The sequence below is a fragment of the Novosphingobium sp. CCH12-A3 genome (genome assembly GCF_001556015.1).
GTDB lineage: Bacteria > Pseudomonadota > Alphaproteobacteria > Sphingomonadales > Sphingomonadaceae > Novosphingobium > Novosphingobium subterraneum.
Genome location: NZ_LSIA01000235.1, coordinates 56,002 through 105,532 on the forward strand (window position 1 = coordinate 56,002; position 49,531 = coordinate 105,532).

General features: G+C 61.6%; 49 protein-coding genes (1 of these 49 cut by a window edge). 36 read left to right on the top strand and 13 right to left on the bottom strand.

Annotation, left to right across the window (positions count from 1 at the left end; all coding sequences use genetic code 11):
* The 5 genes from hcaB to AX703_RS19245 all read left to right on the top strand — a co-directional run.
* Positions 1-547, top strand: partial view of a 3-(cis-5,6-dihydroxycyclohexa-1,3-dien-1-yl)propanoate dehydrogenase gene (gene hcaB, locus AX703_RS19225; RefSeq protein ID WP_062346358.1) — the 3' portion only. The gene continues 299 nt to the left of window position 1, outside the view; only the last 547 of its 846 coding nucleotides appear in the window; its start codon lies off the left edge, out of view; the stop codon is at positions 545-547.
* Between the two features lie 83 nt (positions 548-630).
* Positions 631-1,425, top strand: a complete 795-nt coding sequence (locus tag AX703_RS19230; RefSeq protein ID WP_197423772.1) for a VOC family protein — start codon at positions 631-633, stop codon at positions 1,423-1,425.
* A gap of 37 nt (positions 1,426-1,462) precedes the next feature.
* Positions 1,463-2,335: an alpha/beta fold hydrolase gene (locus AX703_RS19235; RefSeq protein WP_231735629.1), complete on the top strand. Its 873-nt coding sequence runs from the start codon at positions 1,463-1,465 to the stop codon at positions 2,333-2,335.
* Positions 2,336-2,373: 38 nt separating this feature from the next.
* The gene (locus AX703_RS19240; protein ID WP_062346363.1) at positions 2,374-3,432 is read left to right on the top strand and encodes an alpha/beta hydrolase; all 1,059 of its coding nucleotides are present in this window, start codon (positions 2,374-2,376) and stop codon (positions 3,430-3,432) included.
* A gap of 46 nt (positions 3,433-3,478) precedes the next feature.
* A complete protein-coding gene (locus tag AX703_RS19245; protein ID WP_062346365.1) occupies positions 3,479-4,210 on the top strand; it encodes an enoyl-CoA hydratase/isomerase family protein in 732 nt (243 codons plus the stop codon).
* Between the two features lie 3 nt (positions 4,211-4,213).
* Here the strand turns inward: AX703_RS19245 and AX703_RS19250 are convergent, their stop codons facing one another.
* Positions 4,214-4,654 carry an alpha/beta fold hydrolase gene (locus tag AX703_RS19250; RefSeq protein WP_197423773.1) on the bottom strand — a complete coding sequence of 147 codons (441 nt, stop codon included), beginning with the start codon at positions 4,652-4,654 and terminating at the stop codon, positions 4,214-4,216.
* A gap of 127 nt (positions 4,655-4,781) precedes the next feature.
* On the opposite strand from AX703_RS19250, the gene AX703_RS28985 reads away from it, so the two are divergent.
* From AX703_RS28985 to AX703_RS19265, 3 genes are read left to right on the top strand one after another with little or no spacing between them, the layout of a single operon-like run.
* The gene (locus AX703_RS28985) at positions 4,782-5,207 is read left to right on the top strand and encodes a transposase (RefSeq protein ID WP_369821041.1); all 426 of its coding nucleotides are present in this window, start codon (positions 4,782-4,784) and stop codon (positions 5,205-5,207) included.
* Positions 5,204-5,560, top strand: a complete 357-nt coding sequence (gene tnpB / locus AX703_RS19260) for an IS66 family insertion sequence element accessory protein TnpB (protein WP_062346370.1) — start codon at positions 5,204-5,206, stop codon at positions 5,558-5,560. Before AX703_RS28985 ends, tnpB (AX703_RS19260) begins: the two co-directional genes overlap by 4 nt.
* A gap of 31 nt (positions 5,561-5,591) precedes the next feature.
* On the top strand, positions 5,592-7,151 hold the full coding sequence (locus tag AX703_RS19265; RefSeq protein ID WP_062346372.1) for an IS66 family transposase: 1,560 nt from the start codon (positions 5,592-5,594) through the stop codon (positions 7,149-7,151).
* A 9-nt stretch (positions 7,152-7,160) separates the two neighbouring features.
* On the opposite strand, the gene AX703_RS19270 is transcribed toward AX703_RS19265, so the two are convergent.
* Complete coding sequence (locus tag AX703_RS19270; protein ID WP_197423774.1) at positions 7,161-7,592, bottom strand: alpha/beta fold hydrolase; 432 nt, start codon at positions 7,590-7,592, stop codon at positions 7,161-7,163.
* A gap of 325 nt (positions 7,593-7,917) precedes the next feature.
* Between AX703_RS19270 and AX703_RS19275 the strand changes: the two genes are divergently transcribed.
* The 4 genes from AX703_RS19275 to AX703_RS19285 all read left to right on the top strand — a co-directional run bounded on the left by AX703_RS19275 (position 7,918) and on the right by AX703_RS19285 (position 11,254).
* On the top strand, positions 7,918-9,267 hold the full coding sequence (locus tag AX703_RS19275; protein WP_062346377.1) for an aromatic ring-hydroxylating dioxygenase subunit alpha: 1,350 nt from the start codon (positions 7,918-7,920) through the stop codon (positions 9,265-9,267).
* Between the two features lie 73 nt (positions 9,268-9,340).
* Positions 9,341-9,898, top strand: coding sequence for an aromatic-ring-hydroxylating dioxygenase subunit beta (locus AX703_RS19280; RefSeq protein WP_062346379.1), 558 nt, complete (start codon positions 9,341-9,343; stop codon positions 9,896-9,898).
* Positions 9,899-9,961: 63 nt separating this feature from the next.
* The gene (locus tag AX703_RS28990) at positions 9,962-10,303 is read left to right on the top strand and encodes a 2Fe-2S iron-sulfur cluster binding domain-containing protein (protein ID WP_369821042.1); all 342 of its coding nucleotides are present in this window, start codon (positions 9,962-9,964) and stop codon (positions 10,301-10,303) included.
* A 9-nt stretch (positions 10,304-10,312) separates the two neighbouring features.
* Positions 10,313-11,254: a catechol 2,3-dioxygenase gene (locus tag AX703_RS19285; protein ID WP_062346380.1), complete on the top strand. Its 942-nt coding sequence runs from the start codon at positions 10,313-10,315 to the stop codon at positions 11,252-11,254.
* Between the two features lie 47 nt (positions 11,255-11,301).
* Here the strand turns inward: AX703_RS19285 and AX703_RS19290 are convergent, their stop codons facing one another.
* The 7 genes from AX703_RS19290 to AX703_RS19320 form a co-directional block, all read right to left on the bottom strand.
* Positions 11,302-12,996, bottom strand: a complete 1,695-nt coding sequence (locus tag AX703_RS19290) for a sigma-54-dependent Fis family transcriptional regulator (protein ID WP_062346382.1) — start codon at positions 12,994-12,996, stop codon at positions 11,302-11,304.
* Between the two features lie 245 nt (positions 12,997-13,241).
* Entirely contained in the window at positions 13,242-16,718 is a 3,477-nt protein-coding gene (gene pyc, locus AX703_RS19295) for a pyruvate carboxylase (RefSeq protein ID WP_062346384.1), read from the bottom strand.
* A gap of 59 nt (positions 16,719-16,777) precedes the next feature.
* Entirely contained in the window at positions 16,778-18,454 is a 1,677-nt protein-coding gene (locus AX703_RS19300) for an acyl-CoA dehydrogenase (RefSeq protein WP_062346386.1), read from the bottom strand.
* A 608-nt stretch (positions 18,455-19,062) separates the two neighbouring features.
* The gene (locus AX703_RS19305) at positions 19,063-19,836 is read right to left on the bottom strand and encodes an enoyl-CoA hydratase-related protein (protein WP_062346388.1); all 774 of its coding nucleotides are present in this window, start codon (positions 19,834-19,836) and stop codon (positions 19,063-19,065) included.
* A gap of 121 nt (positions 19,837-19,957) precedes the next feature.
* Complete coding sequence (dmpG, locus tag AX703_RS19310) at positions 19,958-20,980, bottom strand: 4-hydroxy-2-oxovalerate aldolase (RefSeq protein ID WP_062346390.1); 1,023 nt, start codon at positions 20,978-20,980, stop codon at positions 19,958-19,960.
* Positions 20,977-21,918: an acetaldehyde dehydrogenase (acetylating) gene (locus AX703_RS19315; RefSeq protein ID WP_062346392.1), complete on the bottom strand. Its 942-nt coding sequence runs from the start codon at positions 21,916-21,918 to the stop codon at positions 20,977-20,979. Before AX703_RS19315 ends, dmpG (AX703_RS19310) begins: the two co-directional genes overlap by 4 nt.
* 4 nt (positions 21,919-21,922) lie before the next feature.
* Complete coding sequence (locus AX703_RS19320) at positions 21,923-22,708, bottom strand: 2-keto-4-pentenoate hydratase (RefSeq protein WP_062346394.1); 786 nt, start codon at positions 22,706-22,708, stop codon at positions 21,923-21,925.
* Between the two features lie 99 nt (positions 22,709-22,807).
* Here AX703_RS19320 and AX703_RS19325 point away from each other — a divergent pair, with 99 nt between their 5' ends.
* On the top strand, positions 22,808-23,596 hold the full coding sequence (locus AX703_RS19325) for an IclR family transcriptional regulator (RefSeq protein WP_062346396.1): 789 nt from the start codon (positions 22,808-22,810) through the stop codon (positions 23,594-23,596).
* Between the two features lie 164 nt (positions 23,597-23,760).
* Here AX703_RS19325 and AX703_RS19330 read toward each other — a convergent pair whose 3' ends face one another.
* The gene (locus tag AX703_RS19330) at positions 23,761-24,696 is read right to left on the bottom strand and encodes a LysR substrate-binding domain-containing protein (RefSeq protein ID WP_062346398.1); all 936 of its coding nucleotides are present in this window, start codon (positions 24,694-24,696) and stop codon (positions 23,761-23,763) included.
* 231 nt (positions 24,697-24,927) lie between these two features.
* Between AX703_RS19330 and AX703_RS19335 the strand changes: the two genes are divergently transcribed.
* The 22 genes from AX703_RS19335 (at position 24,928) to AX703_RS19440 (ending at position 45,512) form a co-directional block, all read left to right on the top strand.
* The gene (locus AX703_RS19335; protein ID WP_156452132.1) at positions 24,928-26,388 is read left to right on the top strand and encodes a 2-hydroxymuconic semialdehyde dehydrogenase; all 1,461 of its coding nucleotides are present in this window, start codon (positions 24,928-24,930) and stop codon (positions 26,386-26,388) included.
* Between the two features lies 1 nt (position 26,389).
* Entirely contained in the window at positions 26,390-27,196 is an 807-nt protein-coding gene (locus tag AX703_RS19340) for a fumarylacetoacetate hydrolase family protein (RefSeq protein WP_062346402.1), read from the top strand.
* A complete protein-coding gene (gene dmpH / locus AX703_RS19345) occupies positions 27,189-27,989 on the top strand; it encodes a 2-oxo-3-hexenedioate decarboxylase (RefSeq protein ID WP_062346404.1) in 801 nt (266 codons plus the stop codon). Before AX703_RS19340 ends, dmpH begins: the two co-directional genes overlap by 8 nt.
* Positions 27,989-28,198 carry a tautomerase family protein gene (locus tag AX703_RS19350; protein ID WP_062346406.1) on the top strand — a complete coding sequence of 70 codons (210 nt, stop codon included), beginning with the start codon at positions 27,989-27,991 and terminating at the stop codon, positions 28,196-28,198. The genes dmpH and AX703_RS19350 overlap by 1 nt, the downstream gene beginning before the upstream one ends.
* Entirely contained in the window at positions 28,195-29,115 is a 921-nt protein-coding gene (locus AX703_RS19355; RefSeq protein WP_062346407.1) for an acetaldehyde dehydrogenase (acetylating), read from the top strand. Before AX703_RS19350 ends, AX703_RS19355 begins: the two co-directional genes overlap by 4 nt.
* Positions 29,115-30,161 carry a 4-hydroxy-2-oxovalerate aldolase gene (gene dmpG / locus AX703_RS19360; protein WP_062346409.1) on the top strand — a complete coding sequence of 349 codons (1,047 nt, stop codon included), beginning with the start codon at positions 29,115-29,117 and terminating at the stop codon, positions 30,159-30,161. The genes AX703_RS19355 and dmpG (AX703_RS19360) overlap by 1 nt, the downstream gene beginning before the upstream one ends.
* Positions 30,162-30,273: 112 nt before the next feature.
* On the top strand, positions 30,274-32,019 hold the full coding sequence (locus tag AX703_RS19365; protein ID WP_062346410.1) for an acyl-CoA dehydrogenase: 1,746 nt from the start codon (positions 30,274-30,276) through the stop codon (positions 32,017-32,019).
* Between the two features lie 172 nt (positions 32,020-32,191).
* Positions 32,192-34,738, top strand: a complete 2,547-nt coding sequence (locus AX703_RS19370; protein WP_062346412.1) for a TonB-dependent receptor — start codon at positions 32,192-32,194, stop codon at positions 34,736-34,738.
* 143 nt (positions 34,739-34,881) lie between these two features.
* Positions 34,882-36,579 carry a sigma-54-dependent Fis family transcriptional regulator gene (locus AX703_RS19375; RefSeq protein ID WP_062346413.1) on the top strand — a complete coding sequence of 566 codons (1,698 nt, stop codon included), beginning with the start codon at positions 34,882-34,884 and terminating at the stop codon, positions 36,577-36,579.
* Positions 36,580-36,776: 197 nt separating this feature from the next.
* Positions 36,777-37,115 carry a phenol hydroxylase subunit gene (locus AX703_RS19380; protein ID WP_197423775.1) on the top strand — a complete coding sequence of 113 codons (339 nt, stop codon included), beginning with the start codon at positions 36,777-36,779 and terminating at the stop codon, positions 37,113-37,115.
* Positions 37,115-38,107, top strand: coding sequence for a phenol hydroxylase (locus AX703_RS19385; RefSeq protein WP_062346467.1), 993 nt, complete (start codon positions 37,115-37,117; stop codon positions 38,105-38,107). Before AX703_RS19380 ends, AX703_RS19385 begins: the two co-directional genes overlap by 1 nt.
* An 11-nt stretch (positions 38,108-38,118) precedes the next feature.
* Entirely contained in the window at positions 38,119-38,388 is a 270-nt protein-coding gene (locus AX703_RS19390) for an MmoB/DmpM family protein (RefSeq protein WP_062346417.1), read from the top strand.
* Between the two features lie 13 nt (positions 38,389-38,401).
* Complete coding sequence (locus tag AX703_RS19395; protein ID WP_062346419.1) at positions 38,402-39,916, top strand: YHS domain-containing protein; 1,515 nt, start codon at positions 38,402-38,404, stop codon at positions 39,914-39,916.
* Positions 39,917-39,980: 64 nt separating this feature from the next.
* Positions 39,981-40,337 (top strand): phenol hydroxylase subunit P4, encoded by a 357-nt coding sequence (locus AX703_RS19400; protein ID WP_062346421.1) that lies wholly within the window; start codon positions 39,981-39,983, stop codon positions 40,335-40,337.
* Positions 40,338-40,342: 5 nt separating this feature from the next.
* Entirely contained in the window at positions 40,343-41,398 is a 1,056-nt protein-coding gene (locus tag AX703_RS19405; RefSeq protein ID WP_062346423.1) for an NADH:ubiquinone reductase (Na(+)-transporting) subunit F, read from the top strand.
* Between the two features lie 2 nt (positions 41,399-41,400).
* The gene (locus AX703_RS19410) at positions 41,401-41,895 is read left to right on the top strand and encodes a heme-binding protein (protein WP_062346425.1); all 495 of its coding nucleotides are present in this window, start codon (positions 41,401-41,403) and stop codon (positions 41,893-41,895) included.
* A gap of 59 nt (positions 41,896-41,954) precedes the next feature.
* A complete protein-coding gene (locus AX703_RS19415; RefSeq protein WP_062346427.1) occupies positions 41,955-42,368 on the top strand; it encodes a 2Fe-2S iron-sulfur cluster-binding protein in 414 nt (137 codons plus the stop codon).
* Entirely contained in the window at positions 42,368-43,300 is a 933-nt protein-coding gene (locus tag AX703_RS19420) for a catechol 2,3-dioxygenase (RefSeq protein ID WP_062346429.1), read from the top strand. The genes AX703_RS19415 and AX703_RS19420 overlap by 1 nt, the downstream gene beginning before the upstream one ends.
* Before the next feature lie 3 nt (positions 43,301-43,303).
* The gene (locus tag AX703_RS19425; protein WP_062346431.1) at positions 43,304-44,053 is read left to right on the top strand and encodes an SDR family NAD(P)-dependent oxidoreductase; all 750 of its coding nucleotides are present in this window, start codon (positions 43,304-43,306) and stop codon (positions 44,051-44,053) included.
* A gap of 9 nt (positions 44,054-44,062) precedes the next feature.
* Positions 44,063-44,494 (top strand): hypothetical protein, encoded by a 432-nt coding sequence (locus AX703_RS19430; protein WP_062346433.1) that lies wholly within the window; start codon positions 44,063-44,065, stop codon positions 44,492-44,494.
* A gap of 61 nt (positions 44,495-44,555) precedes the next feature.
* Positions 44,556-44,753: a hypothetical protein gene (locus AX703_RS19435; protein ID WP_156452130.1), complete on the top strand. Its 198-nt coding sequence runs from the start codon at positions 44,556-44,558 to the stop codon at positions 44,751-44,753.
* Positions 44,754-44,795: 42 nt separating this feature from the next.
* Positions 44,796-45,512, top strand: a complete 717-nt coding sequence (locus AX703_RS19440) for an NAD(P)H-dependent oxidoreductase (RefSeq protein ID WP_062346438.1) — start codon at positions 44,796-44,798, stop codon at positions 45,510-45,512.
* 481 nt (positions 45,513-45,993) lie between these two features.
* Here the strand turns inward: AX703_RS19440 and AX703_RS19445 are convergent, their stop codons facing one another.
* The 3 genes from AX703_RS19445 to AX703_RS19455 form a co-directional block, all read right to left on the bottom strand.
* Positions 45,994-47,487, bottom strand: a complete 1,494-nt coding sequence (locus AX703_RS19445) for an IS66 family transposase (RefSeq protein ID WP_062346469.1) — start codon at positions 47,485-47,487, stop codon at positions 45,994-45,996.
* Positions 47,488-47,781: 294 nt separating this feature from the next.
* Entirely contained in the window at positions 47,782-48,153 is a 372-nt protein-coding gene (gene tnpB / locus AX703_RS19450) for an IS66 family insertion sequence element accessory protein TnpB (RefSeq protein ID WP_062346440.1), read from the bottom strand.
* Positions 48,150-48,563, bottom strand: a complete 414-nt coding sequence (locus AX703_RS19455; protein WP_062346444.1) for a transposase — start codon at positions 48,561-48,563, stop codon at positions 48,150-48,152. Before AX703_RS19455 ends, tnpB (AX703_RS19450) begins: the two co-directional genes overlap by 4 nt.
* 149 nt (positions 48,564-48,712) lie before the next feature.
* On the opposite strand from AX703_RS19455, the gene AX703_RS19460 reads away from it, so the two are divergent.
* Complete coding sequence (locus AX703_RS19460; protein WP_156452131.1) at positions 48,713-49,411, top strand: alpha/beta fold hydrolase; 699 nt, start codon at positions 48,713-48,715, stop codon at positions 49,409-49,411.
* The last annotated feature ends 120 nt before the right edge of the window (positions 49,412-49,531 follow it).

Sequence of the window (49,531 nt, forward strand, 5' to 3'; positions counted from 1 at the left end):
TGAAGATCGCATCGACGAAGCCTTCGACGAGATGTTTCATATCAATGTCAAAGGCTACATGCTGGCGGCCAAGGCCTGTCTGCCGGAACTGGTCAAGAGCCGGGGCGCGATCGTCTTCACCGCATCGAACGCAGCATTCTATCCCGATGGCGGCGGACCGCTCTATACCGCGACCAAGCACGCGGTATTGGGGCTGGTCAGGCAACTGTCTTTCGAGCTTGCGCCTTATGTAAGGGTCAACGCGGTCGCGCCGGGCGGCGTCGGGAGCAGCGATCTGCGCGGCCCCAAGGCGCTGGATATGGACCAGACCAGCATCACCAGCATCCCGCTGGGGGATATCCTGAAGGACGTTCTCCCGCTCGGCGAGATGGCCGACGCCAAGGATTATGCGGGGGCCTACGTGTTCTTCGCGACGCGCTCGGACTGCTCTCCCGCTACCGGGGCGGCGCTCAATTTCGATGGCGGGCTTGGTGCTCGCGGCATTTTCCAATCGTCCGGCGGCAAGGAGCTGCCGGCGAAGCTAGGGCTCCAGGGAGAAGCAGCATGACGGTTGAACGACTGGGCTATCTTGGCTTCAACACAACCAGGCCGGAAGCCTGGCAATCCTACGCAACCGAAACGCTTGGCCTGATGGCAACCGCGGGCGGCGGCGATTGCGACCGATATCGCCTGGATTCCCGTGCGTGGCGGTTCGCCGTTCACCGCAGCGAGCAGGACGACATTGGCTATGCCGGTTTTGAGGTAGCCAATGCCGCAGCCTTGACCGAAACGACCGAGCGGTTGCGCAGCCTCGGTTATCAAGTGACCGAAGAATCCGACGATCTCAAATCGGATCGTGGCGTGCTTGGCCTCATCTCGGCGACGGATCCGTCCGGTGTTCGGATCGAAATCTACTATGGCGCGACCGAGCTGTTCGAAGTTCCGTTCGTCTCGCCGGCCGGGGTCTCATCGTTTCTCACCGGCGACCAGGGCTGCGGCCACTATGTTCTCGCGACGCCTGATCTCGAGAAGTCGATGGCGTTCTACGTCGATGGGCTCGGCATGGAACTTTCGGATATCATCGATTGGGATTTGGGACCGGGCGGCAAATTCAAGTTGCATTTCTTCCATTGCAACCGCCGCCATCACACTCTCGCACTGATCCCGGTTCCGGCCCTGCCTCCCAAGATCTTGCACCATTTCATGCTTGAAACCGGCTCGCTGGACGATGTGGGGCGGGCGATGGACCGTATGGAACGGGATTCAAGAATTGCGATTACTTTCGGGCGCCACACCAACGATCATATGTATTCATTTTACGGGGACACCCCTTCGGGTTTTGCTGTCGAATTCGGATGCAGCCCGCGCGACGTAGACCGGTCATGGTCGGTGGTGCGTTACGATCGCATCAGCATGTGGGGGCACAAATTCGTATCCGCTGAATGACCTCGGCAAACATCAGTATTTTCAAGGAGTAACGCGCATGGCGAGTGTCATGGACGCTGAGACGAACAACCCCGAGATATCGAAGTCGGTCCTGGCCGGGGGCCTGTTGACGAATTACCACGATGACGGCGAGGGACACCCTGTCGTGTTCATCCACGGTTCCGGTCCGGGGGTTTCAGCCTGGGCCAATTGGCGGCTGGTCCTGCCGAAGATTTCGCGGCAGGCCCGGGCCATCGCTTTGGATATGGTCGGCTTCGGCTTTACTGAGCGCCCTGCGAATTTTTCCTACAACGTGGAAGCCTGGGTCAAGCACCTGGTTGATTTTCTCGACGCCCTGGAATTGGACAAGGTGGACCTCGTCGGCAACTCCTTTGGCGGAGCTATCTCGCTCGCGGCAGCGGTTCGCCATCCCGATCGGGTCCGCCGCCTCGTGCTGATGGGAAGCGGCGGCGTTCGTGGCCCCATGACGGAAGGCCTCGATGAGGTCTGGGGCTACACGCCGTCTCTCGCGAACATGCGACGGATGCTCGACATCTTCGCTTACAACCGTGAGCTCGTGACGGATGAGCTGGCGCAGATTCGCTATGAAGCCAGCATCCGCCCCGGATTCCAGGAATCCTACAGCCAGATGTTTCCGGCGCCGCGGCAGCGCTGGTTCGACTCGCTGGCCTGCAGTGAGGCGGACCTGTGCAGATTGCCGCACCAAACCCTGATCATCCACGGACGGGAAGACCGAGTGGTCCGTGTCGAGGATGCCTATCGGCTCGAAACATTGATCAGGCGGGCGCAACTCCACGTCTTTGGCGAATGCGGGCACTGGACGCAGATCGAGCATGCGGATCGCTTCGCGCAACTGGTGTGCAACTTTGTGGCTGAAGGCGCGGCGAATGAACCGCTGCCATTGAGCTGAAGCAGGGCAGGCAGGCTCAAGCAAAGAGGAACGGATCCATGCTGAACGACTTCACGCCTTTTCATAAGTTCGTCGATGTACGCGGCGTAAGATTGCATTGTGTGGAGATGGGAGAGGGGCCGCTCGTGATCCTCGTCCATGGCTTTCCCGAAAGCTGGTATTCATGGCGGCATCAACTCGCGGCCATCGCCCGCCAGGGCTACCGGGTCGTCGCCCTTGACCAGCGCGGCTATGGCTCGTCGTCCAAATTCGCCTGGACGGACAGCTATCGGATCGGCTGCATGGTCGACGACCTGGTGGGGCTGATTGCCGCGCTGGGTGAAAAGACCGCCGTCCTGGTCGGTCACGATTGGGGCTCGGTGGTCGCCTGGACCACGGCCTGGCTACATCCCGAGGTGGTGGCGGGCGTAGTCGGGATCGCGGTTCCATTTTCCGGGCGCGGCCAGGTCGCCTTGCCCGGCAATCCCTTCGGAGAACGCCCGCCAAGCGAGATAGACCGGATCATTTCAGGGCCGGATAAGGATTTTTACCAGGTTCGTTTCGCCGAAATGACCGACATTATCGATGAGATCGAGGCTGACGTAAGGGGCTGGGTCGGAGGCATTACCTGGTCGGTTTCCGGTGATGCCCTGTCCGCGGCGGGATATTCGCCGGATGGCCATGACCCGGTAGAGTTCATTCGTGCAAGTCCGATGTGCCTGACGCCCGGCACCACCATGCGGGCCCAGTTTGCGATGCCCGAGATCTGGCCCGATTGGTTCACCGAAGCCGATCTGGATGTCTTCGTCGACACGCTGCAAATGAGCGGCTTTTCGGGGCCGCTCAGCTACTATCACAACATGGAAAACAACTGGCGCGATCTCGCGGAATTCGCCGGACGCTCCGTCACAAGCCCATCCCTGTTCATCGGCGGCGAGTTCGATGTTTGTACACATTGGGGCGCAGATGCCATCGCCCAAGCCGACCAGCATATGTCCAACTGGATGGGAAGCCGGATTGTGAGCGGAGCTGGCCACTGGATTCAGCAGGAAAAGCCCGGTGAAGTAAATTCAATTCTTCTCGAATTCCTGCACAGCGTGCGCGGCTTGCCCCAATAGACGTTGACCTTTTTCTGTTTGAACTTGCCATGGATGACGGGTTTCTATGATCTCTATACGTTGGCATGAGCGGGTCGCATGCATTGTGCTGGAACGCCCGGAAACGCGCAATGCGCTGACAACCGCCGATTGGCGATCGCTGGCGGAAAGCGTGGAGCAGATCTCGCAAGCCGATTGTACGGCAGCGATAGTCTGTTCGGCTTCCCCCCAGGCCTTCTGTTCGGGATCGGATATCAAGCATCTGGCACTTCTGGCCGATGACAAGAAGGCGAGACCGGAGTTTCGACAGGCCATGACGGCGGCAATCGAGGGGCTCGCGGGATTGCCCATGCCTGTCGTCGCCGCGATCGACGGGCCGTGCTTTGGCGCCGGTGTCGCGCTCGCCCTTGCTTGCGACGTCAGGATCTCTTCACCCAGGTCGACCTTCTGCGTGCCGCCGGCGAAGTTGGGCATTTCGTATCCCGCTACCGACATCGCAAGGTTGGTGGAAGCAATTGGGCGAGGGCAGTCCTCTCGTCTTCTGCTGTTTGCCGAGCCGATCTCCGCCACCGAGGCCAGGGATGTCGGATTGGTGGAAATATTGAATGATTCTCCGCTCGACGAAGCCCTTCGGCTCTGCGGGAATATCGCCAACTTTTCTCACCAAAGCATAGGCGCGCTGAAGGTAGGAATAAAAAGCCATAAACTTGGTGAGGACAAGGATTTGGCTCACCTCTTTGATGAGTTGTTCGAGTCGGAATTCTTCAGGCTTAAAACCCAGAAATTCCGCGAAGGATGAATCTCACACAGTTGGATGGCCCCATCCTATGCGATCAAAGAACGCTGCAATCTCCCTTGAAGCTCGTTCGGGATCTTCGCGGTGTGGAAAATGGCCGGCGGCCGGAAACATCGCCAGGTCGAGATCGGCAAAGGTCTCTGCCAGGCGATCGGTCCATGCGAAAGGGAAGAGGGGATCGGCTTCAGTCCAGCGCACGCAGGTCGGAATCCCAATCGGATCGAGTGCGGGAGCCTCGCCTTTCATCATCGCAATCCGCCCCTGATGCGAAGCGCGATAATGGGCGAAGCCGCCATCCAGATTGCCCGGTTTCATGAAATTATCGACGAAGGCCTCCAGCACATCGTCAAAGGCGTCCTTTTTATGCGCCCAATGACGTAGAAAATAGCCGATGTACGCGCCGCATCCTTCGCGGCTGGCGCCTATAATCCGGGCCGCAAAATCCATCTGGTTGAAGGATTGGTAGTAAGCGGAGCCCTGACCCCACCTTGCGGTTGTAGGAAGCAGCGCCGAGTCTTTGTGTTCTGATGGACTGGGGCGCGCTGCTACTATGATAATCTCGGGTGATGATCCTGTGAGCAAGAGCGCGCAGCGATTTGAGGTTTTCACGGGCGCTGGCAAGCGGCGGGACTGGCCGCCCGAGGTGAAGGCCTCGATCGTTGCCGAGTGCTACGCTGGTGAAGGTGTCAGCGCCGTCGCGCGTCGGCACGGACTGGACCCGTCGCAAGTTTATGCCTGGCGGCGGGATCTGCGGAAGCAGTTCGAGGCTGAGGGCCTCATTCCAGCGACGCGACGGTCGGAAGCGCCTGTCTTTGTGCCTGCCGTGATTGATGCGGTTGATGCAGCCGATCCGGCTCCCACACGTCGTCCGCGGCGCCGACGGCGAACGAGCACGGCAGCCGTCGAGTTGAAGATCGATGGAGTGGCGGTGAAGATCGGCCGTGACGCCGAAGCGAGCCTGATTGCTGCGGTGATCGAAGCGCTCCGGGCGACGCGATGATCGGACCTGGTGCCGGTGCGCGAGTGATGGTCGCCACGCGCCCGGTGGATTTCCGCAAAGGCCCCGACGCGCTCGCCGCGCTGGTCGGCAAGGAGTACGGCGGCGATCCCTACTCAGGCGTGATCTACGTGTTCCGGGCGAAGCGGGCGGACCGGGTTAAGCTGGTGTGGTGGGACGGCACTGGCCTCTGCCTGATGGCCAAGAAGCTCGAGCAAGGAGGCTTTCGCTGGCCGGGGGTCCAGGACGGTGTGATGCGGCTGACCGCCGCTCAACTCGCCGCCTTGCTGGAGGGTCTGGACTGGCGCCGGGTACACGGCGGGCGCCGTCCGATCGCGCCACAGATTGCCGGTTGACGGGGAATTCTTAGGCTGATTCACTGCTTCCATGCTCATCGATGCGGACCTTCCCGAGGACGTCGAAGCGCTCCGTGCGTTCGCGCTGGAACAGGTCCGCTTGGTGGCAGCCGAACGTGCCGCTGCCGCAGATTTGGCACTCGCGAAGAGCGAGGCCGATGCGGAGATCGAGCGGCTCCAGTCGATCATCGATGCGTTCATGCGTCACCGGTTCGGCGCGCGGTCCGAGCAACTGGATCCCGACCAGCTCCAGCTCGGCCTGGAAGATGTAGAGACGGCACTTGGTAAGGCCCGCGCAGCCCGTGAAGCAGCGGTCACCAAGGCCGGTGGCGAGCGAACGCGCAAGGCCAACCGCGGCTCGCTGCCCGCACACCTGGAGCGGATCGAGCAGGTTGTCGATCTTGAGCACCAAGCTTGCCCATGCTGCGGCAGCGCCCTCCACCAGATCGGCGAAGACATAGCTGAACGTCTCGATGTCGTGCCGACCACCTTCCGCGTACTGGTCACGCGCCGTCCGCGGTATGGCTGCCGCTCCTGTGAGGGTGCGGTCGTGCAGGCTCCGGCGCCAGCGCGGATCGTCGAGGGCGGCGTCCCCACCGAGGCGCTCATCGCGCAGGTCCTCGTCGCCAAGTATGCCGACCACCTCCCATTGTACCGCCAAGCTCAGATCTACGCCCGGGAGGGCATCCAACTCGATCGATCCACCTTGGCGGACTGGGTTGGGCGGGCAGCATGGTATCTGCGACCCTTACGGGACCATATTCTCGAGCGATTGCGACGATCGGAGCGACTGTTTGCCGACGAGACCACCGCACCGGTGCTCGATCCAGGGCGCGGACGGACCAAGACCGGTCAGCTATGGGCTTACGCCCGTGACGACCGACCATGGGGTGGCGGCGATCCACCGATGGTGGCCTATGTCTATGCCGCCGATCGCAAGGGCGAGCGGGCTGAAGCCCATCTTGGAGACTTCGCCGGCATCCTGCAGGTTGATGGCTATGGCGGCTACACCGCGCTCGCCAAGCGGCGGCAGCAGATTCAACTCGCCTTCTGTTGGTCACACGTGCGCAGGAAGTTCTACGAGCTGGCAGACAAGTCGCCGGTGGCGACCGAGGTGCTGCGCCGGATCGCCATGCTCTACGCGATCGAGGACGAGGTTCGCGGCAGCTCCGCGGAGCAGCGCCGCGCCGTGCGCGCCAAACGGGCCCGCGTCATCGTCGATGACCTGCACGTCTACCTCGAAGCACGCCTCCGGCAGGTCAGCGCCAAGAGCAAGCTTGCAGATGCCATCCGCTACGCGCTCACTCGCTGGCCCGGGCTGTCGCTGTTCCTCGACGACGGCCGTGTCGAGCTGGATTCCAACACCGTCGAGCGATCGATCCGACCCCTGGCCCTCAATCGCAAGAACGCGCTGTTCGCCGGCTCCGACGAAGGCGGCGATAACTGGGCGGTGATCGCCACGCTGATCGAGAACTGCAAGATCTCGGATATCAACCCGCATGCATGGCTGACTGAGACCCTCACCAAACTAGCCTGCGGTCATCCAGCCAACTCCGTCGGCGAACTCATGCCGTGGACCGCCGTGGCCTGAGAACACCGCTTACGATTGGTACCAGATCTCGATCAGACGATCTGGCTCAGCCATTCGCTTTCCAATCCCGGGATAGACAAAGTTAAACAGGAAAAGACCGGAAATGCGTTCCGGGGCCTTTCGCGCCAGTTCTTGCGCAACCGCTCCTCCCACATCATGGGCGACCACTCCTGCTTTTTCTATGCTCAGCGCGTTGAGTAACCCGATCATGTCGCCGGCATGCTCGGCTGCGCCGAACCGGCCGAGCGGCTTGTCGCTGTCGCCAAAGCCGCGCAGATCGGGCGCCACCACCGTAAAGCGGTCCGCCAGCCGTCGCATGAGAGGTTCCCAGGTCAGCCAAAACTCGGGCCATCCATGCAGCAGCAACAGCACAGGTCCCTGCCCGCAGCGCGCGACGTGAATTGTAGCGCCATCTATTGAGACATTAATATGCTCGATCATATACTGGTCCCCGGTTCCATGCCGTACTTGCATGACAAGCCCTGGTTAAACCGCTTTTGCCATTTTTTCTATTGGGCCAATAGCCTGCCATAGAAGTTCTTCTGTTGTGATCTGAATTGCGGCACCTCGAAAGCCGCCGAGTGGACAAATTTGTCGATTGCCGCCTCCGGCGTTCAAAAATGTCCATCATCGCAGAGCCTGAGATCACCTAACATACTGGGAATGCGTCAAGATCATTTTGGCACGCGGCTTGCTCTATTCAAAATACAGCCATTGGGGCCGGACAACCTCGAGGACTGATTCAATTAGGATGGAGTGGATAGCTATGGGCAAGTGTGGATCCGTCAAAAGCCGACCTACGTCGTGGAAGACCGACGATATCCTGGCGTTGGTGAATGAGACCGAAGGATATATCGATCCGCGTATCTATACCGACGATGAACTGTATCAGCTTGAGCTCGAGCAGATCTTCGCTCGCTCATGGTTGCTGCTCTGCCACGAAACCCACATTCCCAAAGCCGGCGATTACCTTGCCGCCTATATGGGCGAAGATCCGGTCGTCGTCGTTCGCCAGAAGGACATGTCGATCAAGGTCTTTCTGAATCAGTGCCGCCATCGCGGCATGCGGATTTGTCGCGATGACGGCGGCAATGCCAAGTCGTTTACCTGCAGCTATCACGGCTGGGCGTTCGATATCGGGGGCACGTTGGTGAATGTTCCCTATGAAAAGGACGCCTATTACAACGAACTGGACAAGGCCCGGTGGAGCCCGATCCAGGCGCGCGTGGAGACCTACAAGGGGCTCGTGTTCGCAAATTGGGATCGCGAAGCGCCGACGCTGGTCGAATATCTGAGCGATGCCATGCCCTACATGGACCATATGCTCGACCGGACCGAAGCCGGCACCGAAGCTGTGATCGGCATTCAGAAGTGGGTGCTGCCCTGCAACTGGAAATTCGCGGCCGAGCAGTTCTGCAGCGACATGTATCACGCCGGAACGGTCTCGCACCTTTCGGGCGTTCTCGCCGGACTTCCGCCTGAAATGGACCTGGGTGATGCCCAGATCCCCAACTATGGTGTGCAGTTCCGTTCGAAATGGGGCGGTCACGGCACGGGCTTCTATGTCGACCAGCCCGGCATTCTCGAAGCCATCATGGGGCCGAAGATCACCAAATACTGGACCGAGGGGGCGGCTGCGGAAAAGGCATCGGAGCGGCTTGGCGGCGTCCACCGCGGCCGCAGTCCGATGGGCCAGCATATGACGATCTTCCCGACATGCTCGTTCCTGCCGGGCATCAATACGGTCAGGACCTGGCAGCCGCGCGGACCGAATGAAACGGAAGCCTGGATTTTCGTGATCGTGCCTGCCGACGCACCGGAAGAAATCAAGGATGAGTTCCGCAAACAGACGGTCCGCACCTTCTCGGCCGGCGGTGTTTTTGAGCAGGACGATGGCGACAACTGGGTCGAAATCCAGCGCGTATTGCGCGGTGCGGTCGCGCGTTCCCAGGTGCTGAACGCGCAGATGGGACTCGGCCACTCGAGGACCGATCACCCCGATTATCCCGGCATCATCTCCAACGTCTATGCCGAGGAATCGGCTCGGGGCTTCTATGCGCAATGGCGGCGCATGATGACCGAGCCTTCCTGGTCGACGCTGGCACCGTCCGCTTGACGCTTCTCACCCGTGATGGCCTTGCGGGTGCTGCGATGTCTGCACCGCGGGCCACAGCTCTGAAAGACAGCTTATGACGACCTTACTTGCAGAAACGTTCCGCCGCCTCGGCCATATCGTCGATGCCGAAACGCAGCATCATGTCGAGCACTTCTACTATGCGGAGGCGGCGATGCTCGACAGCCGCCTCTATGATGAATGGCTCGATCTGTTCGACGAGGATATGCATTATTATATGCCCATCCGGCGGAACCAGACGCGCAGGAACGCCGCCGAAGAATTCTATGAGAAGGGGGCCTTCGCGCATTTCGATGACGATATCAACACGATGCGCGGACGCATTCGCAAGGCGACATCCGATCTTAGCTGGTGCGAGAATCCTGGTTCGAGGACCAGGCACACCGTCTCGAACGTGATTGTGCGGAAAGGGGGAGATCCCGACACCTTCGCGGTGAGCTCGGCCTTCATCGTTTATCGCAATCGCCAGGAACGCCAGACCGATTTTTTCGTCGGTGAGCGGCGCGATGTATTGCGGGTCGCCAATACCGATCTGGGCTTCACGATCGCGACGCGAACGATCCTGTTGGACCAGGCCACGGTGCTGGCGAACAATATCAGCGTCTTCTTCTGAACGCACAAGGGCCAGACGCTCGTGTCCCGGTCTTTCGACCCCGATGCCATCGTCTGGCCCGAAATGCGGCACCCGTTCAGAATTCATGTTCGTGGCCTCGACACGTCGGTCGGTTCCGATGGGCGCGCCAGCGTTTATGCCGCCATTCGCTCACTGCTCTCGCGTCGTTCTCCGCGAGGCTGCGCACAGGGGGGATGCGGCTTGTGCGCGGTGCGATTGATTGCGGGAGAAGTTGTCCTGCTCGGACCGATGAGCGCGAGCAAGCTCGCAGTCGGCGGCCCTGATCCAGCGCGCGTGTTGGCCTGCAGAATTGCTTCGGCCAGCGATCTGGTCATCGAGCTGGGTGAAAGTCTCCTGCGTCTCTCAGGACGTCCGGTCGGGGCGAGCGATATCGAAAAACAATAGGAGGTTTGGATGTCTGTATTGCGACTTGGTCATGTCCAACTCAGGGTCATGAACATCGACGAGGCGATTGAGCATTATGTCAACGTAATCGGCATGACGGTGATCGCGCGAGGGAGCGACGGCAAGGCCTATCTCAAATGCTGGGACGAATGGGATGCCTATTCGTTGATTCTCGAACCGTCGGACAGCGCCGGGCTGACGCACATTGCCTTCAAGGTCGCGGCGGACGCGGACCTTGATGCACTGGCCGACCGCATCGCGAGCAGCGGGGCGGACGTCGAGCATCTGCCGGCGGGCAGCCTCCATGCTTGCGGCCGGACCGTCGCATTTCGATTGCCGAGCGGACACCAGATGATCCTGTTTGCCGAAAAGGACGGCCTCGGCACCGACGTCGGAAATCTCAACCCCGATCCCTGGCCGGACAGCATCCATGGCATCGGTGCACACTGGCTGGACCATCTTGCCCTGGTCTGCGAATTCGATCCGGCACGCGGTCTCAACACCGTTGCCGACAATGCCGCGTTCCTGCGCGACGTGCTGGATTTCAAGGTGACCGAACAGTGCCTGGGCGGGCCGGATGGCTCGGTAATGATCGCGGCCTTCCTCACCCGCACAAACACGCCGCATGACATTGCTTGCGTGCCTGGCCCGAGTTCCGGGCTGCATCATATCGCGTTCTTTCTGGACGACTGGAATGGCATCCTTCGGGCCGCCGATATCGTTGCCAAAAGCAAAAAGCAGCCAAGCCTTACGCCCAATCGACATGGCATGACCCGCGGAGCGACCTTCTATATGTTCGACCCGTCGGGCAACCGGAACGAGACATTCGCGGGGCTGGGCTATCTTGCAACGGCCGATCGTCCGCTGGTGACGTGGACGGAGGACCAACTCGACCGCGGCTTGTTCTTCCTCGGAGGTGAAGATCGGACCTTCGTCGAGGTTTATAGCTAGGACGGACATGCTGCGGTCGGCGGGCCGGTGGCCGGCCGACCGCCGTTTCAGTTTGGCAGGCCTGAGGCTTCCCTGTTCTCCATCATCTTCCATTTGTAGGTGAACTGGCGCCGCGTCAGCCCAAGATGCTGGGCGGCTTTGGTCTTGTTACCGCTGCAGCGTTTCATCGCCAAACCGAACAGCGCCCGCTCATGGGCATCGAGGGAAAGGTCGGTCTCGATCAGCTGATCATAGGCCTGCTGCAGCGCAGGGCTGGTTTCCATGCAGAACTGGCCCCGGCGATCGACCCTGAAGCCATCGGAATAAGGCGGTCGTCCTCCGGCAAACAGATGCTCGACCTCAATCCAGGTGTCGGGTGAGGCGACGAGAACCCCTCGCTCCACCAGATTTTCGAGTTCACGAACATTACCCGGGAAGGAGTGCGATATGAGCATGTCCATCGCCCGATCCGAGATACCTCTCAACCGCTTTTGATAGCGTTTCTCGAACCGCGCGATCAGGCTTGCCACGAGTATCGGAATGTCGCTCTTGCGCTCGCGCAGAGGGGGGATGGTGACGGTGAAGGGCGACAGCCTGTAATAGAGATCCGGCCTGAAGCGGCCTTCTTCCACCGCCCGCATCAGATCGACGTTGGTCGCCGCCACGACACGGACATCGACCTGCGTCGTCTTGCAATCACCCAGGCGATCGACTTCGCCGTTCTGCAGGACGCGCAGGAGCTTGACCTGCGCGGAGAGGGGAAGGTCGCCGATTTCATCGAGCAGGATGGTGCCCTTGTGGGCGCGCTCAAAACGGCCGGCCCGGTCCATCGTGGCACCCGTATAGGCGCCCCGTTGGACCCCGAATAATTCAGATTCGATCAGGTCGGTCGGGATCGCTGCGCAATTCACCGCGACGAATGGTTCATTGGCCCGGTCGCTCTTCGCGTGTAGCCATCGCGCGAAAAGTTCCTTGCCGACGCCAGTCTCGCCTTGCAGCAGAACATTTATCGGCCCGCTCGCGGCTATCCTGAGCTGATCAAGGGCCGACCGAAATGCCTGCGAGGTGCCAACCGGCTCGTCCGGCTGGCCACTGCACGATGGACTCGCTTGTAGCCTTGGCGCACTCGGCACCTTCTTGGGCTTGTCGAATGCAGGCTCGCTTGCCCCGAAATAGTCGGTGCAATCTCCATCCTGTTGCCATTCCTCGGCCGGCTTGCCGACCAGTCGGCAGCAACTGTCGCCCTTGCCGATGCACTCGACCTCGCGGAATTCGATGTAACGCCGGAGAAATCTGCTGGTGTATCCGGAGGCATGTCCGACAAGCGACCAGCAGACGGGCTCGTGGCTCAATCCAAACTGCTGAATATAGGATTCGGCTTCCCAGGAGACGGTGCGAACAACCTCACCGCGAAAGATTCCGGCGTTCCAATCGATTGTGCTGCCGACGATTTCGACCCTTCCATTGCCTTCGAAGGAGAAGAGCTCCGGTCCGATCCTGAAGACGTCCATCGCATCGCCGCTGTCCAGCATCTTGTGTGCGACTTCGGCATCGCGTTGTCCGGCGGCATAGCCCGCCCGGACGAGAATCCGGCGGGTTTGGGTTACCCCCAGCGCCTCGTAGAGCGCCTTGCGAAGCTCTCCCATCGCGCTGGCGTGGACAAGCGACATGCGGCTCTCTTCGAGCCAGATATCACCGCGCGAAAAATCGACCCTGAGCTTGTCCAGCAGGGCGAATTTCTCGATCAGATTTTCCTCTCCCATTTTTCCATTCCTTTTTTTCAAGGATTGAGCAGGGAGTTGATTACCGTCGGATTGCGGGCTTGAGCATGATCTTGATCAAATATGTGCGGAATCTACAAATTTGTCGAGTGGCGTGCCTGCGCTGGCGATAGGCTTGCGGCACAATGGGCCTGGCGCCATCCAGGCCCTGCCGAACAGGACATATTGGCGCGGGAACGCAGGTGCAAGCGAAGCATGGCCTCAGGTTTCACGCGATCAAGGACCGCTCAGCGCCGCTCGCGCGCTTCCACGACCACAAGCAAATCCTTGGCCTCCACCAGGTCTCCCACGCCGACCAGCACTTCACTGACTATCCCGCGACAAGGGGCGTTGATCGAGGTTTCCATCTTCATGGCTTCCAGCACCACAAGACGATCCCCCGGATTGACCTGTTGGCCGACGCTGGCACTGACGGCTACGACCACGCCAGGCATTGGCGCAGCGATGTGAGCTTCGTTTCCTGGCTCGGCGATCCGCCTGCGGGGCCGCGCGCCACTCGCCTTTCGGTCCGAGACCATGATGATCCGCGGCTGTCCGTTCAGCTCGAAGAAGACGCGTACCGTGCCGTCGTCTTCGGTTTCGCCGATCGCAGTCAGGGTGATGACCAGCGCCTTACCGCGCTCGATCGCGACGCTGATCTCCTCACCGGGCTCCATGCCGTAGAAATACACCGGCGTTGGCAAGGTGGAGACGGGACCAAAGCGATCGGCAGCCTCGGCAAAGGCGATAAACACCTTGGGATACATGAGAAAGCTGGCGAACTCGCGCTCGCTCAGCGGACGGGTGCAGACCGCTTCCGCCCGCTCGCGCTCGGCGTCGAGGTCCAATTCCCTCAGGAGGCTTGCCGGACGGACGGTATTGGGCACGGCATCGCCGAGCACGCGCTTCTGGATGTCCGCCGGCCACCCGCCCGTCGGTTGCCCAAGGTCGCCGCGCATCATTTCCACGACCGAGGCGGGGAAGGAGATCTCGCGCGCAGCGTCCAGCACGTCGGCGCGGCCGAGGTCCTGCGCCACCATCATCAGCGCCATATCCCCCACGACTTTCGAGGAGGGCGTGACCTTGACGATGTCACCAAACAGGAGGTTGGCCTCATGATAGGCATTGGCGACTTCGTGCCAGCGCGCCTCAAGTCCAAGGCTCCGCGCCTGCTCCTTGAGGTTGGTGAACTGGCCGCCGGGCATTTCGTGGAGATAGACCTCCGAGGCGCCCGAGCGCAGGTCGCTCTCGAAGGCGGCATATTGGCCGCGCACGGCTTCCCAGTAAAAGCTGATCGCGCGGATCGCCCGCGGATCGAGCCCCGGATCGCGGGGGGCATGGCGCAACGCCTCGACGATTGCACCGAGGCAGGGCTGTGAGGTCGTGCCCGACATGGCGTCCATCGCGGCATCGATGCTGTCAACTCCGGCCTCGACCGCCGCCAGCACGCTTGCCGCCGCTGCGCCAGAGGTGTCGTGGGTGTGGAAGGCGATCGGCAGATCGGTTGCCTCGCGCAGCGCCTTGAACAACGCGCGCGCTGCCGCAGGTTTCAGCAGCCCTGCCATGTCCTTCACCGCCAGCATCTGGCAGCCCGCTGCCTCGAGCTCACGGGCAAGGTCGACATAGTAAGCGAGGCCGTATTTCGCCCGGTCGGGATCGAGTATGTCGCCGGTGTAACAGAGTGCCCCTTGCGCCAGCTTGCCGCTCTCCACCACTGCGTCGATCGCGACGCGCATGTTCTCGGTCCAGTTGAGGCAGTCGAAGATGCGGAAAATATCGATGCCCTTGGCCGCCTCGGCGACGAAACGGCGCACCACGTTGTCCGGATAGTTGGTGTAGCCGACGCCGTTGGCCCCGCGCAGCAACATCTGCGTGAGCAGATTTGGCGCAGCCTCGCGGATGGCGAAGAGCCGTTCCCAAGGATCTTCCGACAGGAAACGCATGGAGACATCGAAAGTCGCGCCACCCCAGCACTCGAGGCTGAGCAGCTGCGGCAGCGTGTTTGCATAGGCGGGCGCGATCCGCACCATGTCGTCAGTGCGCATGCGGGTCGCGAGCAACGACTGATGCGCGTCGCGCATGGTGGTGTCGGTGAGCAGCACCTGCTCCTGCGCCCGTATCCAGCGCGCGAGACCCGCAGCGCCCTGGCGTTCGAGGATCTGACGCGTGCCTTCGGGGGCGCCGGATGGAATGGGCCCGGAGGTGGATGGCGCAACTGGCGGACGCAAATCGGCACGCGGCCTTGCGCGGCCGACGACATCGGGATGGCCATTTACGGTTACGTCGGCAATGTAGCTCAGCAGCTTCGTTGCGCGATCGCGGCGCTTGCTCATCTCCAGAAGCCCGGGCGTCTCATCGATGAAGCGAGTGGTATAGCGATTGGCGATAAAGTCGGCGTGGGTGAGGACGTTTTCGAGAAACGCAAGGTTGGTCGCCACGCCGCGAATGCGATATTCGCGGAGCGCGCGGGTCATTCGCGCAATCACTTCACCCGGCGTCGGCGCCCAGGCCGTCACCTTTTCCAGCAAGGGATCATAGTGGCGCGTGACGATCGCGCCGGAATAGGCGGTGCCGCCATCGACCCGCACGCCATAGCCGAATGCGCCGCGATAGGCGGTGATCCGGCCATAGTCGGGAATGAAATTGTTCTGCGGGTCCTCTGTGGTGATGCGGCACTGGAGCGCATGGCCATTCAGCGCGATCGCCTCCTGCGGCGGTACTCCGGTCTCTTCCGTATCGCCCAGTTTTCCTCCTTCGGCGATGCGGATCTGCGCCTTCACGATGTCGATGCCCGTTACCATCTCGGTGACGGTATGCTCGACCTGGACGCGGGGGTTGACCTCGATGAAGTAGAATGCGGCCGTAGCCTCATCCATCAGAAACTCGACCGTGCCCGCGCCCTGATAGCCGGTACTGCGCCCGATCTTGAGCGCCGCCTCACACAAGGCGGAGCGGGTCGCATCGTCGAGATAGGGAGCGGGCGCCCGCTCGATCACCTTCTGATTGCGCCGCTGAACGGAACAGTCGCGCTCGAAAAGATGGAACAGGTTGCCGTGGCTGTCGCCGAGCAGCTGCACCTCGACATGGCGGGCGCGGCGGATGAGCTTCTCAAGATAGACCTCGTCGCGCCCGAAAGCCGCCTTGGCTTCGCTCCGGCCCGAACGGACCGCCTCGATGAGCCCATCTTCGTTCTCGATTGGCCGCATGCCTCGTCCGCCGCCGCCCCAGCTCGCCTTCAGCATCAGCGGATAGCCGATCTCCCGCGCGATCTGGCGCACCTCGTCCTCGTCCATCGGCAATGGCTCGCTTGCCGGCACGACCGGCACCCCTGCGCCAACGGCGACATGACGGGCCGAAACCTTGTCACCGAGCCGGCGCATCGTTTCGGGTTGCGGCCCGATGAAGATGATTCCCGCCGCAGCGCAAGCTTCGGCGAACGCGGGATTTTCAGAAAGGAAACCATAGCCCGGATGAATCGCATCCACCCCCGCGTCGCGCGCAACCTCGACGATCCGTGCTATGTCGAGATAGGCTCCGATCGCCCCCTTGCCGCCTGCCCCCAGATGATAGGCCTCGTCCGCCTTGAAGCGATGCAACGAGAGCTTGTCCTCCTCCGCGTAGATCGCGACCGTGCGAATTCCGAGCTCGGTTGCCGCACGGAAGATGCGAATGGCGATCTCGCCGCGGTTGGCGACCATGATCTTGCGGAAATGAGGAACAGTCATACACTGGCACCTGATTGCGGCAGCACCCGGCCGGTGTCCCGGCGTGGTCGCCGGATGGACTATGCCGCGAGCGCGCGCGTGGAGATTTGCGTGAGAAGCACCGCGCCGGCCGTCGCGGCTGCTTTCAAGCCCAGCGCTTCCGGCACGACCTGATCGAGAAAAAAGCGAGCGGATGCGCGCTTGAGGCTTGCAAAATCGCTGGCGTCCAATTTTGCTGCAGCGTTCATCTGACGCAGCATCAGCCAACCCGCGACAGCGACCGAAAGCATGGTCAGAAACGGATAGCTGCCTGCCAGGCGATCTTCGCGGCTAACAGCCATCAGCTCATTCGCCGTGGCCTCCACCGCCTCGATGAGAGCGGCCAGCGCAGTTTCTCCTGCGCACTCGCTCCGCATTTCGGCAAGCAGCCCACGCAGGGTCTCCCCGCCATTCAGGTCCAGCTTACGGTTGACCAGATCGGCAGCCTGGATGCCATTGGTGCCTTCGTAAATCGGGCCAATGCGGATGTCGCGATAGTGCTGTGCCGCACCGGCTTCCTCAACGAAGCCCATCCCGCCGTGAACCTGCACGCCAAGGCTGGCGACCTCGCAACCGATATCGGTGCCCCAGGCCTTGGCCAGTGGGGTCAGCAGGTCGAGCCGCGCCGCCGCCCTGGTGTCGCCGCGGTGCGCGCGGTCTGCGCAGCCTGCCGCGAAATAGACCAGCGCCCGCGCCGCCTGCGTCAGAGCGCGCATCCGCAGCACCATGCGGCGGACATCGGGCTGCTCGATGATCGCCTTGCCGAACTGAACGCGCTCCTGGGCATAACGGGATGCCCGCTGGCTCGCGGCTTCCGCCACCTCCACTCCCTGAAGCCCGACATTGAGGCGCGCGTTGTTCATCATCGTGAACATGCAGCGCATGCCTTCGTTCTCCTCTCCGATCAGCCAGCCATGGCAATCGTCGGCATCGCCAAAGCTGAGTGTGCAGGTGGGCGAGGCGTGGATCCCGAGCTTTTGTTCGATGCCGGTGCAGCGAACGTCGTTGAATACGCCCGGTGCGCCCGTCTCGCCGGGGCGGAACTTGGGGACGAGGAACAGCGATATGCCTTTGGGACCGGCAGGGGCGCCGGGTGTCCGTGCGAGTACGAGGTGGACGATGTTGTCGGTCAGGTCATGCTCGCCGAAGGTGATGAAGACTTTCGAGCCCTTGATCCGCCAGCTGCCGTCGCCCGCAGGCGTGGCAGTGGTGCGAAGGGCGCCAACGTCGGACCCGGCCTGCGGCTCGGTCAGGTTCATCGTCCCGTTCCATTCGCCGCTCACCAGCTTGGGCAGGTAGAACGACTGCAGGTCCGGCGAGCCATGCGAGATAAGCGCTTCGATCGCGCCCGGCGTCAGCATGTTGATCAGTGAGAAGCCCATGTTGGCCGAGCCAAGGTCTTCCATCAGCACGGTCGCCAGCGCATAGGGCAGACCCTGCCCGCCATGTTCAGTGGGTACGCCAATGCCGCCCCAGCCGCCGTCAACGAATGCGGCATAGGCTTCGCGAAAGCCTGCGGGCATGGTCACCGCACCATCGTCCCAGCGCGCGCCGACGGTGTCGCCGATCCGGTCAAGGGCGGCATAATGACCAACTGCAAATGCCGCCGCACCCTCGATCACTGCATCGATGAGATCGATGTCCTCTATAAGCTCAGAGATCCCGACGACATGCTGGAGAACGAAGCGCTGTTCGGATGTGGGCGGGGTATAGGACATCGTCGTCTTTCGGTGAGAAATGCATTGGAAAATCGCCCGGCAGGAGACAAAAAGGCGAGGATCGATCCCAAAGAGATCGATCCTCGATAGGCAGGGTGACTTTCGAAATTGGACTGCTGGTGCACGTCACCTTTGGACGTCCCTTATCGGACCTTGCCACTTCGTTCCGTTTGACCAGCATGTTTATCTCGCTCGAAGCTGCCCTTTCGTGTTCCCATCCGAGTCGGGAAATATGGATATTCCTTTTTTGGAAAATATCAATATTTATGATCCAACAGCTAAGCGAGGCGTCACGGCGGCGCTGAGTCGTGAGGCGCGTGTCGCGCTAATCGTGCGGTCGGATACTGAAGCGATCGTCCGGCATCTGCGGCGCGGCGCGAATGATCGGAGCTGGAAGGCCCCCTGCGGAGCAGCCCTTGTTGGTCAGCCCCCGTCGATTTCTGCCACGCCTTGACCGGCCTCGATCACAGGATTGTGGGCAAAACCAACCGGTGAAAAACGCTGGGTCAGGCGATAGCGAGCTGAACACCGCCGTTGGCGGCCGGAGAAAATCTGCCTCAGAAGTCGCGCTTCAGCCGTGTCCTGGCGGCCCTGTGGGCGCCCCGGCGTCAGCCGATCCGACTGAAATCGGGCGGGCGCTTCTCGATGAAGGCGGCGAACACCTCTTGCGCCTCGGCGCTCACCAGCCGCTCACCGAAGGCGGCGCTTTCCGCGTCAATGCGCTGCTGGATAGCCTCCACCTCGCGCATTAGCTGCTTGGTAGCCGCGACCGCGCCGGCTGGCTTTGCCGCGAGCGCCAAGGCCGCCTCGCGCGCGGCCTGCGCCACCCCGTCGGCGGGAACCGCGCGGTTGGCAAGGCCCAGCGCTACCGCTTCCTCGCCTGACAGCGCGGCTCCCAGCACGAACAACTCGAAGGCGCGGACATGGCCGATCCGTATCGGCAGGAGCAGCGACGAAGCGGCCTCGGGGACCAGCGCGAGATTCACGAACGGCGCGGAAAGGCGCGCATCGGGCGCGACGAACACGAGATCGCAATGGAGCAGCATCGTCGTGCCGATGCCGATCGCCTTACCCTGTACGGCGGCGACGACCGGCTTGGTCGTGGCTGCGAGCGCACGTAGCACGCGGCCGACGGGAAGCTCGTCGAGCCCGCCGCGATGCTCGCGCGCCCGCGCGAAATCGACAAGGTCGTTGCCAGCGCAGAAATCGTCGCCCGCCCCGCAGATCAGCACAGCCTTTACGCTTTTCTCAGCCTCTGCATGGAGCAGGGCATCGGCGAAGGCGAGATACATGGCATCCGACAGCGCGTTCTTCTTCGCCGGCCGATCGAACAGGATCTCCAATACGCCATCGACGATCGTGGTGCGGATGTCTTGCGTCATATCCGATCCTCATGTCCTGGTCTGGCAAGCGCTTCGGGCGGATCGGATCGAGATCTCGCCCGGCGCTTTCGTTTACGTCAAGGTCGCGCGGCGTGTGGCGCCAGGCGGGTCAATGTTTGGCTCAATCTTTCAGCAGATCGAGCGCAACATCGACGATCATATCTTCCTGCCCACCGACCATCTTGCGGCGGCCGACTTCGGCAAGAATGGCGCGAGTGTCGAGACCATAGTCCGCGGCTGCTTTCTCGGCGTGACGCAGGAAGCTCGAATAGACGCCGGCGTAGCCGAGCGTGAGCGTCTCGCGGTCAACGCGCACCGGGCGATCCTGCAACGGGCGAACGAGCTCTTCGGCTGCGTCCATCAGGGCGTAAAGGTCGCAGCCGTGGTTCCACCCCATGCGGTCAGCCGCCGCGATGAACACTTCGAGCGGAGCATTGCCAGCCCCCGCTCCCATCCCCGCGAGCGAGGCATCGACACGCACCGCGCCGTTCTGCACGGCAACGATCGAGTTGGCGACGCCGAGCGAGAGATTGTGATGGGCGTGGACGCCGCGCTGCGTCTCCGGTTTCAACACCCGGTCATAGGCTTGCAGGCGCGCGGCATATTCATCCATGCTCAACGCGCCGCCACTGTCGGTGACATAGACGCAATGCGCGCCATAGTCTTCCATCAGCTTTGCCTGCGCGGCCAAGGCCTCGGGGCTGGTCATATGGCTCATCATCAGGAAGCCGGAGACATCCATGCCAAGACCCCGCGCAGCCTCGATGTGCTGCCTGGAAACGTCTGCCTCCGTGCAATGCGTGGCGATACGGACAGACTTCACGCCCATCTCGCAGGCGTGCTTGAGATCGTGCACGGTGCCGATACCCGGCAGCAGCAGCGTGGTCAGAACGCTATGCTCCAACACCTCGGCGACCGCGCCGATCCAGTCCCAGTCCGTATAGGCGCCAAAGCCGTAGTTGAAGCTGGAACCCTGCAATCCGTCACCATGGGCGACTTCGATTGCGTCGACCTTGGCGGCATCGAGCGCGCGGGCGATGGCCTGCACATGATCCAGCCCATATTGATGGCGAATGGCGTGCATGCCGTCGCGCAGGGTGACGTCCTGGATGTACAGCTTTTGCGTGATCGGATCGAAGGTCATGCGGCAACTCCCGCGAAATGGCGTTGGGCGATCTTCTCGGCGGTCTTGAGCGCGGCCGAGGTCATGATGTCGAGGTTGCCGGCATAGGCGGGAAGGTAGTGCGCCGCGCCTTCCACCTCGAGAAAGACGGAGACCTTCAAGCCGGTGAAGCTGCCGTCCATTTCCGGAATCCGCAGCGGCCGGTTGCCGCCGATGCTCTCGAACTGCACGGCCTGCTTCAGGCGATAGCCGGGGACATAGGCCTGTACTTCGGCAACCATGTCCTCGATGCTCTTGCGGATCGTATCGTGGTCGGTCTCCTCGCACAGGCAATAGACCGTATCGCGCATGATCAGCGGCGGTTCGGCCGGGTTGAGGATGATGATCGCCTTGCCGCGCGTGGCGCCGCCGACATCGACGATGGCCTGGCTGGTAGTCTCGGTGAACTCGTCGATATTGGCGCGTGTGCCAGGGCCGGCGCTCTTCGAGCTGATCGAGGCCACGATCTCGCCATAATGCACCTTGGCGACGCGGCTGACCGCGGCGACGATGGGGATCGTCGCCTGGCCGCCGCAAGTGACCATGTTCACATTGGTGGCATCGAGGTTCGCCTCGCCGTTCACCGGCGGGATGGTGTAGGGGCCGATGGCGGCGGGGGTAAGGTCCACCACGCGCTTGCCATGCGCCTGCAGCAGCGCGTTGTTGTGCTTGTGCGCGCCCGCACTGGTGGCGTCGAACACGATCTTGATGTCCGCGAATTCGGGCATCCGAACCAGGCCGTCGATGCCTTCGGCGGTGATCGGAACGCCCATGCGCGCCGCGCGCTTCAGCCCGTCGCTTTCCGGGTCGATGCCGACGAAGGCGCCCATTTCCAGCACGTTCGACAGGCGCATGATCTTGATCATCAGGTCGGTGCCGATGTTGCCCGAGCCGATGATCGCTATTTTGGTCTTGCCCATGATGTCAGGCCTTTGCGTAAGTGAAGGAACAGGTACCGATGCCGCCGACGAAGGCCTCAACCTTGTCGCCCGGCTTCATCGCCGCCATCGGGCCAAGTGCTCCCGCCAGAAGGATATCGCCCGCCCTTAGCGGTTCGCCGCGCGCGGCGAGGGTCCGGGCAAGCCAGGCCGCGGCATTGAGCGGGTGGCCGAGCGCCGCCGCGCCCGCGCCCAGAGAAACCGTCTCGCCATTGATCTGCATGACCATCCCCGCGGTCCACAGATCGAGCCCCTGGAGTGGTTTTCCTTCGCCGGCGAGTACGAAGAAGGCCGAGGAGCCGTTGTCGGCCACGGTATCGGCGAATGTGATCTTCCAGTCGGCGATGCGGCTGTCCACGATCTCGATCGCGGCATGGACGGTGGCGACGGCGGCCGCGACTTCCTCGGGCGTCGTCTCTGCCGAGGGCAGGTCGGCCGCCAGCACGAAGGCGATCTCGGCCTCCGCCTTGGGCTGGATGCACTTGGCGGGATCGAGCGCACCGCCATCGGCCACGCGCATGTCGTCGAACAGCGCGCCGAAGTCGGGCTGGTCGACGCCGAGCTGGGTCTGCACGGCCTTGGCCGTCAGCCCCGCCTTGCGCCCGACGATACGCCGGCCCTGCGCCTGCCAGAAACGGGTGTTGATTTCCTGGACAGCATAAGCGCCGGCTGCATCGACGGGATCGAGCCCGTCGCGCATCGGCGGTACAGCGCCCGAGGTATAGGCCTCGCGCAGGCGGATCGCGAGATCTTCATGGGAAGGGGTGCTCATTCGAAGGTCCTCTCTTCGTCTCCAATGCCCAATATTGTGTTGTTGACCTTGGAGCCAGAGCGTCGGAGTGCTATTGTCTCATATCATGAGACGCTTCGCATGAGCCAGGGAACACCTCCCATCGCCGCCCTGGGCCGCAGTCTCGCCATGCTCGAAGCGGTACTGGCGGACCGGGAGGGGCGCAGCGTGGCTGCCATTGGTGCGGACATCGGGTTTCCCCGCGCCACCGCGCATCGGCAGGTAGCGACGCTGGTAGCCGAACGGTTCCTGGTGCGTCTGCCCGGCGGACGGCTGGGGCCGGGGCCCCGCCTGCTGGCCCTGCTGCCAATGGCGGATGAGAAACAGGTGATCGTCGCTGCCGCCGCGCCGATGCTCCACCGCCTTGCGGCGAAGGTGGGCTGCGTGGTCCAGCTCGGCACGCTGGAAAACGATATGGTGACCTACCGTCTCAAGACCGGGCAGGGGGCAGGGGACCTCTTCACCAAGGTGGGCTTGCAACTGGAAGCCTATTGCACCGGCATCGGCAAGATCCTGTTGGCCAATCTGCCCGAAGCCGAACGCGAGGCCTATCTTGCGACCGGACCGTTCCCGGCCCTGACTGCAAACACGATCACCGATCCGGACCAATTGCGCGAAGAGTTGATGCGCGTGCGCGCGCAGGGCTTTGCGCGCGACGATGAGGAGATCGCCAAGGGCCTCGCCTGCATTGCGGTACCGATCAAGGGATCTGATGGTCGGATTTCCGCGGCAATTTCTGTTTCTCGCGGGGTGCCGGGATGGGTAGGGAAAGGCGAGGCGCGCATTCTTGTTTTGTTGGAAGAAGCGGCCCGCCTCATTGAAGCTGCAATTCACGGCAGTGATCCTGGAAAATTACTTCTCCAGGCGTGAAGCACGCCTCCTGATCCCGTCCAGGCATCCGCCGCTAATTTGACCGCACCTATTCGCTTTCACTCCTTGGAGAGCAAGGAGACGCGCCCGAGGAATATAGCACGAGAAATGCCATCATGCGACGGCAGTTGTTTGTGCCTGGGATGCTTATTGTACAGACAGGACTATGACAGTTTAGATGTTTCCGCGGTCCCTTGACCCACGGCCCTGGCCGTTCTGACGAATTCTTCGAGCATGGGCATATGATCATCTGCGCGGTGGATCAGGCACAGGTCAAATGTTGCGGCATCCTGTTCATCGAACGATACATAGGTGACACCAGGGATGTTGAGATTGCGAACCGAGTCCACGCCAAGCGCTATGCCCAATCCGCTTGAGACCAAGGAGATTGCCGTGATCACGTCTTCGACATTCTGGGCTATATGCACCGACACGCTCCGCTCGTGAAGCATGCGGAGCAGGAAATTGCTGAATCCGCCGGGTCGTTCGATTGGAGGGTAGAATATGATGGGTTGCTGGTTCAAATCGCTCAATGAGAGCGACGCCCGCGCAGCCAACGGGTGTTCGGTGGGGATCGCAGCAAGCATCCTCTGACTCGCGATTGTCTGCCAGAACAACCCTGGATAATCGTTGAAGAAGCGGTTGAACCCGACATCGATGCGACGTTCGATCAAGGCTTTGACCTGCTCTTCCCGCGACATGGTGTGGAGCGAGACCTCGACGTCAGGGAACTGTTCGCGAAATGCCAGAACGATACGGGGGATGACGTCAAAGATCGCCGACCCGAAAACGCCCACGTCGATTCGCCCCATCTGGCCTTGGCCGATTGCGTTTGCCCGCGTCGCCCCTTGATCGACCAGGGCGAGAATATTGCGCGCATCGGCATAAAAGGATTCGCCGGCAGCGGTGAGTGTAATGCCACGGCTGTTCCGCTCAAGCAGGCGAACGCCGAGGATCTCTTCGAGTTGCTGGATCTGCCGGGTAAGCGGCGGTTGAGAGACGTTCAGTTCTGCGGCCGCGCGGCGAAAGCTATGGTGAGTGACCACCGCTACGAAATACCGCATATGACGCATGTCGATGGATGATGAATATCGTACCATTGGCACGCCCCTTCGATTTGTCTCGTCGCACCAATAGCGCAAGCAGCGTATCGTTGGAAGCTGCGTGATACGGATGGGGTATCCCAAAAACGCGGAAACAGTATTGGACCGCATCATCGTGCGGCTTTAGCTCGGTGACGTGGCTGGCGCGCTGCGATGGGTGCAATGTGCGAGCGTATGCGGAGGATGACCTTGAGCGACCCTGTTGCAACCAGCGATGCGCGCGACGCATTGCCGGAAATCCGGCATTTTATCGATGGCACATATCGCGCCTCCACAAATGGCAGGACGTTTCCGAAGTATCGACCATATGATGGCCGACACATTTTCGACGTGTGCGAGGGTGGACGCGAGGAGATCGATGCTGCCGTCGGTGCCGCGCGTGCCGCATTGCATGGTCCTTGGGCAAAGGTCTCCGTCGACGACCGGGCTGACCTGATGCGCGCGATCGCGGCCGGCATCACAAAACGGTTCGACGATTTTGTCAGCGCCGAGATGAACGACACTGGCCAACCGATTTCGGCCATGCGTCACGCATTCGTTCCCCGTGGCGCGGCAAACTTCAACGCTTTCGCCGATCTGGTGAAGGCGGTTTCGACGGAATGCTTCCACACCGAAACGCCGGACGGGCGAGGGGCGCTTAACTACGCGATCCGCAAGCCCAAGGGCGTTATCGGCGTGATCAGCCCCTGGAACGCACCGTTTCTGCTGATGACCTGGAAAGTCGCGCCAGCGCTTGCTTGCGGCAACACCGTGGTGGTGAAGCCATCGGAGGAAACCCCGTCCACGGCAACGCTCCTCGGCGAGGTGATGAACGAGGCCGGGGTGCCAAATGGCGTCTACAACGTGGTGCACGGCTTCGGTCCCGATTCCGCTGGCGCCTATCTGACCGAGCATCAGGATGTCGATGCGATTACCTTCACGGGTGAAACGCGCACAGGTACGGCGATCATGCAGGCCGCGGCGCGCGGCGTGCGGGACGTGTCGTTCGAGCTCGGCGGCAAGAATAGCGCCATCATCTTCGCCGATGCGGATCTCGATGCGGTCCTCGAAGGCCTCATGCGCTCGGTGTTCCTCAACACCGGCCAGGTTTGCCTTGGGACGGAGCGGGTGTTCGTCGAGCGGCCCCTGTTCGACCGCTTCGTCAGCGCACTTGCCGAAAGAGTGAAAGGCCTAAAGCCCGGTCATCCAGAGGGCGCCGCCACCAGCTTTGGTCCGCTGATCTCAAGCGAGCATAGGAAGAAGGTTCTCAGCTACTATCGCAGGGCGGAGGCAGATGGCGCCGTCATTGTCTCCGGCGGCGGAGTGCCCGAGCTGCCAGCGGAACTCAGCAGCGGTTCATGGATAGAACCGACGATCTGGACAGGTCTGCCGGACGATCACCCCGTCATACAGGAAGAGATCTTCGGGCCCTGTTGTCACGTTCGTCCGTTCGATACCGAGAAGGAAGTGATCGGCCTCGCCAATGACACTCTCTATGGGCTGTCCTCCACCATCTGGACCCAGAATCTCTCACGTGCCCACCGCATGGCCGCGGCGATAGATGTGGGTGTCACCTGGGTGAATTCGTGGTTCCTGCGCGATCTGCGCACGCCGTTCGGCGGCACCAAGCAGTCGGGTATTGGCCGCGAAGGCGGGATTCACAGCCTCGAATTCTACAGCGAACTGCGCAACATTTGTGTGAAGCTCTGACATGGCTCTTGAAATCAACACAATCGAACGGCTCGGCGACGAATTATTCGAAGCCCTGTCCGAAAATCGGACTGTCCCCAACCTGCGCGACCGCAATCCGGGGATGGACATCGTCGATGGCTACCGCGTGCAGGAACGGATGATTTCGCGCCGGCTTGCAGCGGGGGAAACAATCGTCGGCAAGAAGATCGGCGTCACCTCCAAAGCGGTGCAGCAGGCCATCGGCGTGTTCGAGCCCGACTTCGGGCAACTGACCTCGGCGATGGTGGTCGAAGATGGTGCCGCAATCGATCTCGACACGCTGATCCAACCCCAGGCGGAAGGCGAAATTGCCTTTGTCCTCAAACATGACCTCGTCGGCCCCGGCGTCACCGCCACCGATGTCGTGCGCGCCACCGACTATGTCACAGCGTGCTTCGAGATCGTCGACAGCCGGATCAACGACTGGGATATCCGCATTCAGGATACGGTCGCCGACAACGCCTCGTGCGGGATCTATGCGCTGGGGCGCGAACGGTTCGATCCGCGCGACGTCGATCTCACGCTCGCGGGGATGGTTCTCGACCGCAATGGCGAGCTTGCCGCCACCGGAGTCGGTGCGGCGGTGCAGGGCTCTCCACTCAATTCGGTCGCCTGGCTCGCGAATACCCTGGGGCGCCTCGGGATCCCGTTCCGGGCAGGGGAAGCGATCCTGTCGGGATCGCTCGGTCCGATGATCCGCATTGCCGATGGCGATCGCCTGTCGGTGCGTATCGGCGGCCTCGGCAGTTGTTCGCTTTCGTTTGCCCGAGGAGGCCGGAATGCTTGATACCGCTACTATCCACGCGATCGCCGATATCGTCGTCGGGGCGCAGGACGGCGCTTATACGATCCAGAAATTCACCGACGCTTATCCTGAGATGACGCTCGAGGACAGCTATGCGGTGCAGGACGAACTGCTCCGGCGCTGGCAGGCACGAGGACGCAAGCTTGCCGGGATGAAGGCAGGCCTCACCTCAAAGGCCAAGATGGAACAGATGGGCGTCCATGTCCCGAGCTTCGGCATATTGATGAACGATACGCTCGATCCCGACATGGGCGTGGTGCCGATGGACACGCTGATCCATCCCCGTGTGGAAGCGGAAATCGCTTTCGTGATGAAGGACGATCTGTCCGGGCCGGACGTTTCGATCGAAACGATTATCGCCGCCACCGACTTCGTGCAACCGGCGGTCGAGATCATCGACAGCCGGTTTAAGAAGTTCAAGTTCGACCTCGTCAGCGTGGTAGCCGACAACGGCTCGTCGGCCCGGTTCGTGATGGGAGGGCGTGCCCGCCGGCCCCAGGAATTGTCGCTCGATACGATCGGGATCGTTTTCGAGAAGAATGGTGAAGTCGTTGCCACCGCCTCCTCCGCCGCCGTGCTCGGTCACCCTGTTCGCGCGATTCAAATGCTGGTGGCATGGCTCCATGAACGCGGCCGCACCTTGCCCGCTGGAGCGATCGTGCTGACGGGCGGCGCGACCGAGGCCGTGGCTGTCGCGCCGGGAGACTTCATTTCCGCGCGGTTCCAGGATCTGGGCACCGTGAGCTTCCGCATGGGCCAGAAGGACGCCGCCTGATGCCGATCATATCCGTCACAATCGCCGAGGGACGCCCGGTCGAGAAGCGCCGTGCGCTGATCAAGGCACTGACCGACGCCACGGTAATCGCTTTCGATGTCCGCCCAGACCAGGTGCGCGTCATCCTCAATGAAGTACCTATCGATAACTATGCCGTTGCCGGCGTCACGTTCGCCGAGCAGGCATCACTTGCGGGAGCAAGCAAATGACGAAAATCAAGTGTGCGATCATTGGCCCCGGGAATATCGGGACCGACCTTCTCTACAAGCTCCGGCGATCGGATATACTGGAACCGGTGTGGATGGTCGGCGTCGACCCGACCTCTGATGGTCTCGCCCGCGCCAGAGAACTCGGTCTCAAGACCACCGCAGACGGGGTGGACGGGCTTTTGCCCCATGTCGTCGAGGACAAGGTGCAAATCGCGTTCGACGCAACATCGGCATATGTGCACCCGGAAAACAGCCGCAAGCTCAATGCACTCGGCGTGCTCATGATCGACCTGACGCCTGCCGCGGTCGGACCGCTCTGCGTCCCACCGGTCAATCTGGCCACGCTTGCGGATCAGGCCGTGATGAACGTCAATATGGTGACCTGCGCCGGGCAGGCGACGATCCCGATGGTGAGTGCCGTTAGCCGCGTTCAGCCCGTGGATTACGCTGAAATCGTCGCGACCGTCGCCTCCAAGTCGATCGGTCCCGGCACGCGCAAGAACATTGATGAATTCACCCGCACGACGTCGGGCGCCGTGGCCAAGGTCGGAGGCGCAAAGGTTGGCAAGGCGATCGTCGTCGTCAATCCGGCCGAGCCGCCGTTGATGATGCGCGATACCGTCTATTGCGAGACGGCGGAGGATCCCGATCAGGAGGCGATCACGCGCTCGGTCCACGACATGATCGCCGAAGTGCAGAAGTACGTGCCCGGTTACCGCCTGAAGAACGGCCCAACCTTCGAAGGTCGCAAGGTCTCGATCTTCCTCGAGGTGGAAGGATTGGGCGATTACCTGCCCAAATATGCCGGCAATCTCGATATCATGACCGCCGCCGGCGCGCGCACAGCTGAGATGTTCGCGCGCGAGATCCTGGACGGCACGCTGGAACTCAAGCCCACCGTTGAGGAGGCCGCATAATGACACTCGAAGCGCAAATTCGGGGCCGCAAGGTCAAGATGCATGATATGTGCCTACGGGACGGCATGCATTCGATGCGGCATCAGATGACTGTCGAACAGATGATCGACATCGCCACCGGACTCGACGAGGCGGGCGTGCCGTTGCTGCAGGTCACCCACGGAGACGGTCTTGGCGGTTCCTCCCTCAACTACGGGCGGGGTCTGCATAGCGACAAGGAATATATCACCGCGGTGGCGTCGCGCATGAAGAACGCCAAGGTTTCGGTGCTGCACGTGCCGGGGATCGGCACGCTCGACGAGCTGCGCATGGCGGCGGACTGCGGCGCGAAATGCGTTCACGTCGCCTCGCATTGCACCGAGGCGGACGTGACCGAGCAGCATATCGGCCTCGGGCTGAAACTCGGCATGGATACCGTCGGCTTTCTGATGATGGCGCATATGTCCCCGACCGCGAACATGGTCGAACAGGGTCTGCTGATGGAAAGCTACGGCGCCCAGACCGTCTATTGCGTCGACAGCGCCGGCTATATGCTGCCCGACGAAGTGACTGAACGCATTGCCGCGCTGCGCACGGCATTGAAGCCGGAAACCGAGATTGGCTTTCATGGTCACCACAATCTCGGCATGGGCGTAGCAAACTCGCTTGCCGCGGTCGCGGCCGGCGCCGATCGCATCGACGGTTCGGCCGCCGGGCTCGGTGCGGGCGCGGGCAACACGCCGCTGGAACTGTTCGCTGCCGTGTGCGATCGCCTGGGCGTTGAGACCGGAGTGGATACCTTCAAGCTGATGGACGTGGCGGAAGATCGCGTCCTCCCGATCATGCCCAAACCTCCGCGCGCAGACCGGGATTCGATCACGCTGGGCTATGCCGGCGTCTATTCGACCTTCCTCTACCAGGCGAAGGAAGCACACAGGAAATACGGGATTTCCGCACGCGATCTGCTGCTCGAGCTTGCCCGCAAGAAAATGATCGGGGGACAGGAAGACATGATCGAGGACACAGCGCTCACCATGGCCAAGGAGCAGGGCCTCATCCCCGCATAATCAAAGCGGAAAGCCGGCCTGCCGACCCGTCCGCCGCCCTCTCTCCCGGCGGCGGGCGGGTTTTGTCACGAGCTTGCCGCACGGGCCATGCAAATCGACCAAGGAGTGCCGCATGGATTTCTTCCCTCCTGTAGCCGAACAGATCTTCGCGCTCGAGCATGCCGCCGGCCTTGCGCAGATTGCAGGGCAGGAACGTTTCGCAGAGGCGTCGCCGGAGATCATCGAAGCCATCCTGCGCGGCATCGGCGAGCTGGCGGCTAGGGAATATGCTCCGACCAATCGCGTGGGCGATACGGCCAGACCGCGCTGGATCGATGGGCGCGTGGAGATGCCGGCAGTCTTTCATACGGCCTATCGTTCGTTCGTCGAAGGCGGCTGGGGCGGCATTGCCGCTTCGCCGGAGCATGGTGGGATGGGGTTGCCCTTTTCGTTGGCCGTTGCGGCCTTAGAGTCGCTCGGCACGGCCAATATGGGTTTCGGCCTGATCCATCTTCTTTCGTTCGGTGCGATCCACGCCATCGAAGCCTATGCGTCTGACAATCAGAAGAAAGTCTGGCTTCCCAATCTCGTAAGCGGTCGTTGGAACGGTACTATGAATCTCACGGAGTCCTTGGCTGGCAGTGATATCGGAGCTCTGAAGACTCGTGCTGAACCAGCTGGATACGAAGGGCAGTGGCGCATTCGCGGCCAGAAGATCTTTATCACATTCGGCGAATGCGACCTCGTTGAAAATGTCGTCCATCTCGTGCTGGCGCGCACGAGCGATGCCCCTTCGGGCACGCGGGGGATTTCACTGTTCATCGTCCCGAAGCTGCGGCTCGACGGTCAGGGGCGGCCGACCATTCCCAACGGCGTTCGTTGCGTTTCCATCGAGCACAAGCTCGGCATTCACAGTTCCCCGACCTGTGTGATGGCTTACGGCGAGGACGAAGAGGAATGCCTTGGCGAACTCGTCGGCGAACTCGGTGGAGGTATGCGGGCGATGTTCGTGATGATGAACAACGCGCGTTTGCTGGTCGGCAATCAGGGTGTGCAGATCGCCGATCGAGCAACGCAGCAAGCACTCACCTATGCCCAGCAGCGTATCCAGTCAGTGCGCGCGAGCGATCCGGCATCGGGCCCGGTAGCGATCATCGAGCACCCAGATGTCCGGCGCATGCTGCTCCGGATGAAATCGCTGACGCAAGCGGCGCGCGCGTTAACCTATGCATGTGCCGGCGCGATCGATATGGCTTCGATGGGCGACCGCAAGGCGGCGCAACGCGCCGAGGTCCTGACGCCTCTGGCGAAATCCTGGGCTAGCGATGTTGGCTGCGAGGTCGCCAGCCTCGGCATCCAGGTGCATGGCGGCATGGGGTTTATCGAGGAAACGGGCGCCGCCCAGCATTTTCGCGATGCGCGCATTGCTCCGATCTATGAGGGCACCAACGGCATTCAGGCTGCAGATCTCGTTGGACGCAAGCTCGCGATGGCCGATGGCGCGGCGATCCGCGATCTGATTGACGATATCCTTGCCGAATGCGGTGATGAGCCTGCGCTCGATGCTCTGGCGCAGGCATGTGGCGAAGTCTTCGCCTGGCTCAACGAGCGGCCGGTGGACGATCGATTGGCTGGAAGCCATGATTTCCTGACGATGCTGGCCGTAGCTGCCGCGGGTTGGCTCATGCGACGGCAGGCGAAGGCTGTAGAAGCCAATCTTGGCGGACCGACGAGCCAAGAATGGCTCAGCGCAAAAGCGGCCACAACACGTTTCTTTCTCGATCGGATCGTTCCGGAGGCGCTCGGGCGTAGATCAGCTGCGATGGCCGGGGCCGTCGGTCTTTATACCCTCACAACACGTGCGCTCGCGAGCGCATAGCGATACGGATGGAGCATCACGGCGCCGCCAAAATGGTATTGGATAGTATCTCCTGCGCTGACTAACGACCTTTCCAAGGATTGGAGTGTCACCGCCTTGGGAGAGGCAAACCTAACCCGTTCGGCTCTTGTCCGAGACCTCTCCCAAAGCGTGCCCATACAGGGAGGGGATTATGACGAATTATCTGCACCTCGGAATTTCTGCAATCGCAATCGTCACGGCAAGCGCCTCGCCGGTGTTTGCGCAGGAGGCGACCGCTCCGCAACCCGAGGAAGCGCAAACCGAAGGCGGGTTGCAGGAGATCGTGGTCACCGCACAGAAGCGCGCCGAGAACGTACAAAACGTTCCGGTCGCCATTACCGCGGTCTCGGGCGACATGTTGACGGCGAAGGGCATTACCGATGTCGCCAGTCTCGCCGGACAGGCGCCGAACGTGACGCTGCGCAGCACGGCCCAGTTCGGAGGTTCGAGCTCTGTCCTCATTTCCTACATTCGCGGTATCGGCCAGAACGACTTCGCATTCAACCTCGAGCCGGGCGTGGGCGTGTACATCGACGGCGTCTATCTTGCTCGCAATATCGGTGCGAACGCCGATCTGCTCGACCTGCAGCGCATCGAGGTTCTCAAAGGCCCGCAGGGCACGCTGTTCGGACGCAATACGATGGGCGGCGCTCTCAGCATTGTCACCCGCGACCCGGGGAACGAGCTGAAGTATAAGGCGGAAGTCACCACCGGCCGCTTCAGCCGCATCGATTTCCGGGGCTCGATCGACATTCCGCTCGTTGAAGACCGCCTGGTTGCGAGCATAGCCCTCTCGACCAAGCATCGCGATGGCTACCAAAGGCGCATTCCTTACACCGGCTATACCGACCAGAACCCTATCTATCTGCTTGCCACCGGCGGGGCCTTTGGGGGGCCGACCAACACGAATTCGTTCGAGGGCGATCTCTACCCGATCACGAGCCAGAAGAGGCCCAACCGCTCGGGCAATCAGAACCAGACGGCCGTGCGCGGTAAGCTGGTCTGGACGCCAACGGACAACCTCAAGGTTCGGCTTATCGGCGATTATTTGAAGGTCGACGAGCAGGCGGCACCGTTCTCGCTGCTGCGCGTCGAGCAAAACGCCTACGTCGCCGTCTATAATACCTGCATCACCGGGAATCAGGCGGTGATCGACGGCGTTTCGGCGTTGGCCGGATTGCCGGGCCTTTCCAACATCTGCAATGGTGTTCGCGGGAACGCGGGCTCGCCGACCGGCACGCAGCCGTCTCTGGCAAGCCAGGCTGGGCAGCACCTTCCCTACGATAACCGTTATGTCGTTCGCAAGGCCGATGGGAGCATCGATCCGGATCGATCCTATGCCGCCGGCGCCAACTTCAACATCGTGGAAAATTGGGGTTTCAACGGCCAGATCGAATACGATGTCGCAGACAACATTCAGTTGAAGTCGATCACGGCCTATCGCAAGCTGGACTCGCGCTTTGGCGCCGATGTCGGCGGCGACCCGTCGGGCAGCTTCCAGCCTACCTTCGGCGATAGCGAGCAGCAGTTCACCCAGGAGCTCCAGCTTATCGGTAACGGCTTCGGCGGCCGGTGGAAATATGTGTTCGGCGGCTATTTCTTCCACGAGAGCGGCAAGCATGTCGAAGGCGTGACATTTCCCGGCGGCCTGTTGCAGATCAGCTCGCCGAACGACCGCTACGACACCAAGTCCTATGCGATCTATACCCACAACAACATCGAGCTGATCCCTGATCGCCTGGGGATCACGATCGGGGCGCGCTACACGCACGAAGACAAGTGGTTCGAGGGCACGCAGCAGGACGAGAACAGCTTTGTCTACCGGTTGATGGCGCTGCCACCGTCGGTTCTTGCCGATCCGACTGATCCCACGTGGCTCTATCCGCTGGGGCGGAACAAGCAGAAGTTCGACAACTTCTCCTATCGCGTCGGCGCAGAATACCACTTCGACAGGGACATCATGGCCTATGTGTCTTACGCGACCGCATTCAAGGCGGGAGGCTGGACGACGCGCCTGACCGGGCCTTTGTTCGACACGACGACCCTTCAGCCGCTTGCTGCCCCCACGTTTGGACCTGAAAAGGCCAAGACCGCGGAGATCGGCCTGAAGGCTACCATGCTCGATCGCAGGGTGCGCCTCAACATTGCGGCGTTCCACACCGACTATCGGAACATCCAGCTGACCTTTGTCAACGGATCCTCGCCGGTGACCGCCAACGGCGGCAACGGCAAGATCGATGGTGTTGAGGTCGAACTGAATGCCGCTCTTCTGCCGCATTGGTCGCTTGACGCCAGTGCCGGCTATCTCGATGCACGCTACACGAAAATTCTGCCAGGCATTCCGCTCACAGGCGACGAGGATTTTGTAAACACGCCAAAATGGACCGCCCAGGTCGGGACCTCTTACGAATTCGAAACAGGCATTGGCTCGTTCACTCCTCGTATCGACTGGACCTACGCGACCAGGAGCTACAATGACGAAACCAATACGCTCGACCTTGTCACGCCGGCGCACAGCTTCTTCAATGCGTCGCTGACCTATAAGATGGCGAACAGCGGGCTCGAACTGCAGGCTGGCGTCACAAACCTGACCGACAAGCGCATCGTCGTCTCGGGCTTCTCGAATGCGGAAGCGGTCTACAGCGGCGTGTTCAGCCGTCCGCGAGAATGGTTCCTGACCTTGCGTTACTCCAACTAATCCATCCTGCCTCGGAAGGCCGCATAAGCGGCCTTCCTTTTTTTGCAGAAATGTTTGCGGGGCAGCGCGTCTCTTCATTCTCAGTGTGATTGCTGGCATGAATCCGGAAACAATGCCCACGGAGAGGGTGCCAGCGTGATCTCATGGATGAAAATCGCCTGATCGAGCAATATGGGCTTCACGAAAGCCTGAAGTTCCAGACGGCTGACGGACATATCTGGTTCGATCAGGCGCGTATGGTGCTGATGCATGCGGCGACGCTCGGTGAGCTGCGCAAGGAACTTATCGACCAGCTAGGCTGCTCGAGTGCCAAGGGAATTTTGTGGCGTCTCGGATTTCGAGGTGGGCAAATGGATGCCCGTGTAGCGGCAAAGCGGGCGACCAAGGCTGATGACTATGATTCGTTCCGGCTGGGTCCGGCGATTCATGCACTGGAGGGCATGGTCAAATCGGACATCGTCGACCTTACGATCGATTGGATGGCGGCCAGTCTCGAAGGCGAAGTCCAATGGACGTCGAGTTGGGAGGCGGAAGCTCATAACGAACTCGGCCTACCGCTCGATGAGGCAGACCCTACGGCATGTTGGAGCCTTACCGGATATGCATCGGGCTATGTGAGCGAATATTTCAAGCGGCTGATAGTATTCCGCGAGGTGGAGTGCGCATGCGCAGGGCACGCCAAATGCACCGTGATCGGAAAGACCGCGGAAGGGTGGGGCGAGGAAACCCCAATCGAGCAGCTATGGCTCGAGCATGGTGATATCCGGCGATTGGAGGCCGAGGAGGAACTGCGCGTGCTCCGCCGACAGGCGCGCCAGGGTGAAAGCCCGCCGCTGACGCCAGCAAAGGGATCGATCGTTGGGTCTTCACCCGCCTTCATCCGGGCATTCTCGCTGTTGGGCAAGGCCGCTCAGAGTTCGATCAACGTGCTTCTCCTGGGAGAAACCGGCGTCGGCAAGGAAGTCTTTGCCAGATGGCTTCACGAAAACGGCCCGCGGGCGGCCGGGCCGTTCGTCGCAATCAATTGCGCGGCAATCCCGCTCGATCTGGTGGAAGCCGAGCTTTTCGGCGTCCGGCGCGGAGCCTATACGGGGGCCGATGAAACCCGTGCGGGTCGATTTGAGCGAGCCGATGGCGGAACATTGTTCCTGGACGAAGTGGGGGATTTACCGCTCGCGGCTCAGGTGAAATTGTTGCGCGTGCTGCAAACCGGAGAGCTCGAGCGGTTGGGAGATACGCGACCGATCAAAGTGGACGTTCGTATCGTATCGGCAACCAACGCGCATCTGGAGGAAGCAATTCGGGAAGGGCGGTTCCGCTCGGATCTTTACTACCGGCTGGCAACATATCCGGTCTCCATTCCTCCGCTCAGGGAAAGGGGCGCTGATATGGGGCTTATCGCCCGCATGCTGGTCGATCGCTTTTCGCCTAGCTATGGTAAGCATGTTCCCGGGTTTACCGACCGCGCGCTCTGGACGCTTGAGGGATATGATTGGCCAGGTAACGTGCGCGAGCTCGAAAACGTCATCGAGCGCGCGGTGCTGCTGTTGGACGACGGGCAGAAGATCGCAACAGAGCATCTGCCGCCCGAATTGCTCCGCGAGGAGGAACCGGCGATCGGTGTGAATCGGGGCGGAGCACTCGTCCCCAAACTGGCGGCATCGTGCGAAAAGATGCTCGAGGACATGCTGGTCGAAGGGTTCGATCTGGCAACGCACGAACGGATGATGGTCGAACTGGCGCTTCGTAAAACAGGCGGGAACCTGGCAGAAGCGGCAAAGATGCTCAATCTGTCCAAGCGCCAGCTAACCTATCGTCTTAACAAGCAAGGCATTGAATAGGCCGTGCCGTGACAATTTTGTGCCGCTAGCGGGTTTGCGCAACAAAATTGGTTTGAGAAGCGCTTCCCCATTTCGCTCCGGTCTCATCACCCCTCGAAAATCCGCGCATTTCGCAAACTGGCACGCGCCTTGCTCCATAGGTTTCGCGCACGGTCGGACGTGCGTGACAGAACGATATGGGAAGGGTGCTCTGGATCATGGAAGGCGAACGCCCGGCACAGTTGGCGAATAGCGAGAATGGCGCAGCTGTGTCGCGCAACGAGACGGAATTCGATCCGTCGCGCAAGCTCGTGCGCGTGAATGGCAGCCGCCGTGGTCTCATCGAGTTCGACTTCGGAGTAGGCGACCTGGCGCTCAGCGTCGAGATGATGCTTTCACCCGAAGATTTTCGGCAGTTTTGCACCGATCAGAGAGCCGTTCTCGTCACTGCGAAGCGCGAGGCCGCCCAAGGAGACGAGGCGGTCGCGATGTCGTGGCGTCCATCAGACGTCCAGCACCTGATTGATCAGCACGCCAGCCTGCACGGAGAGAAATGATGCAGATAGACCTCAAGACCATCCAGATCGAACCGAAGCGCAAGACGTTCGATAATATCGTCCGCCGCTTTGGAGACAAGCCAGCCTCTCGCTATCAGGAAGGCTCCTATGACATTCAGGCCAAGGAGAACCTGCATTACCGCCCAACCTGGGCGCCCGAACAGCAACTCTATGATCCTGGCCTGTCGCTGGTGAAAATGGCCGATTGGGACGCATTCAAGGACCCGCGACAATATTTTTACAGCACCTATACGCTGGCTCGGGCGCGTCAGCAGGAAGCGGTCGAAGGAGCTTTCACCTTTGTCGAAAGCCGCAAGCTGCATCTCTCCGTGCCGGCAGACGTCCTTGAACAGGCGCTCGCCATCCTGATCCCATTGCGCCACGCGGCATGGGCGTCGAACCAGAACAACGTGCTGATCGCAGGCTATGGCTACGGCACCACCTTCACCCAACCATGTCTCTATCAGGGCATGGATGCGCTGGCGATCGCGCAATATCTCTCGCGCGCCGGCCTTCTGTTCGGAGGCGCGGACGCGCTGACCGTTGGCCGTACCGCGTGGCTCGAGGCGGACGTTTGGCAGCCGCTGCGGCGGCTGGCAGAGGACACCATGATTATCCGCGATCCTGTCGAATTGTTCGTCGCGCAGAATTTCGCGATCGACGGCTTGCTCTACCCGGTGATCTACGACGCGGCGATCGATGGTGTTCTATCCGCACGCGGCGGCTCCGCGATCAGTATGGTCACCCAGTTTCAGGTGGAGTGGTATGACGAAGCCGCCAAGTGGGTCGACAGCGTTCTCAAGATCGCGGCCGGCGAAAGCGCGGAGAACACGGCGGTTCTGGCTGCCTGGTTCGATAGCTGGAGTGCGCGCGCTGCCTCGGCCCTCTTGCCGGTAGCTGAACTGGTGTTGGGTGACAGCGCGGACGAGACGATTGCCCAGGCCCAGGACGCGCTTCGCAAGCGCGCCGTCAAGGCCGGCCTTTCCCTCTGAGGAGATATTCGATGTCGACCGTATTCATCGCCTTCCAGGCCAATGAGGAAACCCGCCCGATCGTCGAGGCGATCCTGCAGGACAATGCCGCGGCGGAAGCCGAGTATCAGCCCGCCATGGTGCGCATCACCGCGCCTGATGAGCTGACGATCAAGCGGGAAACGATCGAGGAAATGCTCGGCCGTCGCTTCGACCTTCAGGAACTGCACATCAACCTCGTCACCCTGTCCGGCCATGTGGACGAGGATGACGACCGGCTCGTTCTGAGCTGGGCGAATTGAGAGGATATCGATCATGGACATGCAGACCCTCGCGCCAAAGCTCGGCATCAAGGAACGTTACCGGCTGCTCACCCGCGATCTCGGATGGGCCCCCTCCTACCAGCCGAAGGAAGCGCTTTTTCCCTATACCCGGTACGAAGGCATCAAGATCCACGACTGGGACAAGTGGGAAGATCCATTCCGCCTGACGATGGACGCCTACTGGAAATATCAGGCCGAGAAGGAGCGCAAATACTATGCGATCCTCGACGCGCACGCACAGAATAATGGCCACCTCAACATCACCGACGGGAGGTATCTCACTGCGCTCAAGCTCTTCATCCAGGCGATCAGTCCGGGCGAATATGCCGCGCACAAGGGTTTTGCACGTATCGGCCGCGAGTTCGAAGGCGTCGGCACACAAATCGCATGTCAGATGCAGTCGCTGGACGAAATCCGTCACGCCCAGACCCAGATCCACGCCGCGTCGAACTACAACAAGTTCTACAACGGGTTCCACGCTTTCGCGGACGGTCGTGACCGTATCTGGTACACGTCGGTGCCACGCTCGTTCTTCGACGATGCGATGTCGGGCGGCCCGTTCGAGTTTATCACTGCGATCGGCTTCGCCTTCGAATATGTGCTGACGAACCTGTTGTTCGTCCCGTTCATGTCCGGCGCTGCATATAATGGCGATATGGCCACGGTGACGTTCGGCTTTTCAGCGCAGTCGGACGAAGCTCGCCACATGACGCTTGGTCTCGAGTGCATCAAGTTCATGCTCGAGCAGGATCCGGACAATCTGCCCATCGTCCAGGGCTGGCTGGATAAATGGTTCTGGCGCGGAATGCGGATGCTGACGCTGGTCGGCGCCATGATGGACTATATGCTGCCCAAACGGGTGATGAGCTGGAAAGAAGCCTGGGAAATCTACGGCGTGGAAAATGGCGGCGCGCTGTTCCGCGACCTCGCCCGCTACGGCATTCGCGTTCCGAAGGGCTGGGAGGTCGCGACTGAGGCGGCCGATCATGTATCGCACCAGCTCATGCTCGGGCTTTATCAGTGGAGCTACGGAACGGCCTTCCATGCCTGGATCCCATCGGATGAGGACATGGCCTGGCTGTCGAAGAAATACCCCGACACCTTCGATCGCTATTACCGGCCGCGCTGGGAACACATTAAGGCGATGGAGCAGGCCGGAACGCCTTACGCGAATTTCGGACTCGCGAAACTCTGTCAGACCTGCCAGCTGCCCGAGGTATTCACCGAGCCCGGCGATCCCACCCGGCATTGCTACCGCGATACGCTGTACCGGGGGGAGAAATTCCACTTCTGCTCGGATGGCTGCAAGGACATCTTTCTCGCTGAGCCGGAAAAATTTGCGCAGGCTTGGCTGCCCATGAATCAGCTCTTCGCTGCGCCCAACTTCGGCGATCTTGCCAAGTGGATGGAATGGGTCGGCCTGCAGCCCGGCGTCGACAATGGCGATTACTCCGTCTCCGAGGATCGCGCCAACTTCGAGGCTTGGCGGCACAAGGCTTCCGCCTGACCGCGCGAGGCGGCGCTTGCGGCGTCGCCCGCCCCACCAACCCCTGTTTGGGAAAGGACCAGCCATGTCAGTCAAGGCTATCGGCAGCTACGAATTCCCCTCCCGCGATCGTGCGGAAGTCTTCGGCGACAATCTCATCGTGTATTTCGGGTGGGAACAGCATTTGCTGTTCGCGGCGCCCTTCCTCCTCTTTACGCCGAGGAACACCACCTTCGGCGAAATGATAGAAGAGCGGGTCAAGCCGCTGCTCGCGCCTGATCCTCAGGCCAGCGCAATCGATTGGCAAGCCGTTGAGTGGCTGAATGGCGACACGCCGTTCGAGCCCGACTTCGCGGCAACGCTGGAAGTCAATGGCATCGGGCACAAGGATCATATTCGCATGATCACGCCGTTTCCCAGCGCCTTGTTCCCGAATCCCTGAATGCCATGGCCCACGAACTGACGATAGAGCCGCTCGGCGCGAGCGTACCGATCGAGGAGGGGCAGACCATTCTCGATGCGGCCCTCCGCGCCGGCATTTACCTTCCCCATGCCTGCGGTCATGGCCTGTGCGCCACCTGCAAGGTGCGCGTGCTCGACGGGGAAGTGGATCATGGCGGCGCCTCCAGCTTCGCGCTCATGGATTTCGAGCGCGAAGAGGGGAATACGCTGGCATGTTGCGCCACAGTCGAGGACGATATCACGATCGAAGCTGACATCGACGAGGATCCCGACGCCGAGGTCATTCCGATCCGCGACTTCGCTGGCAGCGTCACACGGATCGAAAGTCTGACGCCTACCATCAAGGGTCTTTGGATCGATCTTGGACAACCGATCCACTTCCAGGCAGGCCAATATATCAACCTCGCACTGCCGAACGGAATCGGGACGCGCGCTTTCTCGATCGCCAGTCCACCGGGAAATGGGCAGGTAATCGAGCTCAACATCAAACTGGTACCCGGTGGCGCCGGGACCGCCTACGTACATGAGAACCTGCGCGAAGGCGATCCAATCAAGATCACGGGACCCTATGGCCGCTTCTTCGTGCGCAAATCCGCACGAACGCCGATGCTGTTCTTGGCTGGCGGCTCGGGCCTGTCGAGCCCGCGATCGATGATCCTGGATTTGCTGGGGCATGGCTGCGATCTCCCCATGACATTGATCTGCGGGCAGCGCAGCCGCGAGGAGCTCTATTATCACGACGAGTTTCTCGCGCTCGCCGCCAGCCACACCAATTTCTCCTATCTTCCGATATTGTCGCACGAGCCGGAAAACAGTGCCTGGTCGGGCGAACGCGGCTTCGTGCACGAACTGGCGCAAAGGTGCTTCGAAGGCGACTTCAGGGGATACAAAGCCTATCTATGCGGCCCGCCGCTGATGATCGAGGCCTGCCTCTCGACATTAATGCAGGGCCGTCTGTTCGAACGGGACATCTATACCGAAAAGTTCATTTCGGCCGCTGACGCGCAGCAGGTCCGTTCGCCTTTGTTCAAGTCGATTTGATCATGGCGGAGGGACAAAGGAATGAGGGCGGAAGCGGCAATGGCTTCGCCGCACTCCCTGCGGTGTCCGCAAACGCGCTGGAACATGCGCTTGCAGCAGCTCGCGCGGAGGCAAATCGTCTCGGGGTTCGGGCCTGCATAGCGCTGGTCGATTCCGCCGGGGCACTGATAGCCTTCCTCAGGCTGCCCGGCGCGTTTCTCATCTCGACTGATCTCGCGATCGACAAGGCCTGGACAGCGGCCGGGTTTTCCCTGTCAACGCGTGGTCTTGGCGAGATGTTGGCGCAAACAGAGGAAAATGTTCGCAACGGCCTCCTGCGTCGCCCCCGCCTTACCGTGGTTCCGGGCGGTATCCCTATTTTCCACGAAGCGCACTGTCTGGGAGCGATCGGGGTTTCCGGCGGAACGGCGGAAGAGGACGAGCAGATTGCTGCTGCGGGCTTGCAGTGCGCAAGCGGGTCTATGGATACGCAGGCCGTATCACCGATCACACGCTAAGGTATTGGAAGGTATCGTCAAGGGGCAGTAACCCAAGAGTCGGGAGAAGGAATAATTCGATGGCATCGGGATTCGCCAGCGTGGCGGCAGCGCAAGAGATGATCGATCATCCGGCCGAAGAGGCCGGGCAAGCCCATCTTGTGCGCGTAACCGGGACATCGCTTCAATTCCCGTCGGCGACCGGAATTCCTTTGCTTCATGGTATGATCGCCGCAAGGGCGGCCGCTGTAACCGTCGGATGCCGGGGCGGGGGATGCGGGATTTGCCGAATCCGCGTGATCAAAGGCTCTTACCAAGTGCTGCCCATGAGTCGCAGCCGCATCTCTGAGGCCGACGAGGCGGCGGGTATCGTGCTTGCCTGCCGGATCATTCCCCGAGGCAATCTCGAGATCGAACCGCTTCCGCTGAACGTCTTGCGGAAGACAGAAACCAAGGGTGTCGACAAGACACCCGAATATCCTGGAGAAAATTGATGGCGATCCACGGTGTCCTGAGGCTGGGCGAAATCTGCGTACGGGTTCTCGATATCGAGGCCGCGCGGCGCCATTACGGCGAATATCTGGGCCTGATCGAGACGGGCCGGGATGACGATGGCAAGACCTACTACAAGGCGTGGGACGAGCATGATTGCCACTCGGTTGTCATCCGTCAGGCTGACCAGTGCGGCGTCGACTATGTCGCCTTCAAGGTTCTGGATGACGATACGCTGTCCGCGCTGGATCAACGGTTGCAGGACTATGGCGTCGAAACCCGTCAGATACCGTCTGGAACCTACGCCCGCAGCGGACGGCGCGTCGAGTTCACGCTTCCCACCGGCCATGTCTGCCAGCTCTATGCCTTCAAGGAGCAGGTCGGGAACGGTATGGATGCGGCCAATCCGGGAACGATCCCAGATGACGGTTACATCAAGGGCATGCGCATCATCCGCCTGGACCATTGCCTGCTCGGCGGGCGGGACATCGCCGCATCGCGCGATCTGTTCATCAAGGTATTCGGGTTCAACCTCACCGAGGAATTGCAGGATCACGAGTCCCGCGCACCGCTGGCGACCTTCGTGTCATGTTCGAACAAGCCGCATGATATCGCTTTCGTTGCCCAACCGGAGGACGGCAAGCTGCACCATATGTCGTTCCTCCTGGAATCGGTAAACGATCTCTATCACGCCGCCGATCGCATGGGGAAATATGACATACCCATCGATTTCGGACCGAACCGGCACGGCGTGACCCGCGGCGCCACGGTCTATTTCTTCGATCCCTCGGGCAACCGCAACGAGGTCTTCACCGGCGGCTACGTCTACTATCCAGACAATCCGGCGCTGATCTGGGACACCTCGAAATTCGGGAACGCGCTGTTCAGCCAGGGTAATGTGGTCGTTCCCAGCTTCCTCAATGTGTTGACCTGAGCGATGCGCGATCAAGCCATCGTCGTCGGTGCCGGCGGCGCGCTCGGACAGGCCATTGTGACGGACCTTGTCGCGGCAGGCATCGATGTTCTGGGCGTCGCCCGAAACCCGGCCTCGCTCGCCGCGCTTGGCGAAAGGCATGGAGACAGGTTTCGGGCCGTGATCGCCGATATGGCCGATGACACGGCGATCAAGGCGATCGGCGCGGCGATCACGGCGCCGGTGTCCATCGTGGTCCATGCCCCAGGGGTGCCGGTGGCCGGCGGAGTGCGCGCGGCGCCAATTTCTGCGCTGGTCGAAGCCTGCAATATCAAGGTCGGAGGCTTCGTTCGCCTGGTGCGGGCCGCCGAGCCGCACCTGCGGCGCGGATCGCGTCTCGTCGCGATTGGCGGGCATTATGGCTTCGAGCCGACAGCCTATGCCGCGACCGCGGGTGTCGCCAATGCGGCGCTCGCCAACCTCGTGCGGCAGATGAGCTGGGCCTATGGCGAACTCGGCGTAACGGCGCATCTCGTCGCCCCGGGGCCAGCGGACACCGAACGATTGCACGGCATCGCCCGGGCACGCGCCGAGAAGGAGGGCGTGAGCTTCGACACCATGCTCGATCGCATGCGCGCGGACTCGGCGATCGGGGCGTTCACTTCGGTCGAGTCCGTGGCCTGGGCGATCGCTTTGCTTCTCGACCCCCGTGCCGATGCATTCGCCGGCTCGACTCTGATGCTGGATGCGGGGCGTCGCCACGCCATTCCCTGAGGAGACGAAATGCCCATTGTCGAGTTCCATCTGACCGAAGGACGGCAATCCGACGACGAAATCGGCGCGCTGCTCGAGCAGGCGACCGATTTCTATGTCCGGACGCTTTATCCTGCCGTCGATCCGCTGCCTCTGGACCGTGTCAGGGCTTTCGTTTCTCTGCATCGGCCGCAGCATTGGGCGACCGCAGGCGTGCTGGCGTCGGACGGGGGAGCGGATGCGCCCTATTTTACATGCCTCGCGCTGGCGGGAAGGCCGCAGGAGCAGCTTCATGCCTTGTTGCGCGGATTTACCGATCTCATCGTCGCGCATTGCCGCTGCGAACGCCGCAATGTGCGTGGGCAGGTGATCTCGATTGCGCCGGAGAACTGGTGCATCGCCGGGGAGCCCGCCAGCATGGTGCGCGCCAGCGAAGCAGAGCGGCGCATTCGGGGAACATGAGCGGTCCGCGCGATCTCCCGGAATCCACCAAGGGCGGCAGTCGCGGGAGGGATAGGGAGTGATGAGCTGGCAAGGCGTGGTGCGCTTGGGCGCAGGGTGGTTGGCGCGGGGGCTTGAAGCCTATGGCTGCATCCATCTTCGGGCTTTTGGCGATGGCGGGGAGGCGTCGCACTTTTGGAATGCCGGCGCCAAGCGTGGGACGATCGTCAACCGGGAAAATCCCGGTTCAAGCCATCCGGCTGAGAGCCTTTCTCGCTGACATGCAGGCATCGCGACGAAGCGGAGGATCGGAAATCAGGATATGTCCGGAACAGCACTCATCGTTCATGCGCATTCGGAAGCGGATTCGTTCGTTACGGCGATGCGCGACACAATTGCCGCGCGCCTGGCCGCCGACGGGTGGGAGGTCACGCAGTCCGACCTCTATGCGATGGGCTTCAATCCCGTCCTGTCGCCGGCGGATTTTTCTGCCCGTAAGGATCCCGAGCATCTGGTTTACGCCCTGGAGCAGCGCCATGCCTATGAAACCGGAACCATCGCTCACGACATCAGCCTCGAAATATCCAAGATTCTGGCTGCCGACCTCGTTGTCTTCACCTTCCCGCTGTTCTGGTTCGGTGTTCCGGCGATTTTGAAGGGGTGGATCGACCGGGTCTTCGTATCGGGGACGTTCTACCGGGGAAGACACATTTATGGCTCGGGCGGAATGGCCGGCAAGAGGGCTTTCGCGGCTTTCAGCCTTGGCGGCCGCGAGCATATGTTCGGACCTGGAGCGATCCACGGTGAGCTCGTGACCGGGATGCTGCGCCCTTTCTTCCAAGGGGCGCTGGGCTATGTCGGCTTCGACGTGATCGAGCCGTTTGTCGCTTATCACGTCCCCTATCTGAGCCTCGAGGGTCGCCAGGCGATTCTGGCGTCCCTCGAATCCGTCGTCGCTCATCTGGGCGAGCGCAAGCTGTTGGAGAAGCCCGATCTGGCTGCCTTCGATGCGCAATTCTCGCCTTTGCCTCTCGCTTGAGGAAAAGCAAAGGGCGCAAGAGCAAGGGCTTGCATCGGCCGAGCGATACGGAAAAGGTAACCAATTGGTTGGAAAATGGTATTTGCTCGCAACGCGGGCGACGCTTAATTGCGCGGGAGCAAAACAGTTGACGCCCGGGGACTTGATCTGTATCCGTCATCCCAGACCCACGTGGCGGAAACGTGCCGGTCAAGCGTCTTAAGAGGGGGCGTTGCGCCCGGCGATCTTGGGGAAGTGCCAGGGCATGAGGGAATCGAGGTCCTTGTTGCTATGACCGTTGGCAAGCTTGGTGGTAAGCGGTAAAAATCCCCCACGGGGCGGCTGAGCAACCACGGCGAGATCGGCGGTGTAATTTCAGCGATCAGGCGGCGCTGGCGAGATTGCTGATCTCGAACGCGGTTTGTGCGGCGTTGGTATCGACCCAGTTGTATGGTATCCGTCATCCCAGGCCCACGTGGCGGAAACGTGCCGGTCAAGCGTCTTAAGAGGGGGCGTTGCGCCCGGCGATCTTGGGGGAGTGCCAGGGCATGAGGGAATCGAGGTCCTTGTTGCTATGACCGTTGGCAAGCTTGGTGAGGGTGGCGGTGAGCCAGGCGAGCGGATCGACGTCCGAGAGTTTGCACGTTTCGAGAAGGCTGGCGAGCACCGCCCAATTGTCTGCCCCGGCATCGCTGCCGGCGAACAACGAGTTGCGGCGCGACAGGGCAATCGGGCGGATGCTTCTTTCGACCGTGTTGGTATCGAGCTCGACGCGGCCGTCGAGCAGGCAATAGGTGAGCTGCTGCCAGTGGTTGAGCATATAGTTGATCGCTTCGGCCATCTTGCCCTTGGCGCTGAACCGGCCGAGGTTCTTCGAGAGATAGTCGCGCAGGTTATCGAACAGCGGCTTCAGCATCAGCTGCCGCCCTTCGAACCGCGCCTCGGGCGAGGTGTCCCTGAGCGTCGCCTCGATCTTGTAGATCGCCGAGAAGCGACGGAGCACCTCGTCGGCAACGGGCTCCTTTTCGCGGAAATCGTAGAACTTGCGCCGCGCGTGAAGCAGGCAGAATGCGAGGGTGACGCCATTGCGGCGCTTGATCTCATTGTAGCCGGCATAGCCGTCCACCTGGAGCACCCCGGCGAAGTCGCCGAGATGGTCGATCGGATGCATGCCGCCGCGGCCGGTGGCGTACATGTAGACGACGGCGGGCGGCGCGAGTCCGCCCCATGGCCGATCGTCGCGGGCATAGGCCCACAGCTGGCCGCTCTTGGTCTTGCCGGTCCCGGGCGCCAGCACGGGCATGCGCGTCTCGTCGGCGAACAGCTTCACCGAACTTCGCAGCTCGGCGAGCAGATGCTGCCTGAGCGGAGTCAGCCACCATCCGACGCGCCCGACCCAGTCGGCGAGCGTTGCCCGGTCGAGATCGATCCCCTGGCGGGCGTAGATCTGGGCTTGCCGGTAAAGCGGAAGGTGATCGGCGTAGCGCGCGACGATGACCTGGGCGACGAGCGCGTCGGTGGGCAGGCCCTGATCGACGATGAAGCTTGGCGCCGGCGCCTGGGTGACGCCGCCCTCGTCGCAGCCGCGGCAGCCATAGCGCGGACGGCGGGTGACCAGCACGCGGAAGATGGTGGGCACGACGTCGAGGCGCTCGGTGACGTCCTCGCCGATGACATGAAGATCGTTGCCGCAGCAGGCACACTGCTTGTCTTCGATGTCGACGACCTGCTCGATACGCTCGAGATGGGCGGGCAGCGCTCCACGGTTGTTGCGGCGGCGGCGCTTTGTCTCGCCGGTCGCGTCAGCCTGGTCGATCAGCGCTTCGAGCCCGGCCTCGGCGCGCGACAAGGCAGCTTCGAGCTCTTCGAGCACGAGCTGGTACTGGTCGGGATCGAGCCGCTCGGCGCTCTGGCCGAAACGGTGGCGCTTGAACTGGTCGAGAATGTCGTTGAGGCGCTTGACCTCATCGCGGGCGGCCGCGAGCGCGTCCTCCATCTCGGCGGCCTTCGCCTCGGCGATGACGGCGGCGTGTTCGGCCGCTTTCGCGGTGGCGAGCGCGATGATCTCGCGCGCCTCAGCTTGGGCCGCAGCGCGGGCGAGCGCCTCGTTCTCGGCGTTGATGCGAACGATCTGCTGGTCGCGTTCGGCCGCCTCGGCGGTCAGCTTCGCGATGGTCGCGAGCAGCGCAACTGGGTCTTTGCAGGAGGCCGTCAGCGGGTCCATGGCAGGCATCGAATCACATGCGTAACGACGCGTCCAGCGCAGTTGACTCGGCCTGTCGCGACTATCTCACGCATCAGCGAAACCCTCGATTTTAGGCGGATTTACGCGCCTTGGCGCGCGGTGCCGACGCCAGTCCATGCCCGAGGTGAGTGCTGCCATCTGCGCCGCCGTGATCGAAAAACTGCCATCGACCGCCGGCGGCCAGGCGAATCCTTCGGCGGCCTCGGCGCGCTTGGTCATCAGCCAGATGCCGGTGCCGTCGAACCACAGAATCTTCAGCCTGTCCTTCCTCTTGGAACGAAAAATATAGGCGACTCCGCGCCACGGATCCTGGCTCAACTCGTGCTGGACCTTGGCCACCAGCGTGTCGATGCCGCAGCGGAAATCGATCGGCTTGGTGTAGATCAGCACCTTGGCGTCGCTGCCCGGCCCGATCATCGCGCCCTCAGCAGCGCTGCGATTACCGAGGCGACCAGCGTCGAACTTGCGCCGTGGGCGACCATCACTGGCACGCCGCGCACTTCCATTGCGACCTGCACCACCGCGTCCGGCAGCAGCCGCGCGTTCGCGGCCTCCGGTTCGAGCAGCACCGCCGGCACCGATGTCGGCTCGATGACCGCCGGCAGGAACATCGCCCTGTCCTCGCGCGCCGCGTCCTCCGCCATCTCGCGCAACTCGCGGCGCCAGGCATATATCTGGGCCGGAAGGACATCGAAACACGCGGCCACCTCCGCCATGCTGCACGCCGGATCGAGCGACAGCTCCACCACCGCGCGCTTCTCTTCCAGCGTCCAGCGCCGTCGGCGCCCGTTCTCCACGCCGCCACTGCCGTCGATCTCTTGCTCCACAGTCACCCCGCCGAATCAAATTACGCGATATGCACGCGGGACACTCAAAGCTCATGGCCATCTACGCCACGTGGGTCTGGGATGACGGATACCTGCCATCGCTGCCGGGGTATGGATTTTCAGGCAAGCCGACGCAGGCAGGCTGGAAGGTGCAGCGCATTGCCCAGGCGTGGTCGATACTGATGCGACGCTTGGGATATACGCGCTATGTCGCGCAAGGCGGCGACTGGGGCGCAGGAATCACAACCGCGCTGGGTGCCCAAAGGCCGGAGGGCTTGGCCGGCGTTCATGTCAATCTACCGATGGTGCTGCCGCGTGACATACCAGCGGAGCTCTCGACCGAAGAGAAGGCCATGTTGGATGCATTAGCTCACTACAATGCATGGGAGTCCGGTTATTCGATCCAGCAGGCAACGCGGCCACAAACGCTTGGTTATGGCCTTGCCGATTCGCCGGTGGCGCAAGCCGCATGGATCATCGAGAAATTCCATGCCTGGACCGATCATGACGGCAATCTGCCTGCCACCCTCACGCGCGATGACATGCTCGACAATGTGATGCTCTATTGGCTGACAAACAGCGGCACATCCTCTGCACGACTCTATTGGGAAAGTTCTGTGGGTGCCTTTTCCGGCGCACGGATCGAACTGCCTGCCGGATGCAGTGTGTTCCCTAATGAGCTTTACCGTGCGCCGCGCAGCTGGTGCGAAAGCCACATGCCCAACCTTATCCACTGGAACGAGTTGGACAGGGGCGGGCATTTCGCCGCGTTCGAAGTGCCTGATCTGTTCATCAGCGAAGTGCGCAGTTGCTTTGGTAAGTTGCGCAGTTCCGGATTCGCCGCATAATGAGACCTGTGCGCGGGTGGGTGTAGACATCGGTATTGATTGTTGATTCTATGGGCTTTCTGAAAAGGAGGGCCGGACGTGGCGCATCGTTCGATTGGTCAGGAGCGGTTCGGTTTTGCT

Excerpts from the sequence above, each read along its gene's own strand:
- AX703_RS19290 (WP_062346382.1), bottom strand. The coding sequence starts at position 12,996 with ATGGGAGAGGAAAATCTGATCGAGAAATTCGCCCTGCTGGACAAGCTC.
- AX703_RS19435 (WP_156452130.1), top strand. The coding sequence starts at position 44,556 with ATGAGCTGGCAAGGCGTGGTGCGCTTGGGCGCAGGGTGGTTGGCGCGG.
- AX703_RS19410 (WP_062346425.1), top strand. The coding sequence starts at position 41,401 with ATGGCGGAGGGACAAAGGAATGAGGGCGGAAGCGGCAATGGCTTCGCC.
- AX703_RS19445 (WP_062346469.1), bottom strand. The coding sequence starts at position 47,487 with ATGGAGGACGCGCTCGCGGCCGCCCGCGATGAGGTCAAGCGCCTCAAC.
- AX703_RS19365 (WP_062346410.1), top strand. The coding sequence starts at position 30,274 with ATGGATTTCTTCCCTCCTGTAGCCGAACAGATCTTCGCGCTCGAGCAT.
- dmpG (WP_062346390.1), bottom strand. The coding sequence starts at position 20,980 with ATGACCTTCGATCCGATCACGCAAAAGCTGTACATCCAGGACGTCACC.
- AX703_RS19325 (WP_062346396.1), top strand. The coding sequence starts at position 22,808 with ATGAGCCAGGGAACACCTCCCATCGCCGCCCTGGGCCGCAGTCTCGCC.
- AX703_RS19420 (WP_062346429.1), top strand. The coding sequence starts at position 42,368 with ATGGCGATCCACGGTGTCCTGAGGCTGGGCGAAATCTGCGTACGGGTT.
- dmpG (WP_062346409.1), top strand. The coding sequence starts at position 29,115 with ATGACACTCGAAGCGCAAATTCGGGGCCGCAAGGTCAAGATGCATGAT.
- AX703_RS19405 (WP_062346423.1), top strand. The coding sequence starts at position 40,343 with ATGGCCCACGAACTGACGATAGAGCCGCTCGGCGCGAGCGTACCGATC.
- AX703_RS19415 (WP_062346427.1), top strand. The coding sequence starts at position 41,955 with ATGGCATCGGGATTCGCCAGCGTGGCGGCAGCGCAAGAGATGATCGAT.
- AX703_RS19355 (WP_062346407.1), top strand. The coding sequence starts at position 28,195 with ATGACGAAAATCAAGTGTGCGATCATTGGCCCCGGGAATATCGGGACC.
- AX703_RS19430 (WP_062346433.1), top strand. The coding sequence starts at position 44,063 with ATGCCCATTGTCGAGTTCCATCTGACCGAAGGACGGCAATCCGACGAC.
- AX703_RS19300 (WP_062346386.1), bottom strand. The coding sequence starts at position 18,454 with ATGTCCTATACCCCGCCCACATCCGAACAGCGCTTCGTTCTCCAGCAT.
- AX703_RS19240 (WP_062346363.1), top strand. The coding sequence starts at position 2,374 with ATGCTGAACGACTTCACGCCTTTTCATAAGTTCGTCGATGTACGCGGC.
- AX703_RS19380 (WP_197423775.1), top strand. The coding sequence starts at position 36,777 with ATGGAAGGCGAACGCCCGGCACAGTTGGCGAATAGCGAGAATGGCGCA.
- AX703_RS19265 (WP_062346372.1), top strand. The coding sequence starts at position 5,592 with ATGCTCATCGATGCGGACCTTCCCGAGGACGTCGAAGCGCTCCGTGCG.
- AX703_RS28990 (WP_369821042.1), top strand. The coding sequence starts at position 9,962 with ATGCGGCACCCGTTCAGAATTCATGTTCGTGGCCTCGACACGTCGGTC.
- dmpH (WP_062346404.1), top strand. The coding sequence starts at position 27,189 with ATGCTTGATACCGCTACTATCCACGCGATCGCCGATATCGTCGTCGGG.
- AX703_RS19330 (WP_062346398.1), bottom strand. The coding sequence starts at position 24,696 with ATGGTACGATATTCATCATCCATCGACATGCGTCATATGCGGTATTTC.
- AX703_RS19350 (WP_062346406.1), top strand. The coding sequence starts at position 27,989 with ATGCCGATCATATCCGTCACAATCGCCGAGGGACGCCCGGTCGAGAAG.
- tnpB (WP_062346370.1), top strand. The coding sequence starts at position 5,204 with ATGATCGGACCTGGTGCCGGTGCGCGAGTGATGGTCGCCACGCGCCCG.
- AX703_RS19235 (WP_231735629.1), top strand. The coding sequence starts at position 1,463 with ATGGCGAGTGTCATGGACGCTGAGACGAACAACCCCGAGATATCGAAG.
- AX703_RS19275 (WP_062346377.1), top strand. The coding sequence starts at position 7,918 with ATGGGCAAGTGTGGATCCGTCAAAAGCCGACCTACGTCGTGGAAGACC.
- AX703_RS19230 (WP_197423772.1), top strand. The coding sequence starts at position 631 with ATGGCAACCGCGGGCGGCGGCGATTGCGACCGATATCGCCTGGATTCC.
- AX703_RS19250 (WP_197423773.1), bottom strand. The coding sequence starts at position 4,654 with ATGGATTTTGCGGCCCGGATTATAGGCGCCAGCCGCGAAGGATGCGGC.
- AX703_RS19440 (WP_062346438.1), top strand. The coding sequence starts at position 44,796 with ATGTCCGGAACAGCACTCATCGTTCATGCGCATTCGGAAGCGGATTCG.
- AX703_RS19400 (WP_062346421.1), top strand. The coding sequence starts at position 39,981 with ATGTCAGTCAAGGCTATCGGCAGCTACGAATTCCCCTCCCGCGATCGT.
- AX703_RS19375 (WP_062346413.1), top strand. The coding sequence starts at position 34,882 with ATGGATGAAAATCGCCTGATCGAGCAATATGGGCTTCACGAAAGCCTG.
- AX703_RS19270 (WP_197423774.1), bottom strand. The coding sequence starts at position 7,592 with ATGATCGAGCATATTAATGTCTCAATAGATGGCGCTACAATTCACGTC.
- AX703_RS19390 (WP_062346417.1), top strand. The coding sequence starts at position 38,119 with ATGTCGACCGTATTCATCGCCTTCCAGGCCAATGAGGAAACCCGCCCG.
- AX703_RS19280 (WP_062346379.1), top strand. The coding sequence starts at position 9,341 with ATGACGACCTTACTTGCAGAAACGTTCCGCCGCCTCGGCCATATCGTC.
- AX703_RS19370 (WP_062346412.1), top strand. The coding sequence starts at position 32,192 with ATGACGAATTATCTGCACCTCGGAATTTCTGCAATCGCAATCGTCACG.
- AX703_RS19305 (WP_062346388.1), bottom strand. The coding sequence starts at position 19,836 with ATGACGCAAGACATCCGCACCACGATCGTCGATGGCGTATTGGAGATC.
- AX703_RS19285 (WP_062346380.1), top strand. The coding sequence starts at position 10,313 with ATGTCTGTATTGCGACTTGGTCATGTCCAACTCAGGGTCATGAACATC.
- tnpB (WP_062346440.1), bottom strand. The coding sequence starts at position 48,153 with ATGATCGGGCCGGGCAGCGACGCCAAGGTGCTGATCTACACCAAGCCG.
- AX703_RS19315 (WP_062346392.1), bottom strand. The coding sequence starts at position 21,918 with ATGGGCAAGACCAAAATAGCGATCATCGGCTCGGGCAACATCGGCACC.
- AX703_RS19385 (WP_062346467.1), top strand. The coding sequence starts at position 37,115 with ATGCAGATAGACCTCAAGACCATCCAGATCGAACCGAAGCGCAAGACG.
- AX703_RS19395 (WP_062346419.1), top strand. The coding sequence starts at position 38,402 with ATGGACATGCAGACCCTCGCGCCAAAGCTCGGCATCAAGGAACGTTAC.
- AX703_RS19245 (WP_062346365.1), top strand. The coding sequence starts at position 3,479 with ATGATCTCTATACGTTGGCATGAGCGGGTCGCATGCATTGTGCTGGAA.
- AX703_RS19340 (WP_062346402.1), top strand. The coding sequence starts at position 26,390 with ATGGCTCTTGAAATCAACACAATCGAACGGCTCGGCGACGAATTATTC.
- pyc (WP_062346384.1), bottom strand. The coding sequence starts at position 16,718 with ATGACTGTTCCTCATTTCCGCAAGATCATGGTCGCCAACCGCGGCGAG.
- AX703_RS19320 (WP_062346394.1), bottom strand. The coding sequence starts at position 22,708 with ATGAGCACCCCTTCCCATGAAGATCTCGCGATCCGCCTGCGCGAGGCC.
- AX703_RS19425 (WP_062346431.1), top strand. The coding sequence starts at position 43,304 with ATGCGCGATCAAGCCATCGTCGTCGGTGCCGGCGGCGCGCTCGGACAG.